Raw genomic sequence first — 57671 nt, forward strand, 5'->3', positions numbered from 1 at the left:
ATGGCGCAGGATCCGCTGGATGCCGCTGCCCAGGCCAAGAGAATCTGGGATGCGGTCCTGCAGGTGCTCCGCTACAGCAGTTCGCTGACCTCCAGGGACAAGGGCTGGCTTGAAGACATCACCCCCGAGGCGGTCTTCGGCACCACCATCGTTCTGCGTGTCTCCTCCAAGGCCACCCAGGAAGCTATTCAGGGACCGCTCAGCCAGCCTGTCCTCAGCGCATTGCAACTGGTCACCAATCAGGAAATGTTCCCGGCCATCAAAATCGTCTACCCTGAGCAGATGGCCAAGCAGATGGCTGCCGACCAACAGAACGACCAACGCGCATCCGCCATGGCTGGCTCCGCCCCGGGAAGCGGCGAGTTCCGTCAGGTCCCCGGCCCAGCCCACGATCCATACGGCGACTACCAGCGCCAGAACAGCACCGGCCGATCCTCCTCCGACACAGAGACCCGTTCAAATTGGAGGCCTGAGACCGCAGGGACCGCCAAAACCCCGATCGTCTCGGCCAATGATTTCCATCAGGGCACCTACGTGCCCATGACTTTGGACATGCAGGCCGAGCTGTCCGAGTCCTCCCCTGCTACAAGGTCCACGGCCAGCGCCGATGCCGATCAGCAGGCCGAGGCCGAGCGGACAACGTCGCGGCCCGCTTTTACCGTGCCTCGCTTCCCCATGAGCCAGAACCGGGTGGAGCGCGATCCGCAGACTCATCTGAACAAGAACGCCACTTTCGATACCTTTGTCCCAGGCGACTCCAACCGCTTCGCGCGGACCGTGGCCCTGGCCGTGGCCGAAGGCTCGGGCCAGGACTTCAATCCCCTGTGCATCTATGGCAGCTCAGGTCTGGGCAAGACCCATCTGCTCAACGCCATTGGCAACTATGCCCTGGTTAAGGATCCTTCGCTCAAGGTCCGGTACGTCAACTCGGAGGAATTCACCAACGAGTTCATCGACGCCCTGCAGAACTCAACCCAAGGCTCGGGCCAGATCGCAGAATTCAACCGCCGCTACCGGCAGGTGGATGTGCTCCTTATCGATGACATCCAGTTCCTGGGGGGCAAGGAAGCCACCCTGGACCAGTTCTTCCACACCTTCAATGCCCTGCACGACGCCAACAAGCGCATCGTCATCGCCTCGGACGTGGCCCCCAAGAATCTGAAAGGCTTCGAATCGCGACTGATCTCGCGCTTCGACTCGGGCCTGACCGTGGACGTCAAGCCGCCAGACCGGGAGACCCGGGTGGCCATCCTGAGAATGATGGCCTCCATGAACGGGGTCAGCATTCCCAACGAGGTCCTGGATCTGATCGCGGAACGCTTCACCGAGAACATCCGAGAGCTTGAGGGGGCTCTGACTCGTGTCACAGCCGTGGCCAGCCTCAATAACCAGCCAGTCACCACGGCCTTGGCTGAACAGACCCTGCAGGACTTCTTCTCCACGGACGTAGAAATCAAGCCCACCGACATCATCTCCCAGGTGGCCAAGTACTTCCATCTGACCTTTGACGATATCGTCGGCCGTACGCGCACCAAGAACATCGCCCTGGCCCGCCAGATCGCCATGTATCTGGCCCGGGAAATGACCAGCATGTCCTTGGTAGACATTGGCGAGGTCTTCGGCGGCCGCGACCATACCACAGTCATGCATGCCTATACGCGCATCTCCAATGAGATGCAGGAAAAGCGGGAGATTTACAACTACGTCATGGAGCTGACGGTCCGGCTCAAGCAGCCTCAGAACTGATGCGACACGCAGGAACCGGTGTGGATCGACAGAAAAAGATATCCACCTGTTTATCCCCAGATGTGGGCAAACCTTGGGAATAACCCACCGATTTTCCGGGGACAAGTGGTGGATCTTTAGCGAATAACCACCATACTTTTGTGGATAACTCAGCAAAAATCCGCCCTTGTGGATAATTTGGCTTTTTAGTCACATCGATCTCACCACTTATCCACAGCACCTGGGTGAGGTATATCCACCGCATTGCAAGGATTTGGAAACTTATCCACACCATCCACCGGGCTTATTACGATGACTCTATGTATATTTATGCAACAGTCATCGTCATATTCAAGCACACTTCCTCACTCCAACCACATCCCCTGGCCTATTCGATAGAATGAGTCCAGTTCATTCATCGACAAGAAGGCTCCCATGAAAGTAGAAGTGAATTCATCCGCACTCTCGGATGCGGTGGCTTGGACCACCCGCATCATCCCCTCCCGACCGGCTTCGCCGATTCTGGCGGGCGTGAGAATGGAAGCCTCTGACGGAACATTGAAGCTCTCTGCTTTCGATTACGAGGTTTCGGCGAGAAACCACATCGAGGCAGGCATCGACGAATCCGGAACGGCTCTGGTATTGGGCAAACTTCTAGCGGACATCACTAAATCACTGCCCTCGGAGAAGACCTACCTATCAACCGAGGGATCCAAGATGACCATCACTTCGGGCAAATCCACTTTTTCCCTGCAGCTGATGCCTGACAGCGAGTATCCCGACCTTCCTGCCGTTCCCGAACCCATGGGCCAGGTGGATGCTGAGACCTTTATCCAATCCATCTCCCAATCCATCGTCGCTGTTTCCCGGGAAGAAAGCCGGCCAGTCCTGACTAGCGTAAAAACCGAAATCGCTGGGGACAAGGTGGTCATGACCGCCACTGACCGTTTCAGGCTGTCCCGTTCGAGCTTCACTTGGACTCCTCGCGACGCCGACTTCTCCGCATCGATGCTGATCCGCGGTTCTCTGCTGCGGGACATCGCCCGCTCCCTCGACGAGCACCAGAACGTGACCATGGATTACGAGGCTGACAACCCCACCATCATGGGCGTGGAAAACGCCGGCAAGATATCCACCACCCAGCTGATTGACGGGGAATTTCCGGCCGTGGACCGTCTCTTTTCGGACGAGTACCCCATCCAGGCGGTCATCGCCCGGCAGGATCTGATCGACGCCATCAAGCGCGTGGCCCTGGTTGCCGAACGCAATGCCCCCATTCGCATGGTCTTCTCCGGCAACGAGGTGACACTGAGCGCAGGCACGGCTGACGAGGCACAGGCCCATGAGGTTCTGCAGGCGGATCTGGATGGCGAAGACATCACGGTGGCCTTCAATCCCAGCTATCTGATCGACGGGCTGGGCGCCATCGCCGAGCCCTTTGTCCGTATCAAAATGACCTCGGCGGTCAAGGCCGTGGAGTTCAACGGCCAGCAGGAGCAGGATTCCGAGGAGTCCATGGACTACCGTTACCTGCTGGTGCCCATGCGTTTCAACAACTGACACCCGGGCAGGTTCGAGGAACGATCGCCGTGCACATCTCCCGTCTGGTTCTGGATCACTTCCGTTCCTGGGAGCACTGCGTCCTCGATCTGGAGCCCGGAGTGACCATTCTGGAGGGACGCAACGGCCTGGGCAAGACCAACCTGGTCGAGGCCATCGAGGTTCTGTCCACCGGCGGCAGCCATAGGGCCTCATCCTCGCTGCCCCTGGTAGAGCGTGGGCAGTCCAAGGCCACTGTCAGGGCCAGGCTGGAGCAGGACGGGACCGCCACCGACTATGAGCTGACCATTGCCGCCAAGGGGGCCAACCGGGGAAGAATCAACGGCGGGCCTTCCCTCTATCAGCGTGACCTGGTGGGCCGGGTGCCCTGCGTGACCTTCAGCCCCGAGGATCAGCTGATGGTCTCCGGAGAGCCGGCAGCCAGGCGTGCCGTGCTGGACCAGGCCGGCAGCCAGCTCGATGCCGACTACTTCCAGGTTCGGCAGGATTTTCGCCATGTGGCCAGGCAGCGCGCCGCCCTGCTCAAGCAGCTCTCCCAGGCGGGCCGCGACCCCTCGGGTGACGGGCGTGACGCAGCCCTGTCCGGCCTAGAGGTATGGACTGGGCAGTTTATTCGCACGGGGCTGGATCTGAGCCGACGACGGGCGGCTCTGGTAGAGGCTCTGGACCAGCCCTTCAGTGATCTGTATGGTCGGCTGGCAGGCCCTGATCAGGATGCTCGATTGACCTACCGGCCCTCCCTGGAGGAGATAGGACCCGATGGGCAGACCGGTCCCGAGGTCGCCGAAGCCGTCAGTCGTCACTTTCAGCGGATATACCCGGGAGAAGTGGCCCGGGGCACCAATCTGATCGGCCCCCAGCGCGATGATCTGGCCTTCACCCTCAACGGCATGCCTGCCAGGGAGTTCGCCTCCAACGGTGAGATGTGGACCCTGGCCCTGGCTCTGAGGCTGGCTCTGCTGCAGGTGGTCAAGGATCGTCGCGCCCTGGAGCCGATCGTCATTCTGGATGATGTCTTCGCCCAGTTGGATCGGGGCCGCAGGGATCAGATCCTGGACTTTGCCCGCCAGCAGGACCAGGTGCTGATCACTGTGGCCGCCGACAGCGATATCCCCTCCCTGCAGGGTGCCAGCTTGGTGGATGTGTCCAGGTTGAGGCCTGTGCAACCATCCGATCCGGCCGCTCAGGATCCGGCCATCGCCAGTGCCATGCAGGATCTGCGTCGAACCAGAGGGACGGCTCATGACGACTCGGATACGAAGGATGTGCCAGAGGGGAACGACCTGTCATGAAGGCGCCCATGGTTGAGGCTCTGCACCTGGACCAGCGTCGATTGCCGGCCCTGGTCTTCGAGGGTTGCACACGACGGGCGGCCACTCGTCGGCAGCGGGAGGACAACTCCCGCAAGGCCTGGTATGCATTCGGAAAGCCAGGCCGTGACCCAGCCAAACTGGGAGGAGTGGTGACCAGCCTGGCTGCCGGGAGCGGGTGGACCAGCCATCTGAAGGTGGCCCGGCTGCGCAACCAGTGGGACAGTGTGGTGGGCCCCGGCATCGCAGCTCATTCGAGAGTGGTCTCCTACCGGGAGTGCGTGCTGACCATCCAGGCGCAGACCACAGTCTGGGCCACCCAGCTGACCTACCTGGTCCCCCAGCTCAAGGCGACCATTGTCAAGCGGCTGGGCATGCCGGTCAAGCAGATCCGGGTGACCGGCCCCCACAACTACAGCTTTCGCCGTTCACGGTTCGATCCGCCGGGCCGAGGCGTGCGCGACACCTACGGGTGAGCCCATAATCTGCGGATACCGTCTTCCCAGCTTTCTGTCAGCCTAAAGTCCCCTAGCGCTGGTAATCTATAGGTTATAGGGTCAAACGCTTCCAAGGCCCCTTTATGGACGATTTGGAACCTGGTGACCATGACTCGATCCCCCGCTCGACCACGAACGGAAGCTGCTTTGTCGTCAGTGGGCGACCATGGGGGTGCAGAAAGGACTATCCGTGGCAGATCTCAACACTGACCCGTCCCGGACCCCGCAAGAGGGCCGGGAGCATGAGGAGGACAAGCCTCAGGATGACGGCATGACGGGCCAGGATCAGCTGGACGACGCGCAGCTGGATGACTCGCTCTCCCCCGAACACTATGACGCCAGCGATCTGAAAGTGCTGGAGGGGCTGGAGGCTGTTCGCGTCCGTCCCGGTATGTACATCGGTTCTACAGGTCCCAGGGGCCTGCATCATCTGGTCTACGAGATCGTCGACAACTCGGTCGACGAAGCCCTGGCCGGGTACGCTGACCATATTGAAGTCACCATCCTGCCCGACAACGGCATCCGGGTGGACGACAACGGCCGTGGCATACCTGTGGACGAGGTGCCGGGCGAGGGCAAGAGCGGCGTCGAGGTGGTCATGACCAAGCTGCATGCCGGCGGCAAGTTCGGCGGCGGCGGCTACGCGGTTTCAGGCGGCCTGCACGGCGTGGGCATATCCGTGGTGAACGCCCTGTCCACCCGGATCGACGTCCAGGTGCGCCGTCAGGGTTACCACTGGCATCAGAGCTTCCGCAATCAGAAGCCCACGGCTCCCCTATCCAAGGATCAGGCCATGGGGCCGGACGAGGGCACCGGCACCTCGGTGACCTTCTGGGCCGATCCCAAAATCTTCGAGACTACGGTCTACGACTTCGAGACTCTGCGCAGCCGTTTCCAGCAGATGGCCTTCCTCAACAAGGGCTTGAGAATCACCCTGACCGATCTGCGCCCCAACAACCAGGCCGGTGACGAGGTGGCGGGCGAGGAGCAGACCCCTGAGCAGAAGGGCCAGTCCGTCAGCTACCAGTATGCCAACGGCATCAAGGACTATGTGGACTATCTGGTCAAGGTCAGGAAGGCCACGCCTGTGGAGGCTGAGGTCATCGACTTCGAGGCCGAGGACCTGAAGCTGGGCATCTCCGCCGAGGTGGCTATGCAGTGGACCACCGCCTACTCGGAGTCGGTCCACACTTTCGCCAACACCATCGCGACCACCGAGGGCGGCACCCACGAAGAGGGGTTCCGTGCAGCTCTGACCAGCATGATCAACCGCTACGCCCGGGACAAGAACATCCTCAAGGACAAGGATGACAACCTCTCGGGCGATGACGTGCGCGAGGGGTTGACCGCCGTGGTCTCCGTCAAGCTGACCAATCCGCAGTTCGAGGGCCAGACCAAGACCAAGCTGGGCAACTCCGAGGCCAAGACCTTCGTCCAGCGGGTCATGACCGAGAGGCTGAGCGACTGGTTCGACGCCCACCCCGGCGAGGCCAAGTCCATCATCCAGAAGGCCATGGAGGCCTCCCGGGCCAGGATCGCGGCCAAGAAGGCCCGCGAGAACACCCGTCGCAAGTCCATCTTCGAGACGGCCGGCATGCCCGACAAGCTCAAGGACTGCCAGTCCAGCGACCCCGAGGAGTGCGAGCTGTTCATCGTGGAGGGCGACTCCGCAGGCGGCTCGGCCATCCAGGGGCGCAACCCCATGACCCAGGCCATCCTGCCCCTGCGCGGCAAGATCCTCAACACGGAGCGGGCCAGTCTGGACCGCATGATGAAGTCCGACACCATCGAATCCCTGATCACGGCTGTGGGCGGCGGATACGGCGAGGACTTCAACATCGACAAGGTGCGCTACCACAAGGTCATCATCATGGCCGACGCCGATGTGGACGGCGCCCACATCGCCACCCTGAATCTGACCCTCTTCTTCCGCTACATGCGGCCCATGATCGAGGCTGGCTACGTCTACGTGGCCATGCCCCCGCTCTACCGGCTCAAGTGGACCAAGGGGCCCCACAGCTTCGTCTACACCGACGCCGAGCGCGACAGGGTCCTGGCCGAGGGCAAGGCCTCCGGCCGACAGCTGCCCAAGGGCGAAGGGATCCAGCGTTACAAGGGTCTGGGCGAGATGAGCTACCAGGAGCTCTGGGAGACCACCATGGATCCGGATCACCGCATCCTCAAGAAGATCCGCATCGATGACGCTGAGCAGGCCGACGAGACCTTCACCATGCTCATGGGCGACGAGGTCGAACCTCGGCGTCTGTTCATCCAACGCAATGCCCACGACGCCCGCTTCATCGACGCCTGAGACGGAAGCCTCCCCTTTTCACCATTTGAGCTAAGGATCGATTTTGGCAGACGATAACAACAATGACAACAGCCCGGACCAGGACGGCCTCAACCTGCCCGACGGGTCCCGCGAGCCGCTCAGCCCCCAGGAGATGGACAACACCGATTACGGCCTCCTTAAGGGCGAGCGGATTCAGCCCATCGACCTCCAGCAGGAGATGCGGGAATCCTACCTGTCCTACGCCCTGTCCGTGATCGTGGAGCGGGCCCTGCCCGATGTCCGCGACGGCATGAAGCCGGTCCACCGCAGGGTCATCTACGCCATGTACGACGGCGGATACCGGCCCGACCGCGGCTACAACAAGTGCTCGCGCGTGGTGGGCGACGTCATGGGCAAGTACCACCCCCATGGCGATGCGGCCATCTATGACACCATAGTGCGTCTGGCTCAGTCCTGGTCCATGCGCTACCCGCTGGTGGACGGCCAGGGCAACTTCGGCTCCCCCGGCGACGACCCGGCGGCCGCCATGAGGTACACCGAGTGCCGTATGGCCCCCCTGGCCATGGAGATGGTGCGCGACATCGACAAGGACACGGTCGATTTCATCCCCAACTACGACGGGAAAACCCAGGAGCCTACGGTTCTGCCCTCCCGCTTCCCCAACCTGCTGGTCAATGGATCAGCCGGCATCGCCGTGGGCATGGCCACCAACATCCCTCCGCACAACCTGCGCGAGGTATCCAAGGGCGTGCACTGGGCACTGGAGCATCCCGAGGCCTCCAAGGAGGAGCTGCTCAACGCCCTGATCGCCATCATCAAGGGACCGGACTTCCCTACCGGCGCCACCATTCTGGGCCACAAGGGCATCGAGCAGGCCTACCGGACCGGACGCGGCCTGATCACCATGCGGGCCGTGGTCAACACCGAGGAGATCCGCGGAAGGATGTGCCTGGTGGTCACCGAGCTGCCCTACCAGGTCAACCCCGACCGGCTGGCCTCCTCCATCCGCGAGGCGGTGCGCGACGGCAAGATTCAAGGTATCGCCGACATGCGCGATGAGACCTCGGGCCGTACCGGCCAGCGCCTGGTCCTGGTGCTCAAGCGCGATGCCGTGCCCAAGGTGGTCCTCAACAACCTTTACAAGCACACCCAGCTGCAGCAGACCTTCGGGGCCAACATGCTGGCCCTGGTGGACGGGGTCCCCAGGACCCTGAGCCTGGACGCCTTCATCCGCCACTGGGTGGACCACCAGCTGGATGTGGTCGAGCGGCGCACCCGCTATCTGAAGCGGGAAGCCGAGGATCGCGACCACATCCTGCAGGGGTATCTGAAGGCCCTGGACATGATCGACCAGGTCATCGCCCTGATCCGCGCCTCCAAGGACGTGGAGACGGCCCGCACTGGCCTGATGGAGCTGCTGGATGTGGACGAGGTCCAGGCCGATGCCATCCTGGCCATGCAGCTGCGCCGTCTGGCCGCCCTGGAACGGCAGAAGATCCTGGACGAGCATGAGGATCTCATGCGCAAGATCGCCGACTACAACGATATTTTGGCCCACCCCGAGCGCCAGCGCACCATCGTGGGCGATGAGCTGGACGAGATCGTCGACAAGTACGGTGACGAGCGGAGGACCCGGATCGTCCCCTACTCAGGCGAGATGAACGTGGAGGACCTGATCGCCGACGAGCAGGTGGTGGTCACCGTCACCCACTCCGGCTTCGTCAAGCGGACCAAGGCCGACGAGTACCGGGCCCAGCACCGTGGCGGCAAGGGCATCCGCGGAGCCAGGCTGCGCGAGGACGACGTGGTGGACCACTTCTTCCTGACCAGCACCCACAACTGGCTGCTCTTCTTCACTAACAAGGGCCGGGTGTATCGGCTCAAGGCCTATGAGCTGCCTGAGGGTTCCCGCGACTCCAAGGGACAGCATGTAGCCAATCTGCTCCAGCTGGGCCCGGGCGAGCGGATCGAACAGGTCCTCTCCCTGCACGACTATGACGATGCCGACTATCTGGTCCTGGCCACCCGGACCGGACGGGTCAAGAAGACCCGCCTGACCGAGTATGATTCGCCCCGCCAGGGCGGCCTGATCGCCGTGCGGCTGATGGAGCTGGGCACCGTCACCGACGAGGACGGGCAAGAGGTCCCCCAGAGCGATGAGCTGGTGGGTGCCGCCCTCTGCAATGCCGACGATGAGATCATCCTGGTCTCCCGCAAGGGCATGAGCGTGCGCTTCCCGGCCGACGACTCCACCCTGCGGCCCATGGGACGGCAGACCGCCGGCGTCCAAGGCATGCGGTTCCGCCCCGGCGATGAACTGCTGAGCATGGACGTGATCGCCAAGGAGTCCGGGAATGATCTGCTGGTGGTCACCGATGAAGGCTTTGCCAAGCGGACTGCCCTGAGCGAGTACCGCCTGCAGGGCCGCAACGGCTACGGCGTCAAGGCCATTGCCATGGTGGAGGGCCGGGGATCCCTGGTCGGCGCCCTGGTGGTGAACGAGGACGATCAGATCATGGCCATCATGAAGTCCGGCAAGGTCATCCGCTCCGATGTGGCCGAGGTCAAGCGGACCGGCCGCAACACCCAGGGAGTCACTCTGGCCAAGCCCGATAAGGGCGATGAGATCCTCTCCATCGCCCGCAATGCCGAGCGTGACGACCAGGAGGAGAATGGCGGTCAGGCTGACTTGGCTCCTGCCGCTCCCCTGGCGGCCAAGGATCAGCCCATCGCCACCACCGGAACCGGCGACGGCCAAGGTCTGGCCCAAGAGGACTGAGCAGGTCCGCTACCAGTCTGACAAGACTGGTAGCCTCGTAAGAAGTTGTGCAGGTCCTGCGGCGGTGTGCGCGGACTGGTGAATGCAAGGATCAAGGAGTGCCCATGAGCCAGGATGATCAGAAGCAGGCCAAGGCCGGTACCGGTAAGAAGGGTACAGCAAAGCCTAAAACCGGCAAGACCAAGGCTGATGAATCCGAAAAGGGCGAGTCCCGCCAACCCTCATCGGCCACTCCCCCGGCTTCTGCTGCCGGCCGGACGGCAGCAGGGCGCTCCGCAAGAACCACAGCTTCGGCTGCCGCTCCGGTCAAAGCCCCTTCGACAACGCGTCCTCACGTGCCTCGGGCCCGGCGCATGCAGCTGTCCTTGACCCGGTTGGAACCTTGGTCGGTGGCCAAGGTCACCTTCCTGCTGTCCATCGCCGGGGCCATCATTCAGGTGGTGGCCGCCGCCCTGCTCTGGATTCTGCTCAACGCTATGGGGCTCTTTGACAATCTGACCCAGGTCATCTCCAAGACAGGCCTGGATGCGGGTGGTTTCGACCTGGGCCAGGTGCTGAGCCTGGGGACGGTCCTGAGCTCGGTGACCATTTTCTCTATCTTCGAGATCGTCATAGTAGTGGCTCTGGTCACCATTTTCGCCTTTCTCTACAACCTGGTCAGCTCCCTGGTTGGCGGCATCCACATAACCCTGGGCGACGACTGAGCTCTTCGTTGGCGCAGTCAATCGGTCGATAGCCTTAAGCGCGATTTAAACTGGAATTGTGCTCTCGACATACCTGGACTACTTCAGCGGCTCCTTCGGCATATCTCTGGTCTTTTGGCCCCTGGCCTCGTTGATCCTGACCCTGCCCATTCTTGCCCTGATCTACAACCGCTATCACCGGCTCCGGTTGACAGCAGCCATGGCGGCCTACCTGACCGTCTTATATCTGCTGGCCCTGGTCTTCTTCACCCTCTGGCCCATGCCCGACGACCGTGCCGCCTTCTGCGCCACCCATCATCTGACCCCCCAGCTCAACCCCCTGCAGTTCCTGACCGACCTGAGCACAGGCGGTCGGATGGCCATGTTGCAGATTCTGCTCAATGTGGCCTTCTTCCTGCCCCTGGGCTTCATCATGGGGCGGGTCTTCCGCTGGCGCTTCATCCTGGCCTTGCCGGTTGCCTTCCTGGTCTCCCTCTTCATCGAAACGGCCCAACTGACCGGGGTGTTCGGCATCGTGGGCTGCGCCTACCGTCTCTTCGACGTGGACGACCTGATCTGGAACACTTCAGGCGCTCTGATCGGCTACCTGGTGGCCATGGCGGCCAACAAGCTCGTTCCCACCCGTCAGGCTGACGCTGCCCAGCTGGTCACCAACCCCGGGTTCATACACCGTGCCGTCTCCCTGGCTCTGGATCTGCTTCTGGCCACCATCCTGTCCCTGTCTCTGGGGATGGGCGTGACCTATGCGGTCCATCGCCTGGGCACCTATCAGCTGGATGGTCACTACCGCTTTGGCGGATTGCTGATCGCCCCATCCGCTCTGGATGTGTTCGGGACCGTGGTGGATCTGGCCATGCTGCTGATCTTTGAACTGCTCATCCCCCTGCCCCGCCGGGGACGGACGCTGGGCGCCACCTTCACCCACATGACCGTCGAAACCAAGCAGCGGCATGGCTGGTCCCGCTTCCTCTTCTATCTGTTCCGGACCGCAGTCATCCTGGCCGTCTTCGGCCCCTGGACCGGCAAGGTTCAGACTGCGACGCGCATCCTGGCCCTGCTCCTGCTGGTCTTCTACCTGATCAAGCGGCAGATGCCCTACGACCTCTTGCCCGGAACAGCCTACCGGGAGGATCCGGCTGCTCAGGAATCCCTCGACAGCCGGCGGGGGTGAAGCCTGACCTCGGATAGGATGATGGCGGCGAAGATGATGGCGAAGCCCAGCAGATGGGTGGCCGTCAGCTCCTCGTGCAGGACCAGGACCGAGACCAGCATGCCGAACAGGCTCTCCGAGCACAGGATCAGCGAGCCCTGGGCGGCGGGGACCCTGGAGAAGGCGATGTTCTGAAAGTTCTGGGCCATCAGGGTCGAGATCAGCGTCAGATAAATCATGGAGCCCAGGGTCGAGGGTGTGAAGTCGGCCGCAGTGGGCAAGGGATCGAAGATCAGCGCGCAGACCAGGAAGAGAATGCCGCCGAAGAGCAGCTCCAGATAGGTCAGCGTGGGGGCGTCGAACTTCTTGGTCAGGAACCCGGTGATCACCAGGTTGATCCCGTAGAGCAGGGCGCCGGCCAGGGTCAGCAGGTCGCCGGTGCTCAGAGCCAGCCCCTGTCCCCCGCCCTGGGCCGGCAGCGAGATCAGAGCCACGCCCAGGATGCAGATGGCGGCCGCGACGAAGTGCCGCAGGGCCGGCCGTCGGCGGGCCATGATCCAGACCAGGAAGGGCACGAAGATGCAGTAGGTGGCCGTCAGGAAGGAGTTCCGGCCCGGAGCGATGGTGGTCAGCCCCATCATCTGCAGGCTGAAGGCCGCCCAGTAACTGACTCCCAGGATCAGTCCCGGCACCAGGGTATGTATGGCCCCGGTTCTGCGCAGCCTGGGCAGCAAAAAGGGTGTCATGATCACGATGGCGCAGAGGATGCGAATGCCCATCAGCCAGCGCACGGTCAGGGTCTCCATGGCAACCTTTTCGAAGGTGTATCCGGCTCCCCAGGCGGCCGCAGCCATCAGCAGCATCAGGCGGGCCAGCCAGGTGGAGGGTTTCCAAGACGAAGAGGGTGCGAAGGTAGACATGTTTCGACTCTAATCGTTCCCGCCCACAAGTGAGAATAGATTCGCAGCGTAAAAAAACGAGTGGTTCAAACTTGTTTGCTTTTTCCAAACCAACCCCTGTTTGTCGGCGTTCGGCTTCAGGCAAGCGGGGTCTGCCTTGCGGACATCTCCGATATCATTGAAGAACGGTGATAACGGCGGCCATGGGTCCTTGGCCGACGGGGTAAGGAGTGTGTGCCAGGATGATCAGAATCGCAGTGGTGGATGATGATTCCATCAGCTGTCGGACCATGGTCAATTACCTGAGCCGCTACCGCAAGGAACGTCAGGAAGAACTGACGGTCAGCGTCTTCACCGATGGCAAGGCTTTTGCGGATGGCTATCGACCCGTCTATGACATCCTCCTTCTGGACATTCAGATGACCCCCATGGACGGAATCGAAGTGGCCCGCAGGGTAAGAGCCCGTGACGAGTCGGTGGTCATCGTTTTCATCACCTCCGCCCCCCAGTACGCCATCAACGGCTATGAGGTGGGCGCTCTCTCCTACCTGCTCAAGCCCCTGCCCTGGTTCGCCTTCTCCCAGGAGCTGGACCGATCCATCGCCCAGGTGCGCGGTCGCGTGGACCTGTCCATCCTGATCACCGAGGGTGCCCGATCCACCAGGATCCCCCTCAAGGACATCGTCTTCATCGAATCCGTCCGCCACAGCAGCGTCATCCACACCTTGGATTCCTCACTGACCACGAACAGCACGCTGAAAAGCCTGGAGGGCCAGCTGGACCAGCGAGGGTTCTTCCGCTCCAACTCCTGTTACCTGGTCAACCTAGCCCATGTGATGGGCATGGAGGACCAGGACTGCATCATGTCTACCGGCCAGCGGCTGCGGGTCAGCCGACCCCGCAAGAACGGCCTTCATGACGGCTCTGACCGCCTATGTGGCAGGTCGGCCATGACCAGCACCCACATCCTCAATGCCCTGCCCGACATCCCCCGACTCTATACAGCCATCAGCGAGTGGCTGGGTTGCCTGGTCTATCTATTGGCTATTGGGGCAAGGACCTCACGCCTAAGAATGGTGGCTGTGCTTCTGCCCGGTCTGGCTGTGCTCATCGGGGTCCAATATTGGGCCGGCACCCTGCCTATCGCCTTCTGGATCATCAGCATGTGCCTGGCCGTGGCCTGCATGTATGCCATCATCATGCTGGCTTCGGGGTTGAGGGCGCTGGACGGGGCCTATCTGCTGGCCCGTGCCTTCGTCCTGGCCGAGCTGGTTGCCTCCCTGCACTGGCAGCTGGACTCCTTCATGCGTCCTTCCAGCCACAGCCTGTACGACCCGGCCTCCTTGATCCTGCTGGTGCTGATTTATGGCGGTGTAGGACTGCTGGCCTGGGTGGCGGAACGGCGCAACTTCGCCGATGCCCAGCCTTCTGTGCCAGGACGCAGCGTCTTCATAGCCGCAGTCATCGCTGTGGTTACCTTCGCCATGTCCAACCTGAGTTTCGTTTCCACCAACACCCCCTTCTCCGGTCGGGTCGGCCTGGAGGTCTTCTACATCCGTACCCTGGTGGACCTGTGCGGCTTCGCCATGCTCTACGCCCAGCAGGAACAGCTGCGGGAGAGCCATACCAGCGCCGAGCTGGCCTCCATCAACGCCCGGGCTTACAGCCAGCATCGGGAGTACATGCGGTCCAAGGAAAATCTGGAGGCCATGGGCAGGCTCGCCCACGACCTCAAGCATCAGATCGCCGCCCTGCGCTCGCAGATGGACCCTGAGCGCAAGTCCCAGGATTTCGAGGAGCTGGAGGCTGCAGTCGGACGGTATGGGTCGCAGCAGCACACCGGCAACCCCATCCTGGACGTGGTCATGTCAACCAAGGAGCGCATATGCTCCGAAGAGGGGATCACCCTGACCATGGTGGCCGACGGCTCCCTCTTGGAGGGGATGTCTCCAATGGACATCTCCACCCTCTTCGGCAACGCCTTGGACAACGCCATTGAGGCTTTGAGGAAGGTCAAGGAATCCGACCGCCGCCTGATCAAGGTGGCCCTGTATGCACGGGGACAATTCGTGGTGATTCGCATTGAAAACTATTTTGTATCGCCTCTGAATTGGAAGGGCAATGGCGAGCTGGCCACCACCAAGACCAGGACTGAGGATGGCCTGCATGGCTACGGGGTCAAATCCATCCGGCACATAGCCCATCGCTACCAGGGCGAGATGACCCTGCGCACCGAGCATCACTGGTTCAGCCTCTGCGTGCTCCTGCCGCGGGTGGGCGATCAGTTGAAGCCCATGGCGGCTTCGGCGGCCTTGTAACCCAGCCGGATGGCCAAGCGGCCCGGCCTGCCCGGCATGTTGATCATCCTGCAGAGCAGGGTGGAGCGCACGTCGGAGGCGATGACGGGGGAGCGGTGCTCCAGCCTTCGCCAGAGCATGTCCTTGTTCCGGTAGTTGCTGGGCTTGCGTGAAAGAATCAGGAAGACCGAGGTCACCACGCAGTTAATGGACAGATAGTGGATCATATAACGATAAAGTCCACGGGGAACCGTCCCCGGGTCAGGCGTGGAATCCGCCATGAGCCCGTTGACCAGCAGCAGTTGCGAGACCCGGGCGATCATGATCGAGGTCTGCACTGACTGGCCTTGACGGCCGGTGTGATAGCGGTAGAAATTCGTGTCCAGGTAGAGCAGGGTGTGCACCCAGGGCAGGGGCTGATAGGAGTAGATGAAGTCCACGTAATAGGTGTGCTCGGGCAGATGGGTGTGAGCCTGGCGGAGCACCTCGGTGCGCAGGATCAGGGCATGCATGATCATGTACTGGGCCAGCCCGAACCGCCGCAGATGGTTCCAGTCCAGCACCCGTCCCGGATCCATGACGCTGCGGAAGTTGATGACCCGCTTATGTCTGCGGCCTTCCTTTTCGTAGACGTAGTTGGTGACCACCATGTCCACCGGATTCGTACGTTGTGACTGGTCGCGCAGCTGGTCCAGGACCAGACTCAGGGAAGTCGGGTCCACCCAGTCGTCGGCGTCGACCACCTTGACATAGCGGCCCCGGGCGGCTGCCAGGCCGGTGTTGACCGCGCCGCCGTGGCCCTTGTTGGTCTGGCTGATCAGACGGACAGTGTGCGGATGGCGTGCCTGATATGACTGCACTACCTGCGCTGTGGCATCGGTGGATCCGTCATCGACCACGATGACCTCCAGGTCCTCCCCCTCCCGGCTCAGGAGCGAATCCAGGCAGGTCGGCAGATGCTGGGCCATGTTGTAGGCGGGGACGATGAAGGTGAGAACGGGCGGGCTCGTAGAGGCCGGTCGGTCAACTGTCATGAACGATCACTTCGCAAAAGAATGGGTCGGCGGGCATGTCGGCGGGGTTGCCGTAATCCCGTCGGCGGCCGTTGTATGCGACCACTGTACATGATGGGTTTGAGGAAAAGGCCCCGCCCCTCTGGCTGCCGATGCATGCCGGTTCATTGGCGGCCGGGGGAGTGGGGCCGGAATTTTACTGGGCGCTCGCCTCGGATTCGGTGGGCTCCTGACGGAAGATGACCTTGAAGATGGGGAAGAAGACCCAGAAGGAGATGGCCGAGTTGATGATCATAGTGACCAGATCAGCAATGGTGGTCCCCAGGCTGCCCCAGTTCAGGGTGTGCTGGAAGAAGCCGTATATGGGATCCTTGTACCAGCCCTGCAGCGCCGCCGCTATGATGGTGATGATCACGTAGGCCACCAGGTACCAGAAGGCCGCTTTCCAGACCGAGGAGTTGGACTTGAAGGTGATGTTGCGCTGGAGGAAGAAGTTGATGATCTGGGCGATCAGCAGGGTGATCTCCACCGCAAGGAAGTAGGCCAGGCCGCCCCCGCCGCCGTGGCCGATGGACCCGGCCGCGTAGTCGAACAGGTAGTAGGGCTTGCCGCCGACGGTCCCCATGCGCCAGATCTGGAAGTTGGTGCCCACTAGGGAGGTGCCGTTGAAGATGGCCTTGAGCACGGGCATGAGCACCAGCTGCAGGACGGTGACCCCGTTGGACAGGATGAAGAAGACGATGAACTGGGCCAGGGTGGTGTGCCGGTCGCTGAACCGCCGCCACCAGCGCACGATCGCCCACTGTGAGGCTGTTGTCGCTTTCCCCTGGGCCGGCTGTCCGGCCTGCTGGCTGTGCTGATCACTCATGATTGAGCTCCTTTCCGGTCCTGCGGTTGGCGGACATGTTCCTGAAGAATCCGGCGATGAATCCGCCCAGCCCCCTCCATAGGTGGCCGTTGGGGATGCGGACGATGGCTTCGACCATGGCCGTGTCAATCAGCCCGTTGGTCATCTTGGCCATGGCCCTGGGAGGCATGTTGAGCAGGAAGAGGGTGTTCAGGTCGGGGTTGCCGGTCTTGGCCTCGTGGCGGCTCTCGCTCTTGGCTAGGAAGTTGGCCACGAACCTGGCCAGGGCGCTTCTTGAGTCCTTCCAGGACGAGAGCGGATCATTGGCGCCGAAGGTGCTGACGGCGCCCTGTCGGACCACTGGGTGGCCGAAGAGCGCTGTCACAGCGGCATCGTCTACTTCCTTGACCCGGCCGGTCAGGTAGGCGCCCAAGGCAGGGTCGGGACTCTGCGGATCGACGGTGCCTTGGACTCTCAGGTGCCCGCTCAGCTCCATCTTGCGTGCGTCGGATCCGATCATGATGGTCCAGTCGCCGGACTCGACCTGCCAGGAGTTGCTGGCCGTATCGAAGTGCCGGAAGGTCGTCTGGTCGAAGTCGATGCGGACCTGGGTTGACTGGCCGGCCTCCAGGCTGACCTTTTTGAAGCCCTTCAGTTCGCGGACTGGCCTGAGCACGCCACCCTTGGGCGCCTGGACGTAGAGCTGGGGAACAGTGGCCCCCTGCCTGTCTGAGTCGTTGGTCAGGGTGAAGGTGACTCCCTTGTCGTCCACGGTCAGATCGGCGTAGGCGAAGTGTGCATAAGACAGGCCGTATCCGAAGGGGAAGCGTTCCTCCACGTCGGCGGTCAGGTAGTAGCGGTAGCCGACGAAGGGGCCCTCCCGGTAGATGGACTCGTGCGCGGGGTCGGGGTACCAGTCGGCGCTGGGGCAGTCGGCATAGGACTTGGGCCAGGTTTCCGCCAGGTGGCCGGAGGGGTTGACCCGGCCGGTCAGGATGTTCAGGGTGGCTGAGGCTCCAGCCTGTCCGGACAGTCCTATGTAGAGGACGGCATCGCACTGGTCGATCCAGTCGGTGGTGACGGGGGAGCCCGCCACCAGGACGACCACCAGGGGCTTGTCCGTCGCACCCAGCGCCTTGATCAGGTCGACCTGGTTGCCGGGAATGTCCATATGGGAACGGTCCAGACCCTCGGATTCACTGCGCTCATCCAGGCCCACGCAGGCGACAATCACGTCAGCCTGGCCAGCCGCAGCCACGGCCTGGTCGATCAAAGACCGGTTTTTCTCGCCATGGCGTTCGTAGCCCTGGCTGTAGGAGGCCAGCTCCAGTCCGTCGCCGTTGCCCTGCCTGAGCAGGTCCAGCATGCTCTCCTGCTTGGCTGCGTTGACCTTTGAGGATCCGGATCCTTGGAACCTTGCGGTTTTGGCCATATCCCCGACCAGGGCGACCCGGGTGCCGGCGGCCAGTGGCAGGCGTCCCTCCCGGTTGACCAGAAGGACGGCGGATCCCTCGGCGATGCTCCTCGCCACCTGATGATGGTCCCGTATCTGGTCTGCGGTCAGGTTCCCATCGGGGTCCATGTCAGAGTGGTAGGTCAGCTTGGCCAGCCGTGCCACCTCTTCGGCCCGGGCGTTTAGGTCGGCTTCGTCCAGGCGGCCCTCCTGCACGGCCTTGGCGACCTGTCGGACGGAGTCATATCCGGCCTGGGGCATCTCCAGGGAGGAGCCATTGGCGGCTGCGGCGACCGCGCTGTTGGAGCCGCCCCAATCCGAGACCACCATGCCGTCGAAGCCCCACTCTTTGCGCAGGATGTCCTTGAGCAGGTGGGGATTCTCGTTGGCATAGGTGCCGTTGACCATGTTGTATGAGGTCATGATGGCCCAGGGGTGGGCCTGGCGCACAGCAATCTCGAATCCGGTCAGATAGAGTTCGCGCATGGTGCGCTCGTCCACCACGGAGTCGGATGCCTGACGGCGCAGCTCCTGGCTGTTCATGGCGAAATGCTTGGGGGTGGCGGCCACGCCCTGGGACTGGATGCCCTCGATCAGGCCTGCAGCCATGTGACCGGCCACCTGGGGGTCTTCGGAATAGTATTCAAAGTTTCTGCCGCACAGGGGATTGCGCTTGATGTTCATGCCCGGACCCAGGACCATGTTGACGCCCAGGCTCCTGGCCTCGTTGCCCAGCGCCTGGCCCATGGTTTTGGCCAGCTCCGGGTCCCATGAGCAGGCCACCGTGCCGGCTGTGGGGAAGCAGGTGGCGGGCTTGGACTTGCCCATGCCCAGGTTGTCCCCTGATCCGGTCTGGCGGCGCAGACCGTGCGGTCCGTCGCTCAGGACCATGCTCGGGATGCCCGCCCTCTTCAAGGCACGGGTCGCCCAGGTGGATTTTCCGGAGAGCAGCGATGCCCGTTCCAGAACTGTCAGATCCTTGACTTCCATAGTGTTCCCTCTCTGTGACGGGGGCCGATCCTGCTGCGGGAACCCTCGTTGCTTCCACAATCGGCCTCGGACTGGTACTGAATTTCATTATTCCCCGACTGCCGAGGCCTGCTCGGGCGGGTTGCATAACCTGTTGTTTTCCTGGCATGAATGCTGCCTGGGCGCCAACGGGTGTGTCGATCCGCTCCTTGGCGGACGGTGCATAGGTCCGTCTGCCAAGGAGCAAATCAACAGAGATGGAGGATCAGGCCGTCGGCCCTTGGTCGGAGCTGTCCTCGGACGGCGTGGTCTCCATGCTGGCCGGATCCTGGGCGCGGGTCTGCCGGGCGTCGTCCGCCAGATCGCTCAGGGTGCCCACGTCGACAGCGCTGCGCCGTGCCTTGAACCTTCTGAAGGCCAGGTACTCCAAGGCCAGGAAGATCAGGGCCAGCACAACCAGTGCCACATAGAGGGCGATCTGCCAGGCCGGGGTCTGCACCTTGGGGTCGCCATTGGCGTACTTGTAGCCGTGCACGACCGTATAGAGGATGTTGTGGCTGGCCTGGCGCATGGCCTTGACCGAGGTGGCGCTCTTGTCCTTGACGTGGTTGGTCACCTCGGTGGTGGCCAGCATGGCGTCGTTCCCGTTGCGGATCAACTGGTCGGCGTTCTGGTAACCATAGACGCCGAAGTAGTCGGTCAGAACCATGCCGCGGAAGCCCCACTCACCGCGCAGCACATCCTGCATCAGCGGCGCATAGGCGGCCACGTAGGTGGTGCCGATGTAGTTGAAGGAGCTCATGGCAGCCTGGGCGCCGCCCTTGACTACAGCAGCCTGGAATGGCTTCAGGTAGATCTCGCGGATGGTCTGCTCGTTGGCCCAGGTGGCCAGCATGTTGGTACGGTTGGTCTCCTGGTCGTTCATGGCGAAGTGCTTCATGAAGGCGTAGACGCCCTTGGACCTGGCTGCCGCGACCTCGTTGGATCCCATGACCGCATTGATTTCGGGGTCTTCGGAGAAGTACTCGAAGTTACGTCCGGAGAAGGCGCTGCGGTGGATGTTGAAAGCTGGCGCATACCAGCCGGAGACATCCATGTCATGGGCCATGGTGCCGATCATCTCGCCGTAGCGGGTGGCCAGACCGGGGTTCCAGGTGCAGGCCAGGGAGGTGGATGAGGGGAAGCCCAGGGATCCGACCTTGGTGAAGTTGTTGTTCAGGGCGGCGGGGCCATCGGCGTCGGTGAGCTCGATCTTGCCGATGCCCTTGACGGCCTGGGTACCATAGCCGCTCATGGCGATCAGGCTGTCCATATCCTTGACGCTGAGCTGGTCCAGCAGCTTGTCCCACATGGGGTCGTCGTACTTCTTGTCACGCAGCTGGTAGAGCTTGACGTTGTTCTTGGCGCCTGTCGTGGGCATCTTGTCACTGTCTTTGTCGAACTTCTTGGGGTCGTAGTTGCTGTTGTTGTAGAAGTGGGCCTTGGCCTCCTCGGGCATCTCGGTGCTCTTGGGTGCCGCCACAGCATCAGCATAGTTGGCGAAGTGGTTGGCCCTGGACAGATAGGTCACCGTGCCCTTGGCATCGTCGAACCTGTTGGTGGCCGCGACCTTGTCGACGGAGCGGGGATTGCTCTTGTCATAGGTGACCGTATGGGCGATGTTGACCGTGTCGGACTGGATCGGACGGTGGGAGTCGGAACGGATGGAGATGCCGTAGTCGCCCTGGTCCAGCACGTAGGCCTTGGCATGGTCGGCATCATAGGAGGCCATGTCCTCGTCCTTGAAGCTCACCGGGATGGTCTGGCTCTTGCCGGGATCCAGGATCCTGGTCTTCTTGAAGGAGATCAGGTTGGCGCTGGCCTTCTCGATGCCCCCGTTGGTGTAGGGAGGCTCGAAGTAGGTCTGGACCGTGTCGCGGCCGGCCTTGGCGCCGGTGTTGGTGACGGTCACATCGAAGGAGATCTTCCCGTCAGCATGATGGATCGGTCCCATCTTCTGGCTGAAGGCGGTGTATGACAGGCCGTATCCGAAGGGGTACTGGACCATCTGGTCGTAGTTGATCAGGCCTTCCTTGGCTGCAGTCTCCCAGAAGCGGTAGCCCACGTAAATGCCCTCGTTGTAGTCCACGAAGGTAGGCGTACTGGTTTCGGGCTTGCCGGTGAACCCGGTGAAGGTGGCCTTGTGGTCGTCCATATTGGTGTAGGTGAATGAGCCGAAGTTGTTGTAGGTCGGCGTCTTGGTCAGATCGCGCACGAAGGTGTCGGAGGTCTTGCCCGAGGGGTTGACCTTGCCTTTCAGGACCTCGCCCAGGGCGGTGAAGCCGGCCTGGCCCGGGGGCGGGCACCAGAGGACGGACTTGATCTGAGGGTATTGACCCACGAAGTTCAGGTTGAAGGTGTTGGCGCCGTTGTAGACCAGAACCACCTTGTCGAAGGAGCTGGTGACCTTGGCGATCATGTCGCTCTCGGGCTTGGACAGCTCCAGGAAGCTCTGGCCCTGCTTGAAGTCCGGGTTGGCCTTGTCGTTGTCGTGATAGGTGATGTCCTTGGCCTTCATGTCCTTCGGCAGGTCGGCGCCCTCGCCGCCCACTCGGCCGATGACCACTACAGCGGTGTCGGAGAACTGCTTGGCGTCATCCATGAGCTTGCTGGTGTACTTGTCGGCCGTGGGCTCGGGCAGGGTCCAATCCTGGGCGAACATCTCGACCTTGGGGCGGTCCGCACGGTACTTGGTATAGAAGTCGCTCAATTCCTTGTTGGTCTTCAGACCGGCTGAGGAGATGCCGTCGAGCAGGCTGGTGGTGGGGTTGTCAGCCGACATGGAGCCGGAGCCTGTGCCGCCGTAGACGGGGTTAGTCGAGGCCCAGCCGAAGACATTGACCTTGTCGGACTTCAGGGGGAGCGTCCCGTCTGAATTCTGCAGCATGGTGACGGACTCACGCTGGATGTCCTTGGCCAGGTTCCGGGCTGCGGTAACGGTCGCCGGCTGCAGCTCGTGCTTGCTGGTGGACTTGGTGATCAGGTTGGACAAGGGTCCCAGGAGCATGGTCGCCAGGGCTGCGACGACAGCCACGAAGGCCACCAGCCAGGACTGGGAGTGAATCATCTTTCGGTTGGCTACGTTTTTGACGGTGTGCTTGTTCACGGCGATCGTGATCAGCAGGGCCAGTACCAGAAAGACGCCGATGACCACCAGCTGGGGTATCAGCGACTTGAGTACGGCGACCACATCGCTCAGATTGACACTGAACATGTTCGCTACTTTCCTCTGTTCTCTGCCGAAGCTTCACCCGGTCACGACTATGGACCGGTCACGCAGCAGACGGAGCATTTGAACTGTGGTCCGCCTCCTGGGTGGGCGAGCGACCTTCAGCTGCATCGACACGCCTTTATGCCACGGTTTCAGTTAATCATTTACTACGTGTTTCTGCGGCTGCGTATGCGCGAACTGTCAAATTTGCCGCATAACCTGACTTGTTTTGCGGTGTGTATTTGCGTGTGATGAGGACTGGTCCTCATCTGGTTTGGCTTGGCAGGACACATACGGAGCAGCTTGCTTTTACAGCGAACGGCAAACTGCCAGAACGGAGTCGTTCAGGATGGCGATGATGCCGGGAGACCCTTAAAGAAACGGATTTTATCGCAATTGAATGTTTCTGGTTCCGCACCTAGAGGGAGGGAGTGCCAGTGTGCAGCCATAAGGCGAGAGATAGATAAGGAGACAGATAAAATGACTATATGACTAGTCGTGCCGACGTAGTTCCCAGTCGCTCTCGCCCATATAGGACGCGGATCAATGGTGCGCGCTTTGTTTTCTCGATGAATCCGGCACCTCCTCGTGCTCCTATCATTCTTTACCTCCATGGTGGTCCGGGTGATGCCTGCATTCCGCTGACCATGCGCTACAACGCGGCCTTGGAGCGCGATTTCCGCTTCATCAACCTGGATCAGCGAGGCAGTGGACTGTCCTACCATCCTTTTGCGCCTGGCGAGGTAGTGACCATCGATTCGATGGTTGAGGATGTTCACCAGTTCGTGCTACAGCTTCTTCGCGCCTACGGGCAGGATTCCCTCATCCTCGTCGGTCATTCATGGGGCAGCGTCCTGGGACTGGAGATGGTGAAGCGGTATCCCTCGCTCGTTCGCTGCTACATCGGCCTTGGGCAGGTCGTCAGCATGCGCGCCGCTCTTCGGCTAAGACGGCATTGGGGGCAACAGAGTTTGGGCTCCCGGCTTGGTGCGATCGTCAGCAAGGAGAGCGGGGCTGCCGACATGGTGCTGATGATCGATGAGCTGCTGTCTCGTGGCGGGGTTGCCATGCTGTTCGGATCTCTGGGACGGATCATGACCTACCTGCGCTCGCCCTGCTACAACTGGTCGCGTCTGCTCAACCATGTCAAGGGGGTGGCTCAGTCCCGGGCGCGCTTGGACGCCGAGCTGGAGCAGGTCGATTTCAACGGGCAGACCTCTTTCGGGGCCCCTGTTTATTTCATCAGCGGCAAGTATGACCGTCATCTGCCAGGCAGTCTGGTTGAGCGGTTTGCTGATGGGCTGAAGAGCACGCATCGGTTCATCCGATTTGACCGGTCAGGGCACTGCCCACAGTGGGATGAGCCAGAACGGTTCGCAGCAACGGTTAAAGCCCTCTGCTTGTAGCGCCTGTGTAAGAAGGAACTGCAGCCTGGCTGCACGCACCCATCCGCATGGTGGAAATACCTCTTGCGAAGAACCGAATCTACTAATATGAGTCATTGAAGATATTGGTTTGAGCCTCGCTGAAGAGTGCGCGGGGCTCCTGGATAGGTGAAGGCCAATTGAGCGGGGCTTGGTCGGCAAAAACCGACACGCCGTAGAAACCGCGAAATCATTGGGTTCCACCGTAATTTCAGTATGCCAATTTGCGGGTCAACCCAAACTCGTGTAAGTTTACTTCTTGCTGCCCGGCAGTGATGAGAACTCTTCGGAGGGCTTGGAGCTGTTGGTGTGGTGGTGGTTTGAGAACTCAAGAGCGTGTTTGTGCTACTTATAGCTTTTTGATTGCCAGTCCGATGCCCGCCCGGCTGTTGTCGGGTACGTGGGAGCGTTGTGAGGGGTGTCGGGGTTTTTCGTGGGTTGGTTTCCTCCTTATGGAAGCTGGCCCGTCAATTTATTATGAGAGTCGTTTCGGCTTCTTCATGGTTTTTTGTGGAGGGTTTGATTCTGGCTCAGGATGAACGCTGGCGGCGTGCTTAACACATGCAAGTCGAACGGGATCCGCCAAGCTTGCTTGGCGGTGAGAGTGGCGAACGGGTGAGTAATGCGTGACCAACCTGCCCCGTGCTTCGGAATAGCTCCTGGAAACGGGTGGTAATGCCGGATGCTCCGCATCATCGCATGATGGTGCGGGAAAGGGTTTACCGGCATGGGATGGGGTCGCGTCCTATCAGCTTGTTGGCGGGGTGATGGCCTGCCAAGGCTTCGACGGGTAGCCGGCCTGAGAGGGCGACCGGCCACATTGGGACTGAGATACGGCCCAGACTCCTACGGGAGGCAGCAGTGGGGAATATTGCACAATGGGCGAAAGCCTGATGCAGCGACGCCGCGTGCGGGATGACGGCCTTCGGGTTGTAAACCGCTTTTGATTGGGAGCAAGCGAGAGTGAGTGTACCTTTCGAATAAGCACCGGCTAACTACGTGCCAGCAGCCGCGGTAATACGTAGGGTGCAAGCGTTATCCGGATTTATTGGGCGTAAAGAGCTCGTAGGCGGTTCGTCGCGTCTGGTGTGAAAGTCCATCGCTTAACGGTGGATCGGCGCCGGGTACGGGCGGACTGGAGTGCGGTAGGGGAGACTGGAATTCCCGGTGTAACGGTGGAATGTGTAGATATCGGGAAGAACACCGATGGCGAAGGCAGGTCTCTGGGCCGTCACTGACGCTGAGGAGCGAAAGCGTGGGGAGCGAACAGGATTAGATACCCTGGTAGTCCACGCCGTAAACGGTGGATGCTGGATGTGGGGCCCGTTCCACGGGTTCCGTGTCGGAGCTAACGCGTTAAGCATCCCGCCTGGGGAGTACGGCCGCAAGGCTAAAACTCAAAGAAATTGACGGGGGCCCGCACAAGCGGCGGAGCATGCGGATTAATTCGATGCAACGCGAAGAACCTTACCTGGGCTTGACATGTGCCGGACGGCCGCGGAGACGCGGCTTCCCTTCGGGGCCGGTTCACAGGTGGTGCATGGTCGTCGTCAGCTCGTGTCGTGAGATGTTGGGTCAAGTCCCGCAACGAGCGCAACCCTCGCCTCGTGTTGCCAGCACGTTATGGTGGGAACTCACGGGGGACCGCCGGGGTTAACCCGGAGGAAGGTGGGGATGACGTCAGATCATCATGCCCCTTACGTCCAGGGCTTCACGCATGCTACAATGGCCGGTACAACGGGATGCGACATGGTGACATGGAGCGGATCCCTGAAAACCGGTCTCAGTTCGGATCGGAGCCTGCAACCCGGCTCCGTGAAGGCGGAGTCGCTAGTAATCGCGGATCAGCAACGCCGCGGTGAATGCGTTCCCGGGCCTTGTACACACCGCCCGTCAAGTCATGAAAGTGGGCAGCACCCGAAGCCGGTGGCCCAACCCGTTTGGGGGGGAGCCGTCTAAGGTGAGGTCCGCGATTGGGACTAAGTCGTAACAAGGTAGCCGTACCGGAAGGTGCGGCTGGATCACCTCCTTTCTACGGAGATATGAGTGAAATCCCCCGCCTGTTTATGGGTCGTGGGGTCGTGTCCATGGGTCCGGCCGGTTGGTCGGATGGCGTGGGCGTGCTGGCGTGGAACGGTCGGAAGGCTGTGGCATGGATGCGCTGTTGGGTTCCCGGACCGCCACCTTGTTTTGGGTGGTGTTCCTGCCGCCCGTCGGGTTCCTGCATGGGGTGTTGCCCTGTGGCGGGTCTTGGCGGCGCGCTGGTGGCTTGAGAACTGGATAGTGGACGCGAGCGGATGGCTGGCTTTTCGGGCTGGCTGTCTGCTGTATTGTTTCGTCCGAGCCCATGTTTGGTGGGTTCGGGTCGATCGTTTTGTGATCGTTTAGTGTGATGATTTGTCGTCTGGCAGTTCGCAGTTGTTGTTGTCGTGGCATGGCCTGTGGCCGTGTTGTCGGCAAGGGCGCATGGTGGATGCCTTGGCAGACAGGACCGATGAAGGACGCGTGGGGCCGCGATAGGCCTCGGGGAGCCGCCGACAGGGCTTTGATCCGAGGGTGTCCGAATGGGGTAACCCGCCGGCTGTTATGGGCCGGCACCGCATTCGTGCGGGGGGTACGCAGGGAAGTGAAACATCTCAGTACCTGCAGGAAAGGATATTCCGTGAGTAGTGGCGAGCGAAAGCGGATGATGGCCAAACCGGTGCCGTGTGAGACCCGTCGGGGGTTGCGGCATGGGTGTTGTGGGACTTGGCGTCCGGGCTCCGACGGGCCCGGCGGCAGTGATAAAGCGGCGTGTGAGGCGAACGGGATTGAATTCCCGGCCGTAGAGGGTGATGGCCCCGTAGCCGAAGGCGCGCCGCCTGCCGGTTCTTGTTCCCAAGTAGCGCGGGACTCGTGGAATCCCGTGTGAATCGGCCCCGACCGTGGGGTAAGCCTGAATATTCCTGTCTGACCGATAGCGTACGAGTACCGTGAGGGAAAGGTGAAAAGCACCCCGGGAGGGGAGTGAAAGAGTTTCTGAAACCGTGTGCCTACAATCCGTCGGAGCCTTTCGGGGTGACGGCGTGCCTATCGAAAAATGAGTCTGCGAGTCAGTGGTGCGTGGCGAGGCTAACCCGTGTGGGGCAGCCGTAGCGAAAGCGAGTCCGATAAGGGCGTTCCAGTCGCGTGTCCTGGACCCGAAGCGGGATGATCTAGCCCTGGGCAGGTTGAAGCGCGGGTAAGACCGCGTGGAGGACCGAACGGACCTGGGTTGAAAACCGGGCCGATGACCTGGGGCTAGGGGTGAAAGGCCAATCAAATTCCGTGATAGCTGGTTCTCTCCGAAATGCATTTCGGTGCAGCGTCGCGTGAGTGCCTCCATGGGGTAGAGCTACTGGATGCTTGAGGGCCCGTATCGGGTACCGACAGCAGCCAAACTCCGAATACGTGAGAGGTGTATCGCGGCAGTGAGTCGGCGGGGGATAAGCTCCGTCGTCGAGAGGGAGACAGCCCAGATCGTCGTCTAAGGTCCCTAAGCGCGTGCTAAGTGGGAAAGGATGTGGAGTCGCATAGACAGCCAGGAGGTTGGCTCAGAAGCAGCCATCCTTGAAAGAGTGCGTAACAGCTCACTGGTCTAGTGGTTCCGCGCCGATAATGTAGCGGGGCTCAAGCACGCCACCGAAGACGCGGCAGCGCAGTTTGCTGTGCTGGGTAGGAGAGCGTTCCGCATGGGGCGAAGCGGCGGCGTGAGCCGGCCGTGGACCGTGTGGAAGTGAGAATGCAGACATGAGTAGCGAGAGGCGGGTGAGAATCCCGCCCGCTGGATGACCAAGGGTTCCGGGGCCACGTTCGTCGTCCCCGGGTGAGTCGGGTCCTAAGGCGAGGCCGACAGGCGTAGTCGAATGGATGAAGGAGTCGATATTCTCCTACCGGCGTCAAGCCGTCCAATCCAAGACGCGGAAGCGTGCCCTTACCTGTGTCGGGCGATGGCCTTCGGGCCGTCCGATGGCATGGGACCGGCGTGTGGATGCGTGGCGGGTAGCGCGGGAGTGACACGGAACGGGAGCCGGGCCGCGGTGGTGGTTATCCGTGGTCAAGCATGCGGCGCGTCGGGCAGGCAAATCCGCCCGGCATGAGCGCGAGGTGTGATGATGGGGGGCCTTGTGCCCCGAATCCGGTGTGCCGTTCCGTCGAGAAAAGCTTCGGCGTGAGGAGTGGCGCCGCCCGTACCCTAAACCGACACTGGTGGTCAGGTAGAGTATACCAAAGCGATCGAGCGAATCCTGGTCAAGGAACTCGGCAAATCACTCCCGTGCCTTCGGTATAAGGGAGGCCCCTGCCGGTGAGGCGCCTTGCGCGCGGAGCCGGTGGGGGCGGCACAGACCAGGGGGTAGCGACTGTTTACCAAAAACACAGGTGCATGCGAAGACGTAAGTCGCTGTATATGCACTGACGCCTGCCCGGTGCCGGAAGGTTAAGAGGATCCGTCATCCCTCTTCGGAGGGGGCAGCGGTGAATTCAAGCCCCGGTAAACGGCGGTGGTAACTATAACCATCCTAAGGTAGCGAAATTCCTTGTCGGGTAAGTTCCGACCTGCACGAATGGCGTAACGACTTCCCCACTGTCTCGACCAGGAGCTCGGCGAAATTGCAGTACGAGTAAAGATGCTCGTTAAGCGCAGAAGGACGAAAAGACCCCGGGACCTTTACTATACCTTGGTATTGGCGTTAGGTGCGGACTGTGTAGCATAGGCGGGAGGCTTCGAAGCGGGTGCGCCAGCATCCGTGGAGCCGGAATGTGAAATACCGCTCTGTCCTCATCTGGCCTCTAACCTCGGCCGGTCATCCCGGCCAGGGACAGTGCCTGGCGGGTAGTTTAACTGGGGCGGTTGCCTCCCAAAGAGTAACGGAGGCGCCCAAGGGTTCCCTCAGCCCGGTTGGCAATCGGGTGTTGAGTGCAATCGCACAAGGGAGCTTGACTGCGAGACCGACGGGTCGAGCAGGGACGAAAGTCGGAGATAGTGATCCGGTGCCGGCGTACGGACGCGGCATCGCTCAACGGATAAAAGGTACCCCGGGGATAACAGGCTGATCATCCCCAAGAGTCCATATCGACGGGATGGTTTGGCACCTCGATGTCGGCTCGTCGCATCCTGGGGCTGGAGCAGGTCCCAAGGGTTCGGCCGTTCGCCGATTAAAGCGGCACGCGAGCTGGGTTCAGAACGTCGTGAGACAGTTTGGTCTCTATCCTCTGCGCTCGTTGGAATCTTGAGGAGCCCTGCCCATAGTACGAGAGGACCTGGGTGGACGAACCTCTGGTATGCCGGTTGTCGCGCCAGCGGCATGGCCGGTTGGCTACGTTCGGATGGGATAACCGCTGAAAGCATCTAAGCGGGAAGCCCCCTCCAAGATAAGGATTCCATGAAGCCTTGCGGCTTCTGAAGACCCCATGCAGAACACATGGTCGATAGACCGGACGTGGACACCCCGCAAGGGGCGGAGCCGACCGGCACTAATGGTCGAAGACAACACCACACCCGCCCCCGTGAGGGGCGGCGGCATCAACCCTGCTGCGAAACACATGCCTGCGGCAATATGCACGAACACGCACAGGCGATCAGACAATCGGAACACGCGTCCACCATCCGGTCCCCAAGCCGCCAGGAGACCCCGACCCGGCAGGGTCGGCAGAATTGAAGATTCGCGGCGGTCATGGCCTGGGGGAGACGCCCGGTCCCATTCCGAACCCGGAAGCTAAGACCCAGCACGGCAATGGTACTGCACCCGGAAGAGTGTGGGAGAGTAGCACACCGCCGCCACAACACCTAAAAGTAAAGGCCTCTGATGACATCAGTCACCAGAGGCCTTACTGTATGTCCGGCTATACACTCCACAAAACACTCTTTGTCTGCGCTCCGCGCCTCTATATGTAAGTGCACTTTAGCTTTATCAGCATGTTTCATGGTGTGGTAAGCCCACGAGGCGTATGCAGGTCAGCTTTATCCGATCCGTGCTCGTGTTCTCACGACACAATAGACAATAAAAATACAACTTTCGTGGAGCAACTTACTAATATTCCGGCTCATTCGATATTGAAAAAGCCATTAACAGTGACTTACGCCGTTGATCGGGATTAGTGCAGCAGTCAGCACGTTGCCCAGAAATCTTGAGGTTATGTTCAATTGATGAAGGGCCTGGTGCATTCAATGGAACATATCCACGAACTATATTTTTAATGCACTTTTGATGATGCCCCAAAACCCATGTGTGTCAATACATAAAACGTTGAAGCAAATAAGTAAAATGTCAGCTGTTGTCCACTATATACAGGGAGGTATTAGATGGCTGGCAGGATATTCGATATCCATTTGGACAAACATGTGCCGAAGACGACCATACCGGTAGCTGAACAACGACATCTCTGGTTCCGTGAGTTCATGAAACCATATCTGATGGTAATCATTCTGTACATTACCATGTACCTTGTTCGGAATAATTTTAAAGCAGCGCAGCCTTTGATGAAACAGCAGCTGGGCATTACTACCCAGCAGTTGGGCGTAATCGGTTTTGTTTTCTCTGTTGTCTATGGAATCGGAAAAATCGTTGTGGGATATCTAGTCACCGGCAAAGACAACAAGAAGATTGCATCGATTATGCTTTTCTGCTCGTCTATCGCGGTCATCTGCATTGGTTTCCTGTTCACCCTGAGTCATGTGCCTATGGGGTGGTTGATCGTTCTATGGGCCCTGAACGGGATCTTTCAGTGCGCCGGAGGCCCAAGCTGCGCCACGGTGATTTCTAACTGGACGACGAAGACGACTTATGGCCGATATTTGGGTGTTTGGAACGCTTCACACAATATCGGTGGCGGTTTGGCTGGAGTATTCGCCATCTGGTGTGCCCAAACCTTCTTTGGAGGAAAGGTGGCCGGGATGTTTATTGTCCCGGGAATAGTGGCGCTCCTTGTTGCTATTATGTGCTTTCTGGTCGGCAAGAACCGGCCTGAGGACCTCGGGTGGGAACCCTCGGAGACGATCTTCGATGAGCCTGTCAAGCAGGAAGACGAAGAGTCGCATGACGATACCACTTGGCAGATTTTCCGCCGGTACCTGCTTTCCAACCCTTGGGTTTGGGTGCTTTGCGTCAGCAACGTTTTCGTCTATCTGATCCGCATCGGCATCGACAACTGGGCGCCTTTGCGCGTGACTGAGCAGCTGCATTTCAGCAATCAGGTCGGTGCACGGACCATCTTCTATTTCGAGATGGGTGCTTTGATTGGATGCCTTCTCTGGGGCGTGGTGTCTGACTTCCTGGGTGGCAGGCCCGCCCTTGTATCCACGCTTTGCGCCATCTGCCTGCCGCTCGGAATGGCAGGCTACCAGCTGGGCCGCACCCCTGTGGTCATTTATATTTCGCTGTTCTTTTTGGGTATGTTCATTTTCGGACCCCAGATGCTGATCAATATCTCCATGCTCAATCAAATTCCAAAGCGAGCAAATGTGCTGTCCGGCGGCATGGTCGGTGCATTCGCATATCTGTTCGGTGATTCCACTGCCAAGGTCCTGCTGGCTAAAATCGCAGATTCCTCGTCCGATGGGCTGACCGTGCTGGGGCATGTGCTGCATGGTTGGAACGACACTTTTATTGTGCTGTATATCGCCATTGTCTGTGCAGTTGTGCTTTTGGGCCTAGTGGCCTTGATGGAAGAGAAACGTATTAGAGGAGGTCGTCGATGAACATCACCAATTTCCGGGATCTGGGTGGCATGCGGACCATCCACGGCCGCCGGGTCCGCCAGCACAAGTTCATCCGGTCCGGGCAGCTGGTCGGCCTGGACGAGGAGACCAAGAGGGATTTGGTTAACCGTTACCGGGTGACGGAGGTCGTGGACTTCCGTAGGCCCTTCGAGATACAGGAGAGTCCTGACGACTCAATCGAAGGCATCTCTTTTACCAACATCGATCTGCTGGGTATGATCGGTGCCCGTAATACCAGCTTGGACGACTTCGCCTCAATAGGTTCGGTCGATCGGGTCAATGACCATATGCTGGGCACCTACCACGATATGGTCCTGAATCCAGGCGCTCAGAAAGGTTTTGGGCGCTTCCTGCGCATCGTCGTGGGCAACACACAGGGGGCCACTCTCTTCCACTGCTTTGCCGGCAAGGACAGGACCGGGTTCGCCGCGGCCCTGGTGCTCTGGCTGCTGGAGGTGGACGACGACCAGATATTCGCGGACTATCTGAAGACCAACGAGGAGAGGGTTGCGGCCAACAATCAGCTGCTGGACCAATTCCGCGCCAAGGGCTTCGACCAGGATTCGTTGGATGCACTGGCGGTCGCGCTTTATGTCAAGAAGGAATATCTGATCTACGCCCGCCAGCTCATGATTGATGCCTATGGTGATGTCTTCGCCTATGCACATCAGGCCCTAGGGTTCGGATCAGACCAGGTGGAGGCCCTGCGTCGCAACCTGCTTGAGTAACCGGACAAGACCAAATAGGTGCGGACAGGCGATCGGGCTTGAGTGCCAATTGTAAGGAGGGCATCGTGCATACATAAGTCTGGGACGGTGGTGATTCCGGGCCTCCCGTGTGGCTCTGGTCGGTCAATGTTGATCACCAGACGACCGGGAGGCCCGGGCCATTGTGAAGCGGCCATGAATGCGGGCGCGGGTTTCTTTCACACAGACGGATTGCCGCGTAGACTGCGATTATATGGTCAGCAAAACGGTATGGAAGCAGCTGGATCAGTCTTGGCTGACCATATCAACGCTGCAGGTGTCTGGATGATCTAGGAGGATTTTGGACCCAACTTAAAAGAGATATCCATGTCCTGGAGCGGCTGCAGTTGTCTCCCTGCCCGGTCTGTTTACGCCCTTTCTTATGTCGCTGGGGTCAGAAGATGCCGTTGCCGTTACGGGACTGTACGTCTTCCAGGTTGTGCTGGATGTAGTCGTTTCGCATGAACCTGTCGAGGTTGCTGGTATCTCCCCGGCTGAAGACCTGGTCGTAGAACTCATACACCAGGGACTTGCTGGCTGCCGTCTCAGTCTCGCCCATCATGAACCTCCGCTTTCTGCCTGTATATAAATATTCGAGTTTCTTCATGAGTAGGTGTCTTTGCGCAGGCTCGTAAGCACGTATGCGGTTTCTGATGAGCGGGGGACGGCAACAGGCGGGAAGGTTAGTCAGGCCTTGAACCGGCGCTCATCGTTCATGGTGGCGAAGTTCAGGCCGATCAGGATGCCCCCGCCTATGTAGTTGCCCAGCATGGCCACTAGGACCACCAGGATCGCCTTCCAGGCGTTGACCCGCCCGAAGACGCCCAGGATGAGGAAGAGGGCCGAATCGGCTATCGAGTGCTCGAACCCGCAGAAGGCGAAGACGAAGACGGCCACGACCATGATGATGCACTTGGTGAAGTCGTTGGAAAGCTTGCCGTTGTAAACCATGAGCATGGCGATGTTGATGCAGAAGTTGCACAGGATGCCGCGCACGAACAGGTCAGCGAAGCCCATGGGACCGCCGGAGACGTAGCCGGTCTTAGTTGCCGCGGCCGTCAGCATCTGGTCCAGGGTGGGGCCGCTGACGATGGATGAGAAGCGCAGGATGACGGCCACGATCAGGGCTCCGGCCAGATTGCCCAGAAGGCAGAGGACCAGGATCCGCAGGGAGGCCAGCCAGCCCAGGCGCTTGTGATAGGCGCCTATGGTGACCACCATCATGTTGGAGGTCAGCAGTTCGGAGTTGGTGTAGTAGATCAGGACCAGGGCCCAGCCGAAGGTGGTCGCCGCCAGGACCCGGCCTGCCAGGATCAGGCCGTGGTCTGCGGGGTTCTGGCCGGCCTGGCCCATGATGACGAAGTAGGCCGTGAAGAAGATACCCACAAAGAGGCCGGCCATGGTGGCTCGTTGCATGTACTTGCCGGTCAGGGCGCCGCTCATGGTCTTCTTGCTCTCGACCACGTCCAGGACGGTGCTGATGAAGGCCCGCCCGGGGAAGAGGGGCTGCCGTTTCTGTTGATCTGTCATCTGATTGGATTGCTCATTCACGGGGTTCATTATGGCATTCCCGAGTAAAGAGGGACCGCCCCCAAGGCCCGACTGTGCGGGAATTCACTTCTTTGCCAGTGTCACCCAGTGTCGCTCAGCCTCACTCGGTGCGCAGGGCGGTGGCGGGATCCTGCTTGGCCGCCTTCCGTGAGGGGATCAGGCCGCCGATCAGGGTCAGGACCACGCTCAGGATGACCAGGGCCACGCCGCCCGATGCAGGCAGGGCCGCGTTCACCTCGGTGGTCCCCATGAAGTGGTGCATGATGCTGTTGGCCGGAATGATCAGCAGCAGGGTGATGCCCACTCCCAGCAGACCTGCCAGAAGTCCGATGAGGCCGGTCTCGGCGTTGAAGACGTTGGAGACGTTCCGCTTGGAGGCGCCCATGGCGCGCAGGATGCCGATCTCCTTGGTCCGCTCCAGAACCGATATGTAGGTGATGATGCCGATCATGATGGAGGAGACCACCAGCGAGACCCCGACGAAGGCTATCAGCACGTAGGTGATGACGTTGATGATGGTGGTGACTGAATTCATCATCAGGCCCACGTAGTCGGTATAGACGATCCTGTTCTTCTCCGCGGCCTTGTCGTTGTAGTGCTTGATGGAGTCGCCCACGGAATTCTTGTTCTCGAAGCTGTCCGTGTAGATGCTGATGCGGGAGGGGGCGTCCCGGGAGATCAGGCCGAAGTCGCTCAGGTTGTCGGCGTAGGTGCCGGTGGAGACATACTGGTTGTAGATGGCGACCAGGGCGTCCTGCGGGGCGGTGGCGATGTACTGGTCGAAGGCCTGGGCCGTCTGCTGTTCGGCAGAGGCCCCCGTGGGGATCCCCGCAGAACCTTGGGCTCTCGCAGCGGCTCCGGCCCGGCTCTGACCCAGACCTTGGGCATCCTGGCCGGCCATGGCTGCCGAGCCCTTCATGATCTCCTGGGCCATGCTGGCCTTCTGGCTGACGCCCAGGGAAGCGATGTAGGCCTTGGCGTCGTTGGCCTTGGCGGCATCGTCGGCAGGGGCGAAGGCCATCCCGTTGAGGACGCTGTGGCCCTGGTCGGCCTCCTGGTCGGTGACGATGGGGCTGGTCTTGGCCTGGTCAATCAGGTAGTCGGTCAGCTGGCGGGTATACCCGACGCCGACCTTGAGTGGCGTGGCCTTGGCCCCCTGGTTGGGGCGGACGATGCCGACGATGTGCAGCTGCAGGCCCTGGTCGGCGGCCTTGGTCATCTGGTCGGTGTTGTCGCCGATGTAGTGGTAGTGGCCGTCGGTCCCCTTGGCATACTGGTCAGCAGCGGGCACCAGGGAGAGTTTCTGGTCCATGGCCTTGGCGTATTCGATGGGCTTGGTGTCTACCTTGACCTCCTGGCCGCTGTTGAGCTTGTTCATCATGTCGGTGTACTGGCTGGAGGGGAGGATGCCCAGCTTGTAGAGGCTGGTGACGGGCATCTGGTTGTTCTTGTCCAGCACCAGGACCACCTGGTCCTTGGCCTTGGGCCAGGTGCCGTTCACCACCTGGTAGTTGTCGGTCACCACCTTGCTGATGGTGGTCTTGGCATCGGCCCCCGGCATGATCTCGCCGAAGATCTCCGGGGCCTTGTTCTTCTCGGTCTTGCCGGTCAGGTAGGACATCTGCATGGACTGGATATCGCCCATGTCGCTGTCGGTGTTGGCTGTGGCCATCTGGCTGGCGGTGGAGCTGGCATCGTCCTGCCCGCCCATGGTCACCTTATCCGCAGAGACCAGCTTGCCGTCCGGATCGTGCCCGAAGACCGAGAACTTGGTGGCGTAGGAGTATTGGATGCCCACGGACCCTACGTACTGGTGGATTTCACTCTTGGGATTGTCCAAGTATTTTTTGAAGTCTGTCAGGTTGTTCTGGGTGATGCTGCTGGTCAGGCTGGAGGCCCCCTTGACGCTGGAGTCGTCCGGCTGAATGGCCTTGAGATCCTTGTGGGCCTTGGCCTCTTTCTGGGTTTCCTGGGCAGAGTCCACTATTTTGTTCAGGTCGAAGGACTGCTGCTGAATGGTGATGGGGTAGGAGGTCATGGTCTCCCGCTGTATTCTGTCGATGTAGCGGTTGACCCCGGTGGACACCGACAGGATCAGGGCGATGCCGATGATGCCGATGGACCCAGCGAAGGATGTCAGGGCTGTCCGGGCTTTCTTGGTCCGAAGATTGTTGAAGCTCAGCGACAGGGAGGTCAGCAGCCCCATGGAGGCCTTGCCGAAGGTGCGGTGGCGGGCCCGGCGGATGGGCACCTGGTCGTCGGGCAGGGGGTCGGAGTCGCTGATGACCGAGCCGTCGTGCAGCTCCACGATCCTGGTGGCGTACTGGTGGGCCAGCTCGGGGTTGTGGGTGACCATGACCACCAGCCGGTCCTGGGCCACCTCCTTGAGCAGGTCCATGATCTGGATGGAGGTCTCGGAGTCCAGGGCTCCGGTGGGCTCGTCAGCCAGGAGGATGCGGGGGTTGTTGACCAGAGCCCTGGCGATGGCCACCCGCTGCATCTGCCCGCCCGAGAGCTGGTTGGGCCGCTTGTTCACGTGCTGGACCAGCCCCACCTGCTCCAGGGCTTGCCTGGCCCGTTCGCGCCGCTCCTGCCGGTGCACGCCCGAGATGGTCAGAGCCAGCTCCACGTTGGACAGGATGCTCTGGTGGGGGATCAGGTTGTAGCTCTGGAAGACGAAGCCCACGGTGTGGTTGCGGTAGGAGTCCCAGTCCCTGTCCTTGTACTTTTTGGTGGAGGTGCCGTTGATGATCAGGTCGCCCTGGTCATAGCGGTCCAGCCCGCCGATGATGTTGAGCAGGGTGGTCTTGCCGGAGCCGGAGGGGCCCAGGATGGCCACGAACTCGTTGTCGCGCAGGTTGACGCTGACATCGTTCAAGGCCTGCTGGACGAAGTCCCCCGTTTTGTACTGTTTAGAGATGTGTTCGATCTGCAGCACCGTCGTCCTCCGCTTTCTGGATTCTCAATGGCTTTAATGGCATGGACTCATGGACTCTTGGAGTGCCAGCTTACGCCATCAGCATGGGTAAATGCCGATATGGCCTAGTCCACCGACTTGAGGGCCTCCAGCATATCCACATGCTTGAGCTTGTTGTTGACCATCCAGCCCAGTCCGGCCGTGATGACCGTAATCATGACCAAAGGCACAACGAAGGCCACCCAGCTGATGGAGGGGTCAAAGAGGACGTTGTCCGGTGGAACGGTGGTGATGATGTAGCGGTGCAGCCAGGCTCCGAACCCGTACCCGGCCAGGACGCCGATAGCTGAAAGAAGGATGGTTTCCCGGTAGATGTACATGGTCACCTCGCGGTCGTAGAAGCCCAGCACCTTGATGGTGCTCAGCTCGCGGATCCGCTCCTCCACGTTCAGGTTGGTCAGATTGTAGAGGATGACCAGGGCCAGCAGGGTGGCCACGATGATCAGCACCTGCATGATCATGTTCAGGGACCTGACCACGGTGTCGATCTGGCTCATCAGGGTCGTGTTCTGCACCACCCCCTGGATCCCGTCGATCCGCATGAAGGAGGCGGCCTGCCTTCTGGTGTTCTCCGCGCTGGAGTCCTTGAAGGTGACCAGATGGGCGTTGGGCGAGAAGTCCTGGTGGAAGACGGTCCTGTAGGCCGATGGGCTCATGAAGACGAAGTGCCCCAGATACATCTCGCAGATGCCGTCCACCCGCATGGCCCTGTCCCTGCCGCCTGAATCCTGCAGGGTGATCCTGTCGCCGACCTTGGTCCCTGTCAGCTGGGCGATCCTTTCGGAGAGGATCACGCCGTCGCCCTTGAGACTCAGGGGCTTGTGCCCGGACCGGGTGTCCATGCGGATGAAGTCGTCCAGATGTTCGGCGCTGGCCGGCGCGATCATGGTGATGGACTGCTTGTCGGCGTTGTGGCCGGCTGTCTTGCTCATCTCCTCGTAGCGCACGTTCAGGGAGCGGCTCACATCGGGCTTTTCCAGCCGTTTTTTGATGGATTGCCGCTGGTCGGATGTGGCCTGGCTGTTCTCGGCGGCGATCAGGTCGTAGCGGATCACCTGGCCGAACTGGTGCTCGTTGATGGCGGAGATGGACCCCTGCACGCCGAAACCGGCCATCAGGAGGGCCACCGAACCGCAGACCCCGAAGATGGTCATCAGCATCCGTTGCTTGTAGCGGAAGATGTTCCGGGCGGTGACCTTGTGGGTGAAGCTGAGCCGGTTCCAGATCAGGGGTATGCGCTCCAGGAAGATCTTCGAACCGGCGCTGGGCGGCTTGGGCAGGAGGAGGGCCGACGGCTTCTCGCGCAGCTCCCGCCAGGCGCTCAGGAAGGCGGGGACCACGGCGCTCAGGAAGGCCAGCAGGCAGGCCAGAAGGGTGATGGGCAGGTGGAAGCCGTAGTGGATGGGCGGCATGTCGAAGGCGTGGACATAGGCCTGGTAGACGATCCAGGGCAGCAGGGTGTGGCCGGCGATGATGCCCAGGAGGGCGCCCAGGGCCGAAGCCGCTCCGCCGTAGACCAGGAACTTGGCCATGACATCCCGGTCCCTGTAGCCCAGGGCCTTGAGCGTTCCGGCGTTGATCCGCTCCTCGTCCACAAAGCGCGTCATGGTCGTGAAGGTGACCAGGGCAGCCACCAGGTACATGAAGTAGGGGAAGACCTTGGCCAGCGAGTCCACGATGAATGAGACGGAGGCGTAAACCTTGTAGCCCTCCGAACCGGGCGCCTCACGACGAGAGTCCAGGGCGTAGACCGGCTTTTCCAGCCGGCTCAGCTGGTCAGCCGCCTTGTTCAGCTTCTTCTGGGAGTCGTCGATCCTCTTCTGGGCGTCCGGGCTCTCCCTCTTGAACTTGTCCAGTTTGGTCCGGTATTCCGCGGTTTTCTGATCCAGGGTGGCCTGGGCCTGGTCGATCCGCCCCTGGGCTGAGGCACGGCTGCCGGCCAGCTGCTGCCGGGCCTGGGCCAGCTTGGCCCTGCCCTGGGCCAGCTGTGCTGAGCCTTGGTCGAGTTGGGCCTTGCCCTGGGCCAGTTGGCGCTCGCCTTCTTCCACTTTGGCTCTTGCCTGGGTCAGTTCCTGCCGCTTTGCGTCCAGGGTCTGCTGGTTGGCCGCAATCTGGGCCATGCCGGGGGTGTACTGGTTGGTCATGAAGGCATCTCGGCCCGCCTTGGCCTTGGCTGCCAGGGCATCGATCTGCGGCGACTGCCGGTTGAGCTCGGCCAGTTGGGCCTGGAGCCCGGTCTTTCGGCGGTTGAGCTCCTCCTGCTGCTGGGGGGTCAGCCCGGGGGCGGCCAGCTGGGCGTCGATGGCCTGAATGAGGCCGGTGACCTGTGCGATGCCCTGTCTGCATTGCTTCTGCGCTGCCTGGGCCTGGGCTACAGCTTGGTCGGCCTGGGCCTTGCCGCCCTCCAGCTGCTGGCGGGAACCATCAAGCTTGGCCTGTCCCTGGTCGATGGCCTGCTGACCCTGATCGGCCTGCTGCCTGCCCTGGGCCACCTGGTTGGCGGAGGACTGGTACTGCTTCTGCTTTCGGGCCAGCTCAGCCGAGCTCAGATCCACCTCCTGCTGTCCCTGGTCGATGGCCGCCTGGGCCTGCACCGTCTTGGCGGCCAGTTGGTTCTTGGCGGACTGGATGCCCTGGGCGCCCTGGTCCAGATCCCTCCTGGCCTGGTCCAGCTGCTGCCGGTTCCCTTCCAGTTCCGCTCTGGACCGGTCCACCTGGGCCTGCCCCTGGTCCAGCTTCTGCTTCAGGGGGGCCTTGATGGCGTTCAGCCTCGCTGTGGGGCGGCCTGAAAGGATCCTGTTCAGATCGTCCTTGTGGGTCTGCAGGGCCTGGATGTACCGGTCGGAATAGTGGTCCCTGGTCCGGTCCAGGTCCTTGAAGGTCAGGCGGGCGATCATGTACTCGTCCGAGTCGAAGGCCCCGGGCGTGGTCACGGCGTAGGAGTCCAGGGATCCGGATCCGGCTGTGGAGGGGCCCATGTTGACCTTGCTCAGGATCTCGGTCGACCTGACCGTGCCCACCACGCGCAGCTTGTGGTGCCTCAAGACCTTCCTGCCCAGCTGGTCGGCCTTCTCATCCACCTGGATGCTGCTGCCGATGGGGTGGCTCCCGGCCAGGGCCGTGTCGACCGCTATCTGGTCGGGTCTGGTCGGCATGATTCCGTCGACCAGCTCATAGGTGGAGATCCTGTCGGGGGCGGAGTAGATGCGCAGGCTCTTGTCGGTGCCCTTGAGCACCACATCCTTCAGATATCCGTATTCGATGCCGGAGTTGCCGGGGGCGGTGTCGATGGCATCCTGATCCTCCTGGTCCAGCCCGTAGCTGCTGATGACCATCAGATCGGCCAGATGGTGGTCGGACAGGTAGGCGTTGCCGGCCTGCCGCATGTCCGGCCCGGTCACGCTCAGCCCGACCAGGGCGAAGGAACCCAGCGCCACCAGGCAGACGATGGAGATGAACCGTCCCAGGGACTTGCGCAGGGAGACCCGGATGTCGTGCCAGAGCACCCTCCTGACAGGCTGCATCCTCACCACTCCACGTTTTCGATGTCTTCGGGGCTGTCATTGGTCTGCACGGCCTGGACCCGGGCGTCGTGCATGCGGATGACCCTGTCGGCGATGGGGGCGATGGCCGCGTTGTGGGTGACGATGACCACGGTGGCGCCCTTCTTGCGGCACTGGTCCTGGAGGATGCGCAGCACCTGTTTGCCGGTCCGGTAGTCCAAGGCTCCGGTGGGTTCGTCACAGAGCAGGATCTTGGGGTTCTTGGCCACGGCCCGGGCGATGGCCACACGCTGCTGCTCGCCGCCGGAAAGCTGGGCGGGGAAGTTGTCGATCCGGTCGCCCAGGCCCACGTCAACCAGGGTCTGGACAGGGTCGGCGGCATCGTCCACGATCTCCGAGGCCAGCTCAACGTTCTCCCTGGCGGTCAGGTTGGCCACCAGATTGTAGAACTGGAAGACGAAGCCCACGTCGTAGCGGCGGTAGGTGGTCAGCTGCCGGGCGTCGTAGCCGGCGATGTCCTTCCCGTCCACGATCACCTGGCCCTCGTTGCAGGTGTCCATGCCGCCCAGAATGTTCAGCACGGTCGACTTGCCAGCCCCGGAGGCGCCGAGGATGACCACCAGCTCGCCCTTCTCGATGGAGAAGGTGACCTCATTGTTGGCCACGATGGTCGTCTCGCCGGTCACATACCGTTTCGTCTCTCCGATGACGTCGATATAGCCCATCATGCCCTCTCGTAACCCTGGCTGTGCGGCGGGGCCGTCCGACGCGAGGGACGCCCCCTGATGCTCTTTTCCCCACTACTGTATACGTTCGCGGGGTCCGGAGCACAGGAGAACCGCCTGCCGGGAGGCGTCATGTTCACCGACCCTGCAAGGGCTCAGAGGGCTTGCAGGAGGTTGCCCAGTTTCCGGCTGTCCCTGACCGGTCTGCCCTGGCGGAAGGTGATGAACCGCTGGCAGGTCTGGGCCAGGAACTCCTGGTCGTGCGAGATGACGACCACCATGACCCCCAGGGAGCGCATGTAGCGGATCATCCCGGTCACCTGATTCATATGGAGCAGGTCCAGGCCGCTGGTGGGCTCGTCCAGAACCACCAGGCGCTTGCCCGACAGTATGGCGGCCGCGATGGCCACCCGTTGCTTTTCCCCGCCAGAGAGGGTGTTGGGGTGTCGGCCCAGGAGCCGCTCCAGGTCCAGCTTTCGTGCCACCTCCTCGAAGAGGTCGGTCCGTTTGGCTCCAAGGAGCATCTCGCCCTCAACGGTCTCGCTGAAGAGCTGGTAGTTGACATCCTGAAAGACCATGTAGGAGTCCTCGACGCGCTCCCTGGCGGTCTGTTTCGTCCCATTCAGGCTGATCTCCGACCTGTCGCCAGGCTTGAGCAGTCCGGTCAGGACCGAGGCGAAGGTGCTCTTGCCGGCACCGTTGCGGCCGATGATGCCGGTGATGTCATCGCTGGACAGGGTCAGGTCGTCCACATCCAAGGCAGGAGGCTGGTCGTGATGGTAGGCATAGGTCAGGTTCCTGACCCGGAGCAGGTCGGGGGTCCTGTCATCGATGACCCTGGCAGGGGCGCACGCATTCTCGGTCGCATCCAGGTCCAGGGCCCGCAGCCCCATAGCCTGGCGACTCGGACCATCCAGCCCCCTCATGGCGGCAGGGGTCAGGTGCTCTGTCAGCCTGCCGTCCTTCATGACCAGGAAGTCGTCGGCCAGGCCGTCCAGGTAGTAGAGGCGGTGTTCGATCAGGACCATGGTCAGGCCCCGGTCCTTCAAGCGGCCCAAAATTTGCGCCAGGCTGGCCACCGCTTCGACGTCCAAGTTGCCCGAAGGCTCGTCCAGGACCAGGATCTGAGGGTCCATCATGCAGGAGGAGGCGATGGCGATCATCTGCTTCTCGCCCCCGGACAGGGAAAAGATGTCCCGATCCAAGAGCTGGGTGATGCCGAAGAGGTCGGCCACCTGGTCTATGCGCTCCCGGATGGCTTCCGGCTGGACCCCGGTGTTCTCCAGGGGGAAGGCCAGCTCGCTGCGGACGTCGGTGGTGAAGAATTGGGTTTTGGGGTTCTGGAAGACCGATCCTACCTGCTCCGAAAGCCGGTAGATGGGCCGGGCCGTGGTGGGCTCGCCCCCGATCAGGCACTCTCCCTCCAGCTTGCCCTCGTAGAGTTCGGGAATCAGGCCGTTGATGACCCTGGACAGGGTGGTCTTGCCGCAACCGCTCGGCCCGGTGACCACGGTCAGCCTTCCCTGGCCCATCCGGCAGGAGACCTCTTTGAGGGATGGCTGGCTGGCACCCTCGTAGGTGAAGCTAAGCCTGGAACATTGCAACATAGGCTCCACATCCCATAAGGACCAGACCCAGGGCGCACATGAGCGCATCCAGTCTGGTGAAGGCAATCCGTTGGATGGAGGTCTTGGGACCGGGGTCGCCAATCCCCCTGGTCAGGGCGGCCGAGGTCAGGTCGGAGGCCACGTTGGTGGCGTTGTTGAGCAGGGGAACGTAGATGTACTCCATGGTTCGCATCGGATGCCGGACCATGTCGCCGGTGGTGACCGCGATCCCCCTGAATTTCATGGCCCGTCTGATCTGGGCGTAGTCGTGCCTGACGGTCGGGAAGAAGCGGAAGAGGACGCTGACGGGGATGACCAGCCACTGGGGGGCATGGATCTTGCGCAGCAGGTAGACCAGCTCCGAGACCTTGGTGGTGCCCATCATGAAGGCCGCCACCAGCACCAGGGGGAGGATCCTGCCTACGCCGACGAAGAGGAAGAGCAGGTAATGCCCCGGCAGGTTCTCGGGAAAGACCATGGCCAGGGAGGCGCCCAGGGCGAAGACCAGACAGACCAGAAGCCAGGCCTGGCCCTTCCTCACTCTGCCCACGATGACCTGGAAGCTGCAGAAGTAGATGTTGATGGCCAGGACCAGCGGAGTGGGGAGGGTGACGAAGATCAGGGCGTTGGCGAAGATGACCAGCAGGAATCTGGTGTAGATGGAGATGGGCCTCATTGCTTGGCGGGGATCCGGTTGAAATGCCGGTCGACGATCCGGGCGCCTATCCATGCCCCGAGCAGGGCGCCGACCAGGGTGGCCAGGATGCAGACCAGGAAGGTGGCTCCGGTGATGGGCGCGAAGACGCCGTTGATGTACTCCTGGCTCTTGCCGCGGCGGACCAGGCTGGCCACATAGGCGTCCTTCATGAACCAGAGGGGCAGGACGGGGCCGGTGCAGCCGAAGGTGAGGATGACGTAGCTCAGGTAGCGGGCCAGGTTGGGACGGCTCTCCCTGAGGGAGGACTGAACCAGATCAGCCAGCAGGCCGCAGAAAGCGTAGGGGATGAAGGAGAGGGCGAAGTGACCGAAGACCAGCAGGAAGAGGCCCATGATGACGCCGACGATGGTGATGGCCCCGAACCTGGGCACCCGGCGGATCATCAGCATGTAGACCGGGCCGGAGACCAGCCCCACCACAGCGGGGATGAAGAGGGAGGACAGGCCGGGCATGACCAGGCCAGCCAGGAAGACGGTGATGAAGTTGCCCACCGCCATGCTGACGAAGTAGAGGGCCGTGAAAATGCCGACGTTGACCAGGTCTTTTGTCTTCAGTGCTTTCATAAAGGATCGCTCCCATCTGGGTGGCGGTCGCTCGGCCCTAGGCCATATCCGCCGATTTCAGGTTGTGCCGTCAAGTTTAGGAGGGCCGGGAGGGAAAGTAAATGATATTTTTTTATGTCTCTTGCCAGTGCTTCACAATCAGGGTATTGCCTGGCGCGCGAGGATTTTGTTAGTGTCCACTGAGAGAGGCGTATCAGAAAGGCGGCACGGAGGACAGGCATGATCAGCAAGCGACTACTTCATCTACCGGGAGCCAGGATGGGCGCCAGCCTCCTGCTGGCCCTCCTGCAGACGATCGGCGCGTTGGCAGAGGTCCTCCTCCTGCCGGTGGCCATCGCGGCCGTGGGCCGTTCCCTTCGCCTGCCTGTCCCCCATGCCCTTGCCTGGGTGCCCGGTCGGCCCGGACCCTTGGCGGCGCTGATAGGCGGGCTGATCCTGGTTCGGCTCCTGGCCCAGGCGGTCGCCAAGTTCGTCAGCGCCCGGCTGGCTGATGGGATGGGCAAGGCGCTCTCCCAGGCCCTGTATCTATCCGTGTTCGACCCCAACAGGCAGGAGGACGACCTGGGCGTTCCGGCGCAGACCCTGGCCAGGCTTTCGACCGAGGGGGTCAAGTCGGTCGTCTCCTACTTCACGGCTTATATTCCGGCGCTGGTCCAGACCGCCCTGATGCTGGTCGTGACCCTGGCCGTCCTCCTGCCTGTCAGCCCGCTGGCTGCGGCAATCGTCGTGATCGGCATGGTGTCTCTGCCCCTGGCATCCAAGCCCACCATGGGCGAGAACATCAAGGTGCAGCTGGGCCAGTTGCGCAAGTATGACAAGGTCGGCGTCCACTTCGAGCATGCCCTGAGGGGGCTCAACACCTTGAAGATCTTCGGGGCAGACCAGCGGCAGGCCGACGACCTGGCCGAGGAGTCCGAAGGGTTCCGCCGGATAACGATGGGGGTTCTGGGCGGGCAGCTGCGCTCGCTGATCAAGGCCGACGTGGTCATTTACACCAGCCTCATTCTGGCGGTCGTTGCCACCGTTCTGATCGGGCAGGGCGGGCCCGCTCGAGTGCTGTCCTGCCTGGTTGTTGCTTTGGCTGGGGTCCGGCTCTTTGCACCTGAGCGGCAGTTGGTCTACATGATGCATTCCGGCATGGTCGCCATCAAGCAGGGCAAGGCCATCGACGATATTCTCCAAGCGCGGCAGGGGAGCAACGGGGAGTCGGCGGCTCCAGGGACGACTCCTGAGTCATGCAAGAGTACGGGTTCGGAGACGGCTCCGGAAGCGAGTCTCGAAACTTCTGAGAAAGCAGTTCGGGAGTCTGACTCGGAATCCGCTTCGAAGCAAGCAGATCAGGCGGATATGTCTGGCGATGATTCGCTAGGCATCAGCGCTCGCGATTTGACCTACACCTATCCTGACGGCTTCCAGGCCCTGACCGATCTGAACTTCGATCTGCCTGCCAAGGGACATGTGGGCTTGGTCGGCGCTTCGGGCTCCGGCAAGAGCACCTTGGCGGGCCTGCTGTCCGGCGCCTTCAGGGGTATGGCGGAGAGCTGACCATTGGCGGGCGCCAGATCAGCGACCTGTCACGCGAGGACTTGGTCGGCCTGCAGACTGTGGTTCGGGGAACCGATCACCTCTTCACCGGAACCATCAGGTCGAATCTGGACCCGGCCGGACTGGGCTACTCGGATTGGGAGCTGCAGGATGCGCTGGACCAGGTCGGCCTGACCGGTCTTGTCCAAAGCAAGGGCGGACTGGACGCTCCTATCGACCCCGAGGGAGGCAACCTATCCGGAGGGCAGCGGCAGCGCCTGTCCATTGCCCGCGGGCTCCTGCGGCGTTCCCCCGTCTATATCTTCGACGAGGCCACCAGCGCCGTGGATCGCGAGCATGACGCTACACTGGCAGCCCTGATGGACGCGCTGGGCAAGGAGTCCATGGTCCTGACCATCACCCACCGCCTGGCTGGGGTCCGCAATGCCGATTCCATTCTCTTCTTGCAGGGGGGCCGTCTGGCGGAGTGCGGCGGTTTCCGTGAGCTGTTGGATGCCGGGGGCGGATTCGCGGCCCAGTGGAAGGAGCAGGCTCAGTATGAGGACGGGGAGTGACGACATGCAGCAGACGACCGGCAATCTGACGATGATGCGCCGTATGGCCCGGCTGATGAAGCCTCTGGCCGGCACGGAGGGCAAGGCCATCCTCTGCGGCAGTCTGGGCCATCTCTTCGCAGTCTGGAGCATGATGGCAGCCGCAGCGGCCCTGATCGGCCTGGTCGCGGACTGGCCGCCGCTGAATGGCCAGTGGGTCGTCTGGGCCCTGGTGGCGGTTCTGACTGCTCTCAGCCGAGGGGCTATGGCCTATGGGGAGCAGTACTACAACCACGAGATGGCCTTCAGCATGCTCCGGGACATCCGCACGACGGTCTTCGACAAGATGCGGTCCCTGGCCCCGGCCGGCCTGCGCGACCAGGCGCGCGGGGACATGGTGACGGTGATCACCAACGACATCGAGCTGCTCGAGATCTTCTACGCCCATACGCTTTCGCCCATTGCCATCGCCCTGGTGACCTCTCTGGCCAATTTGGCCCTGCTCACCTGGCTCTCACCCTGGATGGGACTTGCCGCCCTGGTCTCCTACCTGATCGTCGGCCTGCTCATCCCCATCCTGAGCGCCAGGCCCACTTTCAAGGTAGCCATGCAGGAGCGAACAGCCCAGGCCAGCCTGCACTCCCTGCTTCTGGAGACCCTGCAAGGCCGCACCGAACTGGCTGGATTGGGGGCTCTTGGCAATACCCGCCATCGAGTGGGAGCCGCCACCGACCAGATGTTGGATGCCCGCGGGCGCACCTCTGGGCGGACCATCGCCAACGACATGGTCACCAATGTGGTCACTCTGATCTGCGCCGGAGCCTTCACACTGATGGCCTGCTGGCTTGGCTCTGAGGGGTTGATGGATCCTGCCCGGGGGATGATCGGACTGATCGGCTTCCTTTCCTCCTTCGCCCCCCTGATACCTGTGGCCCGGCTAGGCGCCGGCCTGCAGCCCACTCTGGCTGCTGCCAGGAGGGTTTTCGCGCTTTTGGACAAGGAGCCGCCTGTACGTGAGGTGGAATCCGGTCACGGGAATCCTTTGGCGAAATTTACCGGAGAAGAGGCCAAGGCAGTTTCCTTCTCTTACTCTGGCAAGACTGACACGGATAAGAATGACTCAGGTGAACATGGCGGTCGAATTGCAGTTTTGCATGGTCTGAATCTGTCTATCAAGCCTGGCGAGCTGATTGGTATCCAAGGCGCCAACGGGGTCGGTAAATCTACTTTGATCGATCTGCTGATGCGGTTCCAGGAGCGTGGCGGCGGGGATCTGACCGTCTCCGGCCTACCTATCGAAACCATCCGCACCGTCGACCTGCGCGCCCAGCAGGCTCCGGTGAGCCAGGACACTTATATATTTAGCCTCACTCTGGCGGACAACATCGCCTTGGCCCGGCCAGATGCCAACAGGGCAGATGTTGAGCAGGCGGCCCATGATGCATGTCTGGATGATTTGATCGACCAGCTGCCCGATGGCTTGGATCATCTACTCGCCGACAACGGCTCCGACCTGTCCGAGGGGCAGCGGCAGAGGGTAGCATTGGCTCGCGCTTTCCTGAGCTCGGCGCCCTTCATACTCCTGGACGAGCCCACCAGCAATATGGATGCTCTCTTGGAAGGCCGTGTCCTGACCAGGTTGATCAAGCGCAAAGGCGACCGTACCTGTCTAATCGTCTCCCATCGCCCCTCGGTCCTAGCCAGGGTTGACCGTCTGCTGACGCTACAGGACGGCAGATTAATCTCTGCATGATCCCCTTGTATGAGTGAAAGAATCAATAAGTGCTGGTGCAGATTTTTAGACATGCTTTACGATTGCCGATGCAGATCGGCAATCATAACAGTCCCTCAAAGGGCAGACGAATCAAGCCGCAGGCTTCCTCGTCGGGTTAGGGTTTGGGAAGTTAAGTCATTCGATACTGTGACTGATTTTGCAATAAGGACAATATTGATTCATTGAAACCAAGGTTGACACTGTCTTCTGTTCTGGCTATAGGCATATCACAGCATCTACAAGCTTTGTGGCTCTAGGGCGTGGTTCTAAAACTCGCAGATACTGTTAACTGCTTAATGAATAAGCATAACATCCTTGGAATGCTGTTCGAAGGCCTTGTCTTGAGAAAAGACCCTAATGACATGAATGCCGCAGGTCAGTAAGACGTAGTAGATTCCGAGAAAAGACTGATGATAAAGTTCAACGCCATCCTGATTTTTCGTATTGAGGGATGTTAATAGTTGCCAGATACTTCATGTAGATGCTGTCCGTCATATCCAATATTGTGTGCAACCTTCACCCACTGCATAGTTGAGATTCTGCTCTTGGACTGTAAATATGGGCCCTCTGGGTGCCTGTGCGCTTTTCAGTAAAACTCATCATAGTTGCCGATGAGGATCTCCTTGAGAAACGCTAGACCGTACGGTGGGTAGTAGCTACATCGTGAGCAAACTTGAGGCTGGGTAGACAAATGATCAAAGTAAGAACCTGTAACGAGCAACCGTAAGGGCTTGGGCGAGGCAGACGATGATATCGCTAAATTGATTGGTTTTACAGTAGCGATGCATGCTGTGTCTACATAATAATGGAAGACGTGCTTTAGCGAACGGTCGTTAACAAGATGCCAGTTCTGGTTAGGGATGATAAATATTATCATAAATAGCTAGGTACTTTGAACCCTGTGCAACGGGCTTTGAATGCGAAGATTCTCCCGTACGATCAACGGCCGCAAAAATTATGATGATTAGCTTGATTGCGTTAATGACTCTGTTGTATGCCCTCTTGTCAAGAACTTTTCGCAAGTCGTTGAAAAGATTGTCGTAATACAGCTGGCACTATGAATCAAACTTAATACCGACGCTCGCCTTAATTCGATGCCTCTACTTGAAATTATTACAATATATTTTGACTGTGTGCGATCAAAAATATTCAATAAATTAAAATTATGGCGAATCCGTGCGCTCTTGAAAAGACCTTCAAGAAACATCTAGAAGAGAATCGGTGATTGTTAAATCTGTATTGGAATCAAACTGCGAAAGCCAGCAACATAATCAACGTTATATGTCAATAATGTCGGGATTTATATGATCAACAGAGTGATAAGGATAGGCGGAACTTTATGAACGTATACTTTGAAGTGGCGAAGGGGTGGCCATACTATCGTGAGTTGAAAAGAAAGAAACTTATAGAATAAGTCAAAGTATGCAAGTATCCACTCGAAGCACAGACTGATCAGTTGGGGCTTGACACTATTGCGACTAAGAACATGAATAACATTTAGGGATAAGCAGATCAGAAGAAAAAATGCCGTACTTCCTAACCAATGACAATGATGCGTGAACTATTAAGGCACTAAGCTTGGCCGCGGTATTGTGGTAATCTTTCTTAGATAAGACGTATTCTCTCATGCGCATAAGTAGATTAGGGGGCACTATTATCATGGATTTCGAACCGGCTGTACCATCAAAAATGCGTAGCGTCCATCATTATGCAGATTGGAGTTACAGAAAAAACTATAGTGTCCCTCCGCGTCCAGACTTGCACATACCAAACTGGCTTCAGGGACAAAGCCAGATAAAGGATCCGGAACGCTATCTTTTTGCCTTCAGGACTTTACTAGTGCCAGAGGCTATGTTTGGCATTCCATGTTATAACGTCGAGTTCGACGACACCGATGAAGGATTAGGCTATTCATATAGTTTAATAATTGATGGAATAAAACCGAATCGTGACGGTAGACCGGATATCCCTGCCCCCGATTCGTGTTCATGGAAAGAGCATGCACCTGATTACTTAATAGCGGCTTGGTTTTCTCACCTTCAACTAACTGCCGAACTTGTTGAGTCGTCAATGAGAGATTTGGCTAGGGGGCGGTTCGTCGTCTCCGCAGTTGAAGTCAGAGCTGCTCTGGAAGTATCTGCTCGTTTATTTTTTTATGCTAAGACAATTGAGGAACACGATAATCTGCAAGATAGCTCCGGATTGATTTATAAGCTCTTCACGGGTCGTGGGAAATCGCAAGATCAACAAAAAACGATTACAGGCAGAATTAATCGATTGGCGCAGATTGTTGCAGATACGAATAGTTGGCCCAGCTTACCTAATCTATATCAATCGCTATGTAGCCTAGCGCATCCAACTCGACATCTAGTGGATTTATATCTATCTAAAGTTTCGGGTGGTTATATTCTTAATGTTCCTCGGGAACCATACTGGACAGACGACCAATGGTGCAAAGGTGGTATAACCATCCTTACGGCAGCAATAGTCGCTACAGAAGGTTTCCGCTTGAGTTGGTATAAAGTCAGGAAGGCGTGGCGCACTCTTTTGTCTTCGAAGCAGGGCTCTTCTACCTGCGACCTTAGTATGCGTCGATTTTATCTAGAAGATCCGTTAGGAAGTTTTGGGCCGTACAATTATCAAACCCACCTGGGCGCGTGGACACTGTCTCTGCACCCTGTCCCGAGCTGGGACTGGTGGACGGGAAAGTGGACGAATCACCTTGCACAACAGCTCAAAGTGTTTGAAGACGACTGCATTCCAACGAAATACTTCAATCATGATGGCGCTTCAGCAGTATATGGATGGACGTGGCTGAGAATCCACTGTCTGTTGGAACTGGAACTGTCTATAACAGAACACCTAAATAGAGGTGAGGTGGACACATCTGCTGTATTGTCCCGATTTGCACTTGAACATGCTGAGTCACTATGTAATGCCATACAGTCTAAGAACAGCTCTGAATTGCTTTGTAGATTACAAAACATTAAACGAGATAAGCCCACAGGTTTAGTGCTTGCCCAGACTGGTCAGGATTTACCGCCAATATCCGGCATCCCCCGAGATCCAAACGAAGCGGCGATAGACATAGCAAACAAAGGTTTAAATCGCTTTGTACACTCAGATTGGGAACCGCGGAAGATATACTGGGAGTATTTTAAATATCCGCATGGTGACTGGTTGTTGGAAATTCCGGGAAGTCCTAAGCACAAAAGTGGGAAGTCGGACGACGAGAATTATGACTTGGATAATCCATGGTCAGCATCCGTAGCGTTGCTATACGTTATAGAGAATGAATCGGCCGATGCAATAGCGAGAGCACGGCAAGTTTCAGATAGTGACTTTGAGTAATAGATTATATTCTCACTCAAAAAATGGGCACTTCGTTCGGCGTAGTCTTCTGCCAAACTATGGAGAGCATAAAAATCTGCTATTTTTGTCAATTATTTTTTAGTCTGTAGAGCTTGATCATCCTAACAGGAGGCAACTTTTTTGTTAGTGCAATACCTAATTTAGCTGTGCTGCATAATTGGTTTCTATCGAAACTGCGTCAGACTACCGAACGCTTCGAGTGCAATTCTTCGATGAACAGGTACACGAAATCGAACGTTGTAACATAACACACAACTAAATATAAACTATTAAATACATACGATCTATCAATCGATGACCTGTAGTGGTTATTAAGCCGAGCAGGATCTTTGAAGTAGAAGATTCCTTCGCAAGCGATTACGTATCACACATCGTGGAGCGTTAAGTATTGATAATCGTATTTGCTTTCGATGGTTCTTCCTATATGCTGTAATTCTCAGGTGTATGCTCCACATCGGATGAAATTAGTTTATTCATTATGTGTAGGTATTTTGGTCGATCGCATTCTTGTGCCCACGCGTTATAGCTATCGGAGTTGAATTCTCTCGCTGTCGTAAATTAATCGGCAGGATATATTATAACAATTAAGACTAAGCATTTTTTATACATGGCAGGTTGTGTGAATGACAGTCCACTCGGATGACGCTGTTAATCACACAAACCTGCTAGTGATTTAAAATTTGATATGTCGCAGTTGTTATAGATAATATACTGGTATGACAGTCTTTCAAGATGTTCTCGATATTATAGAGAAATCGCCGGCAGCCCGTGTAGAAGGCGGGGAGAGAATCCGTGGGACGGCTTTCGAATTGGCGACAAAATATTTTCTTACTCATGACGCTGCGTGGGCTCCAATATTTTGTGATGTCTGGATGTGGTCGGAGGAGGGTAATCCACTTCTAACCAAGGACGCGCTTGGGAAACCTCATAACTTGCCCCGGAATGACACCGGTATTGATTTAGTAGCGCGTAGTTTTAATGGCTCATTGTGGGCGATTCAGTGTAAATATGTTGCGGACGACCATATCCTTAATCAGAACGATATATCTTCATTCTTCGTTACTGGGATCGCGAGAAAAGTCCAACGCGGAAACTTCATTATCGTACATACGGGAGCAGGTCTTACAGAAACTCTCTCTGCGGAGGCTAAAGAATTTGGCGCTACCATTATTGATTCAAGCGACTTAAGTGGCGATTTGGTCGATTGGTCAGAATTTCTTCCGTCGGCGAGTGTCCGCAAGTTTTCGCCGCGCCCTTATCAGCAAAAGGCGATAAACGATTGTCTCCATGGGTTTGAAACACACGATCGGGGTAAACTAATCATGGCGTGCGGCACGGGTAAGACCTTGACTGCACTTCGTCTTGCCGAAGAGATGAAACAACGACGCAATGATCAGTTTCCGAATTTGCGTGGCAAACCTTTCAGAGTGTTGTTCCTAGCCCCATCCATAGCTTTGGTGTCGCAGACTTTCAAGTACTGGACTCACCAAGCGATGGATCGCATAGTCGGATACATCGTGTGTTCGGATGGAACAGTAAAAAAAAGAGAAGGCGAAGATACGGACGAATGGCTCCTTTCGATACTTGATGTGCCATTTCCGACTACAACTGATGCGTCAATTTTAAAACGCAATGTTGAGCTATCTAGTACGGATGATGTCCTTTCAGTAGTGTTCTCTACCTATCAATCAATACAAACCACTATAGATGCGCAGCGCATGGGCATGCCTGATTTCGACTTAGTGATTTGTGACGAGGCCCATCGCACGGCTGGTGCTGCCGACAACAAGCGCAAAGTTTCTCCGTTCGTTTTGGTGCATGATGCTAAGTTACTTAAGTCTAATAAAAGATTGTATATGACGGCTACTCCGAAAGTATACGCCGATGCTGCAAAAGATCAGGCTAGACGCGAGGACTATACCGCCTATTCGATGGATGACGAGAATGTATTCGGACCAGAGTTTCATCGACTTAAGTTCGGCTCCGCTGTAGCACAGGGAATTCTGACTGATTATCGCGTATTGGTGCTCGGCGTTGCTCAGGGTCAAGCTTCAAATCTCAAGAGTGAAATGACTAATACGCAGGCAATGCGCAAGGAATACGATAAGATAGAAGATTTACGTCGTAAATCGCGCCGGCCTAATCGTGATGAGTTGGCAGAAAGGCGCAGAGCCGAGATAGCCAAGCAGGCACAGTCGTTTGCTGGGAAGATTATTGGTGCTTGGAATGGGTTGCTGACCCGAGGGGTGCATAACGGCGGCGTCCTGAAATCTGTGGACATAAATACAGGGTTAGGTGAACAGGTACAATTCGCGGTGATGGGCAACCAACCTCAGCCGCAATCAGAGGGGAAAACTGGGACACAGGCGGTGCGACCGTTACGAAAGGCGGTTGCATTTACAAGGCGTATTGCCGATTCAAAGGCGCTCGCAGACGGTTTCAATGATGTAGTCTTCCGATATCTTGCTCAGCAGATGAAGAGCGGGAATGAAGTGGAAGGTCTCTTGGAAGCGAACGTCAAACACATCGACGGTAGTATGCCAGCTAAAAAGCGTAGCAAGCTACTTTCATGGTTGGATGAACCTCCTCTTGAAGGTGAATGCCGTATCCTGAGCAACGCAAAATGTCTTACTGAGGGTGTTGATTTGCCACAGTTGGATGCAGTGATCTTCTTTCAGCCACGGGCTTCGCAGGTCGATATCGTTCAGGCTGTCGGTCGCGTGATGCGCAAGGCTGAGAATAAGGAGTATGGGTATATCATCTTGCCAGTTGTGGTTCCGGATGATTCTAATGCTAATGACGTGCTCGCCAGTTCTGATTTCGAGACAGTCTGGAAAATTTTGCAATCCCTTCGTTCCCATGACGAGCGTTTGGATGCGCGCATTAATGCGTTGAGTCTGCATCGTCAGGCTGAGCAGAATAAACGTCGTCGTAAGCCAAATAAATCGAATCGTGTTGGCCGGGGTGACTTTATAGACCAGTACGGTAACGATGAGGAAGCGCTGAATGGAGATCAGGGATCTCTAACCGCTATGGTGCAAGGCGAGCTGGGATTCGACGAGCAGGTTTCGGAAAGTTTTCAAGCCAAATTGGTTCAGAAGTGCGGGGATACTGCTTACTGGGATGATTGGGCCGATTCTGTGGCAAAGATTGCGAAGACCACAGTGAAAGCCATTAATGCTGCCATTGTCGATGATGCGCAGGTCGGGACAGCATTCAACATATTCCTTCAAGGACTGCGGGATACTTTGAATCCAGGCATCGACCGAGATGACGCGATAGGCATGCTCGCTCAGCATATACTTACCGCGCCTATTTTCGACGCACTGTTTGTCCAGCAGAAGGATTCGCAGGGCCGGAGCTTCGTCCAAGCCAATCCCGTTTCACAGGCTCTCGAGCCCATTACCAAGCTGCTTGAACCGTTAATCAACAAGGCCGATCCACAACACGAGTTGTCGGAACTCTATGCCCAGGTGAGACTTTCTGCTTCGGCTGTGCACAGTGATGAATCCGCTCGTCAGGCGCTGGTGAAGAATCTCTACGAGTCGTTCTTCCGCAACGCGTTCAAGGATGACTCCAAGAAGCTCGGTATCGTTTACACGCCCACGGAAATCGTAGACTACATTATTCACGCCGTGGACCGCCAGCTTAGTGAGCATTTCGGAAAGCATATAGGCGATCGGGGCGTTACGATCCTTGACCCGTTTACAGGAACCGGCACTTTCATCGTTGAGCTGCTGCGTTCCGGACTCATTCCTGCTGAGAACTTGCGCTACAAGTATGAGCATGAGATCTATGCGAACGAGATTATGCTGCTCGCCTACTACATAGCGATGGTCAACATCGAATCCGCGTTCTACTCCGTACAGATGGAGCTAGCCAAGTCTGGGAAAGTTGGTGACAAAGGCAACTCGTTCTACGTCCCCTTCCCGGGCGGGGTACTTACTGACACTTTCCAGACTTCGGAAGATAACGACACCATAGACCAGTCAGTGTTTATGGCGAACAGTGAACGTGTGCAGCGTGAGAATGAACAGCCCATCACTGTCATATTCGGTAATCCGCCATATTCTGCAGGCCAGAAGTCAGCGAATGAGAACAATGCCAACGATCACTATGAAACGCTTGACTCGCGCATAGAGGAAACCTATGTGGCTACTTCATCATCTTCGAACAAGCGTCAGATCTATGATTCATATATTCGTGCGTTCCGCTGGTCCTCTGACAGAATTGCAGGTGTTAATCGCGATGGCAAGGGCATTATAGGGTTTGTGAGCAATGGTGGATGGCTTTACAGCATCGCTTTTAACGGATTCCGCAAGGCTCTATGTAACGAGTTCAGCGATATATACGTATTCAACCTTCGCGGAAATGCATTAGGCAAGGGAATTGAGAGGAAAAAAGAGTCAGGAAATGTGTTTGGAGGAGGCACTCGTACATCAATAGCCGTAACCCTGTTGATTCGTGATCAAGAAGCTGATCATCAAGGTATTGTGCACTATCGTGACATTGGTGATTATCTTTCACGTGACGAAAAACTTGCGACTATAGACGAATCTGCAGATGGGGAAGAATTTGAATGGCAGATATTAATTCCCGATGAGCATGGCGATTGGCTATCTCAAAGGGATGATTCCTTTGATAATTATGCTCCTCTCGCACTGGGCAAACGCAAACGGATACCAGGGATGTTTGCCACATATTCTCTGGGTATCAATACTAATCGTGATGCGTTCTGCTATGGATTTTCCTTTAATGAGGTACAGAATAATATTCAACGTTTGTTGAAGACATATAATTCTGAGTTATCAAGATGGAAAGCAGATGGGAGAAAACAGCCAATCGAAGATTTTGTCGTGAGGGATGCTCATTTGATCAAGTGGAGCAGTTCTCTATATCAATTATTCGCGAGAGAAAAGCAACTACTGTATTCCGATGAGCATCTTGTCTACAGTCTCTACCGTCCATTTACGAAAAAATGGTTGTATTACGATGGCTCTCTTATTCATAGAATATTTCGTAACTTGTCGCTGTTCCCCCCTGCTTTATCAACGCCTGAAACAACGTCGGCTACTGGTATGCATATACAACGTGAGACAGCCCTCTCGCCTTTCGTTAATCGAGTGATAGATGTTTCAGGTGTTGGCAACACGGGTTTTTCGTGTTTAATCTCAGAAGAAACCGTCTGCCTCGATGCAGTGCAAAAAGGTCAGTGCTTCCCCTTGTATTGGTATGAGGCGATAGATGATTCCAGGAAGGTTCCAGAGGGTGAACTTGATCTTGGACATGCATCCCTTCTTAAGCCTGGCGACCTTATCGTGAATGACAGTCAGGGCAAACGATATATCAGGCATGATGCCATCACGGATGACACGTTGCGCGTGTTCCGCGCTGCATATCCCGATAACCGTTCCCTGCATGCGAAAGATGTATCAGCGGCGAAAGAATGTATTTTCTACTATGCATATGGATTGCTGCACAGTCCTGAGTATCGTGAGCGTTTCTCTGCGAATCTCCGCAAGGAATTGCCTCGGATCCCATTTGCTGCTGATTTCGACACGTATCAGCTCGCGGGCCGCCGCCTTGCGACATTGCATGTGGAGTATGAGAACGTTGAACGCTATGTGAGCACCGAGAATGGTCAGAACGGCCGCATAGTTGAGGATTGGTCTGAAGATGCCGACCATTCTGATCCAGGAAGAGTGCAGAAGCTCCAATTCGGACGCACTACGAAATCTGAAGACAACCCTCAAGGCAAGGACAGGTCGACGATCATCATTAACGATAAGGTATCCTTGCGGAACATTCCCGAGGAGGCGTATCGATACAAGGTATCAGGCCGGTCGGCTATTGAATGGGTCATGGATCAGTATCGAGTGAAAACCGATAGAGCCAGTGGGATTACTAATGATCCTAACGATTGGGTACGAGAGAGCGGCAATCCCAGATATATCATCGATTTGCTCGAATCAGTTGTCACCGTGTCAATCGAGACGATGAAGATCGTTGACTCCTTGCCTCCGATCAACGCGCAGGATAGACCCTCATTCTGGCCCCTAGGGTGGTAATAATACTGTGACGTCACAGCAACTCAATCGAACTGGTGCGGTGAAAGCGCATAAAAGGTGGCGGAAGTTCAAGGTGAATGC

28 protein-coding genes, 3 rRNA genes and 2 pseudogenes are annotated in these 57671 nt (G+C 58.7%); 20 read left to right on the forward strand and 13 right to left on the reverse strand.

Features of this window, described 5'->3' with window-relative positions:
• From dnaA to RAM15_RS00040, 8 genes are all read left to right on the forward strand, one after another.
• Positions 1 to 1746, forward strand: coding sequence for a chromosomal replication initiator protein DnaA (gene dnaA / locus RAM15_RS00005; RefSeq protein WP_306221541.1), 1746 nt, complete (start codon positions 1 to 3; stop codon positions 1744 to 1746).
• A gap of 414 nt (positions 1747 to 2160) precedes the next feature.
• Positions 2161 to 3285 carry a DNA polymerase III subunit beta gene (dnaN, locus tag RAM15_RS00010; RefSeq protein ID WP_306221543.1) on the forward strand — a complete coding sequence of 375 codons (1125 nt, stop codon included), beginning with the start codon at positions 2161 to 2163 and terminating at the stop codon, positions 3283 to 3285.
• 29 nt (positions 3286 to 3314) lie between these two features.
• Positions 3315 to 4577, forward strand: a complete 1263-nt coding sequence (recF, locus tag RAM15_RS00015) for a DNA replication/repair protein RecF (protein WP_306221544.1) — start codon at positions 3315 to 3317, stop codon at positions 4575 to 4577.
• Positions 4578 to 4585: 8 nt separating this feature from the next.
• On the forward strand, positions 4586 to 5071 hold the full coding sequence (locus RAM15_RS00020) for a DUF721 domain-containing protein (RefSeq protein ID WP_372338658.1): 486 nt from the start codon (positions 4586 to 4588) through the stop codon (positions 5069 to 5071).
• A gap of 292 nt (positions 5072 to 5363) precedes the next feature.
• Positions 5364 to 7403: a DNA topoisomerase (ATP-hydrolyzing) subunit B gene (gene gyrB, locus RAM15_RS00025; RefSeq protein WP_216476353.1), complete on the forward strand. Its 2040-nt coding sequence runs from the start codon at positions 5364 to 5366 to the stop codon at positions 7401 to 7403.
• A gap of 43 nt (positions 7404 to 7446) precedes the next feature.
• Positions 7447 to 10164, forward strand: coding sequence for a DNA gyrase subunit A (gene gyrA, locus RAM15_RS00030; RefSeq protein ID WP_024627119.1), 2718 nt, complete (start codon positions 7447 to 7449; stop codon positions 10162 to 10164).
• Positions 10165 to 10268: 104 nt separating this feature from the next.
• The gene (locus tag RAM15_RS00035; RefSeq protein ID WP_306221547.1) at positions 10269 to 10868 is read left to right on the forward strand and encodes a DUF3566 domain-containing protein; all 600 of its coding nucleotides are present in this window, start codon (positions 10269 to 10271) and stop codon (positions 10866 to 10868) included.
• 58 nt (positions 10869 to 10926) lie between these two features.
• Positions 10927 to 12039, forward strand: coding sequence for a VanZ family protein (locus RAM15_RS00040; protein WP_306221548.1), 1113 nt, complete (start codon positions 10927 to 10929; stop codon positions 12037 to 12039).
• On the opposite strand, the gene RAM15_RS00045 is transcribed toward RAM15_RS00040, so the two are convergent.
• The gene (locus RAM15_RS00045; protein WP_306221549.1) at positions 12009 to 12938 is read right to left on the reverse strand and encodes a DMT family transporter; all 930 of its coding nucleotides are present in this window, start codon (positions 12936 to 12938) and stop codon (positions 12009 to 12011) included. The genes RAM15_RS00040 and RAM15_RS00045 overlap by 31 nt on opposite strands.
• Before the next feature lie 269 nt (positions 12939 to 13207).
• On the opposite strand from RAM15_RS00045, the pseudogene RAM15_RS00050 reads away from it, so the two are divergent.
• Positions 13208 to 13771 (forward strand): annotated as a pseudogene (locus RAM15_RS00050) (LytR/AlgR family response regulator transcription factor); the annotation flags it as partial.
• A gap of 96 nt (positions 13772 to 13867) precedes the next feature.
• Positions 13868 to 15235 (forward strand): sensor histidine kinase, encoded by a 1368-nt coding sequence (locus RAM15_RS00055; RefSeq protein WP_306222278.1) that lies wholly within the window; start codon positions 13868 to 13870, stop codon positions 15233 to 15235.
• Here the strand turns inward: RAM15_RS00055 and RAM15_RS00060 are convergent.
• From RAM15_RS00060 to RAM15_RS00075, 4 genes are all read right to left on the reverse strand, one after another.
• On the reverse strand, positions 15199 to 16248 hold the full coding sequence (locus RAM15_RS00060; RefSeq protein WP_306221550.1) for a glycosyltransferase family 2 protein: 1050 nt from the start codon (positions 16246 to 16248) through the stop codon (positions 15199 to 15201). The two genes, RAM15_RS00055 and RAM15_RS00060, sit on opposite strands and share 37 nt — an antisense overlap.
• 175 nt (positions 16249 to 16423) lie before the next feature.
• A complete protein-coding gene (locus RAM15_RS00065) occupies positions 16424 to 17095 on the reverse strand; it encodes a hypothetical protein (RefSeq protein ID WP_197071114.1) in 672 nt (223 codons plus the stop codon).
• Complete coding sequence (locus tag RAM15_RS00070) at positions 17088 to 19517, reverse strand: glycoside hydrolase family 3 C-terminal domain-containing protein (RefSeq protein ID WP_306221551.1); 2430 nt, start codon at positions 19515 to 19517, stop codon at positions 17088 to 17090. The genes RAM15_RS00065 and RAM15_RS00070 overlap by 8 nt, the downstream gene beginning before the upstream one ends.
• 244 nt (positions 19518 to 19761) lie before the next feature.
• Positions 19762 to 22749: a glycoside hydrolase family 3 protein gene (locus RAM15_RS00075; protein ID WP_306221552.1), complete on the reverse strand. Its 2988-nt coding sequence runs from the start codon at positions 22747 to 22749 to the stop codon at positions 19762 to 19764.
• 566 nt (positions 22750 to 23315) lie between these two features.
• Between RAM15_RS00075 and RAM15_RS00080 the strand changes: the two genes are divergently transcribed.
• The 6 genes from RAM15_RS00080 (at position 23316) to RAM15_RS00105 (ending at position 32636) form a co-directional block, all read left to right on the forward strand.
• On the forward strand, positions 23316 to 24152 hold the full coding sequence (locus tag RAM15_RS00080; protein ID WP_306221553.1) for an alpha/beta fold hydrolase: 837 nt from the start codon (positions 23316 to 23318) through the stop codon (positions 24150 to 24152).
• A gap of 525 nt (positions 24153 to 24677) precedes the next feature.
• Positions 24678 to 26202: ribosomal RNA gene (locus tag RAM15_RS00085) — 16S ribosomal RNA — on the forward strand.
• Positions 26203 to 26616: 414 nt separating this feature from the next.
• Positions 26617 to 29686, forward strand: a 23S ribosomal RNA gene (locus tag RAM15_RS00090).
• A gap of 167 nt (positions 29687 to 29853) precedes the next feature.
• A 5S ribosomal RNA gene (gene rrf / locus RAM15_RS00095) occupies positions 29854 to 29970 on the forward strand.
• The 16S, 23S and 5S rRNA genes sit together here, the layout of an rRNA operon.
• 522 nt (positions 29971 to 30492) lie before the next feature.
• Entirely contained in the window at positions 30493 to 31887 is a 1395-nt protein-coding gene (uhpT, locus tag RAM15_RS00100; RefSeq protein ID WP_306221554.1) for a hexose-6-phosphate:phosphate antiporter, read from the forward strand.
• Complete coding sequence (locus RAM15_RS00105) at positions 31884 to 32636, forward strand: tyrosine-protein phosphatase (protein WP_306221555.1); 753 nt, start codon at positions 31884 to 31886, stop codon at positions 32634 to 32636. The genes uhpT and RAM15_RS00105 overlap by 4 nt, the downstream gene beginning before the upstream one ends.
• A gap of 412 nt (positions 32637 to 33048) precedes the next feature.
• On the opposite strand, the gene RAM15_RS00110 is transcribed toward RAM15_RS00105, so the two are convergent.
• From RAM15_RS00110 to RAM15_RS00145, 8 genes are all read right to left on the reverse strand, one after another.
• Complete coding sequence (locus RAM15_RS00110; protein ID WP_306221556.1) at positions 33049 to 33216, reverse strand: hypothetical protein; 168 nt, start codon at positions 33214 to 33216, stop codon at positions 33049 to 33051.
• Between the two features lie 125 nt (positions 33217 to 33341).
• On the reverse strand, positions 33342 to 34184 hold the full coding sequence (locus RAM15_RS00115) for a formate/nitrite transporter family protein (protein WP_306221557.1): 843 nt from the start codon (positions 34182 to 34184) through the stop codon (positions 33342 to 33344).
• 121 nt (positions 34185 to 34305) lie between these two features.
• Positions 34306 to 37143: an ABC transporter ATP-binding protein/permease gene (locus tag RAM15_RS00120; RefSeq protein WP_306221558.1), complete on the reverse strand. Its 2838-nt coding sequence runs from the start codon at positions 37141 to 37143 to the stop codon at positions 34306 to 34308.
• A 104-nt stretch (positions 37144 to 37247) separates the two neighbouring features.
• Positions 37248 to 40706 carry an FtsX-like permease family protein gene (locus tag RAM15_RS00125; RefSeq protein ID WP_306221559.1) on the reverse strand — a complete coding sequence of 1153 codons (3459 nt, stop codon included), beginning with the start codon at positions 40704 to 40706 and terminating at the stop codon, positions 37248 to 37250.
• A gap of 2 nt (positions 40707 to 40708) precedes the next feature.
• A complete protein-coding gene (locus RAM15_RS00130; RefSeq protein ID WP_045923831.1) occupies positions 40709 to 41410 on the reverse strand; it encodes an ABC transporter ATP-binding protein in 702 nt (233 codons plus the stop codon).
• A 155-nt stretch (positions 41411 to 41565) separates the two neighbouring features.
• Positions 41566 to 43017 carry an ABC transporter ATP-binding protein gene (locus RAM15_RS00135; protein WP_306221560.1) on the reverse strand — a complete coding sequence of 484 codons (1452 nt, stop codon included), beginning with the start codon at positions 43015 to 43017 and terminating at the stop codon, positions 41566 to 41568.
• Positions 42995 to 43693 carry an energy-coupling factor transporter transmembrane component T gene (locus RAM15_RS00140; RefSeq protein WP_198216722.1) on the reverse strand — a complete coding sequence of 233 codons (699 nt, stop codon included), beginning with the start codon at positions 43691 to 43693 and terminating at the stop codon, positions 42995 to 42997. Before RAM15_RS00140 ends, RAM15_RS00135 begins: the two co-directional genes overlap by 23 nt.
• On the reverse strand, positions 43690 to 44298 hold the full coding sequence (locus RAM15_RS00145) for an MptD family putative ECF transporter S component (protein ID WP_101431750.1): 609 nt from the start codon (positions 44296 to 44298) through the stop codon (positions 43690 to 43692). Before RAM15_RS00145 ends, RAM15_RS00140 begins: the two co-directional genes overlap by 4 nt.
• 258 nt (positions 44299 to 44556) lie before the next feature.
• On the opposite strand from RAM15_RS00145, the pseudogene RAM15_RS00150 reads away from it, so the two are divergent.
• From RAM15_RS00150 to RAM15_RS00165, 4 genes and pseudogenes are all read left to right on the forward strand, one after another.
• Positions 44557 to 46397, forward strand: a pseudogene (locus tag RAM15_RS00150) (ABC transporter ATP-binding protein/permease).
• A complete protein-coding gene (locus tag RAM15_RS00155; protein WP_306221561.1) occupies positions 46381 to 48129 on the forward strand; it encodes an amino acid ABC transporter ATP-binding/permease protein in 1749 nt (582 codons plus the stop codon). The pseudogene RAM15_RS00150 and the gene RAM15_RS00155 overlap by 17 nt, the downstream one beginning before the upstream one ends.
• 1680 nt (positions 48130 to 49809) lie before the next feature.
• On the forward strand, positions 49810 to 51501 hold the full coding sequence (locus tag RAM15_RS00160) for a hypothetical protein (RefSeq protein WP_306221562.1): 1692 nt from the start codon (positions 49810 to 49812) through the stop codon (positions 51499 to 51501).
• Between the two features lie 737 nt (positions 51502 to 52238).
• The gene (locus tag RAM15_RS00165) at positions 52239 to 57590 is read left to right on the forward strand and encodes a type ISP restriction/modification enzyme (RefSeq protein WP_306221563.1); all 5352 of its coding nucleotides are present in this window, start codon (positions 52239 to 52241) and stop codon (positions 57588 to 57590) included.
• Positions 57591 to 57671: the final 81 nt, after the last annotated feature.

The organism is Bifidobacterium asteroides (genome assembly GCF_030758775.1).
In the GTDB taxonomy this organism is placed as follows: Bacteria; Actinomycetota; Actinomycetes; order Actinomycetales; family Bifidobacteriaceae; genus Bombiscardovia; species Bombiscardovia kimbladii.

Coding starts and splice junctions, on each gene's coding strand:
- RAM15_RS00165 (WP_306221563.1), top strand. CDS start 52,239: ATGACAGTCTTTCAAGATGTTCTCGATATTATAGAGAAATCGCCGGCA.
- RAM15_RS00075 (WP_306221552.1), bottom strand. CDS start 22,749: ATGTTCAGTGTCAATCTGAGCGATGTGGTCGCCGTACTCAAGTCGCTG.
- RAM15_RS00140 (WP_198216722.1), bottom strand. CDS start 43,693: ATGAGGCCCATCTCCATCTACACCAGATTCCTGCTGGTCATCTTCGCC.
- RAM15_RS00065 (WP_197071114.1), bottom strand. CDS start 17,095: ATGAGTGATCAGCACAGCCAGCAGGCCGGACAGCCGGCCCAGGGGAAA.
- RAM15_RS00055 (WP_306222278.1), top strand. CDS start 13,868: ATGACCAGCACCCACATCCTCAATGCCCTGCCCGACATCCCCCGACTC.
- RAM15_RS00135 (WP_306221560.1), bottom strand. CDS start 43,017: ATGTTGCAATGTTCCAGGCTTAGCTTCACCTACGAGGGTGCCAGCCAG.
- gyrB (WP_216476353.1), top strand. CDS start 5,364: ATGACGGGCCAGGATCAGCTGGACGACGCGCAGCTGGATGACTCGCTC.
- RAM15_RS00155 (WP_306221561.1), top strand. CDS start 46,381: ATGAGGACGGGGAGTGACGACATGCAGCAGACGACCGGCAATCTGACG.
- RAM15_RS00045 (WP_306221549.1), bottom strand. CDS start 12,938: ATGTCTACCTTCGCACCCTCTTCGTCTTGGAAACCCTCCACCTGGCTG.
- RAM15_RS00145 (WP_101431750.1), bottom strand. CDS start 44,298: ATGAAAGCACTGAAGACAAAAGACCTGGTCAACGTCGGCATTTTCACG.
- RAM15_RS00110 (WP_306221556.1), bottom strand. CDS start 33,216: ATGATGGGCGAGACTGAGACGGCAGCCAGCAAGTCCCTGGTGTATGAG.
- RAM15_RS00070 (WP_306221551.1), bottom strand. CDS start 19,517: ATGGAAGTCAAGGATCTGACAGTTCTGGAACGGGCATCGCTGCTCTCC.
- RAM15_RS00160 (WP_306221562.1), top strand. CDS start 49,810: ATGGATTTCGAACCGGCTGTACCATCAAAAATGCGTAGCGTCCATCAT.
- RAM15_RS00115 (WP_306221557.1), bottom strand. CDS start 34,184: ATGACAGATCAACAGAAACGGCAGCCCCTCTTCCCCGGGCGGGCCTTC.
- RAM15_RS00035 (WP_306221547.1), top strand. CDS start 10,269: ATGAGCCAGGATGATCAGAAGCAGGCCAAGGCCGGTACCGGTAAGAAG.
- uhpT (WP_306221554.1), top strand. CDS start 30,493: ATGGCTGGCAGGATATTCGATATCCATTTGGACAAACATGTGCCGAAG.
- RAM15_RS00020 (WP_372338658.1), top strand. CDS start 4,586: ATGGTTGAGGCTCTGCACCTGGACCAGCGTCGATTGCCGGCCCTGGTC.
- RAM15_RS00125 (WP_306221559.1), bottom strand. CDS start 40,706: ATGCAGCCTGTCAGGAGGGTGCTCTGGCACGACATCCGGGTCTCCCTG.
- RAM15_RS00105 (WP_306221555.1), top strand. CDS start 31,884: ATGAACATCACCAATTTCCGGGATCTGGGTGGCATGCGGACCATCCAC.
- RAM15_RS00130 (WP_045923831.1), bottom strand. CDS start 41,410: ATGGGCTATATCGACGTCATCGGAGAGACGAAACGGTATGTGACCGGC.
- dnaA (WP_306221541.1), top strand. CDS start 1: ATGGCGCAGGATCCGCTGGATGCCGCTGCCCAGGCCAAGAGAATCTGG.
- RAM15_RS00060 (WP_306221550.1), bottom strand. CDS start 16,248: ATGACAGTTGACCGACCGGCCTCTACGAGCCCGCCCGTTCTCACCTTC.
- RAM15_RS00080 (WP_306221553.1), top strand. CDS start 23,316: ATGAATCCGGCACCTCCTCGTGCTCCTATCATTCTTTACCTCCATGGT.
- dnaN (WP_306221543.1), top strand. CDS start 2,161: ATGAAAGTAGAAGTGAATTCATCCGCACTCTCGGATGCGGTGGCTTGG.